The organism is Accumulibacter sp. (genome assembly GCF_023806625.1).
Taxonomy (GTDB): Bacteria; Pseudomonadota; Gammaproteobacteria; order Burkholderiales; family Rhodocyclaceae; genus Accumulibacter.
In genome coordinates, this window is the sequence record NZ_JAMTDX010000010.1 from 1 (window position 1) to 42,940 (window position 42,940).

35 protein-coding genes, 2 tRNA genes, 1 pseudogene and 1 riboswitch are annotated in these 42,940 nt (G+C 65.5%); of the genes and pseudogenes, 21 read left to right on the forward strand and 17 right to left on the reverse strand.

Features of this window, described 5'->3' with window-relative positions:
• The first annotated feature begins 240 nt into the window (after window positions 1–240).
• From NFW05_RS02480 to NFW05_RS02490, 3 genes are all read left to right on the forward strand, one after another.
• Window positions 241–1,635 (forward strand): FAD-linked oxidase C-terminal domain-containing protein, encoded by a 1,395-nt coding sequence (locus NFW05_RS02480; RefSeq protein WP_295302497.1) that lies wholly within the window; start codon window positions 241–243, stop codon window positions 1,633–1,635.
• Between the two features lie 216 nt (window positions 1,636–1,851).
• Window positions 1,852–2,658 carry a class I SAM-dependent methyltransferase gene (locus NFW05_RS02485; protein WP_295302499.1) on the forward strand — a complete coding sequence of 269 codons (807 nt, stop codon included), beginning with the start codon at window positions 1,852–1,854 and terminating at the stop codon, window positions 2,656–2,658.
• Between the two features lie 36 nt (window positions 2,659–2,694).
• Entirely contained in the window at window positions 2,695–3,177 is a 483-nt protein-coding gene (locus tag NFW05_RS02490; RefSeq protein ID WP_295302501.1) for a PhaM family polyhydroxyalkanoate granule multifunctional regulatory protein, read from the forward strand.
• Between the two features lie 51 nt (window positions 3,178–3,228).
• Here NFW05_RS02490 and NFW05_RS02495 read toward each other — a convergent pair whose 3' ends face one another.
• From NFW05_RS02495 to NFW05_RS02530, 8 genes are all read right to left on the reverse strand, one after another.
• Complete coding sequence (locus tag NFW05_RS02495) at window positions 3,229–4,395, reverse strand: CaiB/BaiF CoA-transferase family protein (RefSeq protein WP_295302503.1); 1,167 nt, start codon at window positions 4,393–4,395, stop codon at window positions 3,229–3,231.
• Window positions 4,395–4,880: a hypothetical protein gene (locus tag NFW05_RS02500; protein ID WP_295302505.1), complete on the reverse strand. Its 486-nt coding sequence runs from the start codon at window positions 4,878–4,880 to the stop codon at window positions 4,395–4,397. The genes NFW05_RS02495 and NFW05_RS02500 overlap by 1 nt, the downstream gene beginning before the upstream one ends.
• Before the next feature lie 142 nt (window positions 4,881–5,022).
• On the reverse strand, window positions 5,023–5,835 hold the full coding sequence (locus NFW05_RS02505) for an ABC transporter ATP-binding protein (RefSeq protein WP_295302506.1): 813 nt from the start codon (window positions 5,833–5,835) through the stop codon (window positions 5,023–5,025).
• Window positions 5,836–5,963: 128 nt separating this feature from the next.
• Entirely contained in the window at window positions 5,964–7,301 is a 1,338-nt protein-coding gene (locus tag NFW05_RS02510) for an ABC transporter substrate-binding protein (protein ID WP_295302508.1), read from the reverse strand.
• A gap of 67 nt (window positions 7,302–7,368) precedes the next feature.
• A complete protein-coding gene (locus NFW05_RS02515) occupies window positions 7,369–8,445 on the reverse strand; it encodes a branched-chain amino acid ABC transporter permease (RefSeq protein WP_295302509.1) in 1,077 nt (358 codons plus the stop codon).
• Between the two features lie 15 nt (window positions 8,446–8,460).
• Window positions 8,461–9,390 carry a branched-chain amino acid ABC transporter permease gene (locus tag NFW05_RS02520; protein WP_295302511.1) on the reverse strand — a complete coding sequence of 310 codons (930 nt, stop codon included), beginning with the start codon at window positions 9,388–9,390 and terminating at the stop codon, window positions 8,461–8,463.
• Between the two features lie 11 nt (window positions 9,391–9,401).
• Window positions 9,402–10,181: an ABC transporter ATP-binding protein gene (locus tag NFW05_RS02525; protein WP_295302512.1), complete on the reverse strand. Its 780-nt coding sequence runs from the start codon at window positions 10,179–10,181 to the stop codon at window positions 9,402–9,404.
• Window positions 10,178–12,139 carry an AMP-binding protein gene (locus tag NFW05_RS02530; RefSeq protein WP_295302567.1) on the reverse strand — a complete coding sequence of 654 codons (1,962 nt, stop codon included), beginning with the start codon at window positions 12,137–12,139 and terminating at the stop codon, window positions 10,178–10,180. The genes NFW05_RS02525 and NFW05_RS02530 overlap by 4 nt, the downstream gene beginning before the upstream one ends.
• Window positions 12,140–12,359: 220 nt before the next feature.
• Between NFW05_RS02530 and NFW05_RS02535 the strand changes: the two genes are divergently transcribed.
• The 4 genes from NFW05_RS02535 to NFW05_RS02550 all read left to right on the forward strand — a co-directional run bounded on the left by NFW05_RS02535 (window position 12,360) and on the right by NFW05_RS02550 (window position 16,823).
• Complete coding sequence (locus tag NFW05_RS02535) at window positions 12,360–13,034, forward strand: Crp/Fnr family transcriptional regulator (protein ID WP_295302514.1); 675 nt, start codon at window positions 12,360–12,362, stop codon at window positions 13,032–13,034.
• Between the two features lie 233 nt (window positions 13,035–13,267).
• The gene (locus NFW05_RS02540) at window positions 13,268–13,588 is read left to right on the forward strand and encodes a DUF485 domain-containing protein (protein WP_295302516.1); all 321 of its coding nucleotides are present in this window, start codon (window positions 13,268–13,270) and stop codon (window positions 13,586–13,588) included.
• Window positions 13,585–15,249, forward strand: a complete 1,665-nt coding sequence (locus NFW05_RS02545) for a cation acetate symporter (protein WP_295302517.1) — start codon at window positions 13,585–13,587, stop codon at window positions 15,247–15,249. Before NFW05_RS02540 ends, NFW05_RS02545 begins: the two co-directional genes overlap by 4 nt.
• A 206-nt stretch (window positions 15,250–15,455) precedes the next feature.
• Window positions 15,456–16,823, forward strand: a complete 1,368-nt coding sequence (locus NFW05_RS02550) for a carbonic anhydrase (RefSeq protein WP_295302519.1) — start codon at window positions 15,456–15,458, stop codon at window positions 16,821–16,823.
• Window positions 16,824–17,135: 312 nt separating this feature from the next.
• Here the strand turns inward: NFW05_RS02550 and NFW05_RS02555 are convergent, their stop codons facing one another.
• Together NFW05_RS02555 and fur are read right to left on the reverse strand one after the other, a co-directional pair.
• A complete protein-coding gene (locus NFW05_RS02555; RefSeq protein ID WP_295302527.1) occupies window positions 17,136–18,251 on the reverse strand; it encodes an integron integrase in 1,116 nt (371 codons plus the stop codon).
• A 109-nt stretch (window positions 18,252–18,360) separates the two neighbouring features.
• Entirely contained in the window at window positions 18,361–18,828 is a 468-nt protein-coding gene (gene fur / locus NFW05_RS02560) for a ferric iron uptake transcriptional regulator (RefSeq protein WP_295302529.1), read from the reverse strand.
• Between the two features lie 176 nt (window positions 18,829–19,004).
• Here fur and bamE point away from each other — a divergent pair, with 176 nt between their 5' ends.
• The 6 genes from bamE (at window position 19,005) to NFW05_RS02590 (ending at window position 23,819) form a co-directional block, all read left to right on the forward strand.
• Window positions 19,005–19,487: an outer membrane protein assembly factor BamE gene (gene bamE, locus NFW05_RS02565; RefSeq protein WP_295302531.1), complete on the forward strand. Its 483-nt coding sequence runs from the start codon at window positions 19,005–19,007 to the stop codon at window positions 19,485–19,487.
• A gap of 2 nt (window positions 19,488–19,489) precedes the next feature.
• Window positions 19,490–20,296, forward strand: a complete 807-nt coding sequence (gene dapB, locus NFW05_RS02570) for a 4-hydroxy-tetrahydrodipicolinate reductase (protein ID WP_295302533.1) — start codon at window positions 19,490–19,492, stop codon at window positions 20,294–20,296.
• A gap of 280 nt (window positions 20,297–20,576) precedes the next feature.
• Window positions 20,577–21,962: a phosphopyruvate hydratase gene (eno, locus tag NFW05_RS02575; protein ID WP_295302534.1), complete on the forward strand. Its 1,386-nt coding sequence runs from the start codon at window positions 20,577–20,579 to the stop codon at window positions 21,960–21,962.
• 195 nt (window positions 21,963–22,157) lie between these two features.
• Window positions 22,158–22,472, forward strand: coding sequence for a metalloregulator ArsR/SmtB family transcription factor (locus NFW05_RS02580; protein ID WP_295302536.1), 315 nt, complete (start codon window positions 22,158–22,160; stop codon window positions 22,470–22,472).
• Window positions 22,473–22,590: 118 nt separating this feature from the next.
• Window positions 22,591–22,956 (forward strand): STAS/SEC14 domain-containing protein, encoded by a 366-nt coding sequence (locus NFW05_RS02585; RefSeq protein ID WP_295302539.1) that lies wholly within the window; start codon window positions 22,591–22,593, stop codon window positions 22,954–22,956.
• On the forward strand, window positions 22,953–23,819 hold the full coding sequence (locus NFW05_RS02590; protein WP_295302541.1) for a sulfurtransferase: 867 nt from the start codon (window positions 22,953–22,955) through the stop codon (window positions 23,817–23,819). The genes NFW05_RS02585 and NFW05_RS02590 overlap by 4 nt, the downstream gene beginning before the upstream one ends.
• Here NFW05_RS02590 and NFW05_RS02595 read toward each other — a convergent pair.
• Together NFW05_RS02595 and NFW05_RS02600 are read right to left on the reverse strand one after the other, a co-directional pair.
• Complete coding sequence (locus NFW05_RS02595) at window positions 23,805–24,362, reverse strand: TetR/AcrR family transcriptional regulator (RefSeq protein ID WP_295302543.1); 558 nt, start codon at window positions 24,360–24,362, stop codon at window positions 23,805–23,807. The two genes, NFW05_RS02590 and NFW05_RS02595, sit on opposite strands and share 15 nt — an antisense overlap.
• 35 nt (window positions 24,363–24,397) lie before the next feature.
• Window positions 24,398–26,422, reverse strand: coding sequence for an FAD-dependent oxidoreductase (locus NFW05_RS02600; protein WP_295302545.1), 2,025 nt, complete (start codon window positions 26,420–26,422; stop codon window positions 24,398–24,400).
• Between the two features lie 180 nt (window positions 26,423–26,602).
• Between NFW05_RS02600 and gltX the strand changes: the two genes are divergently transcribed.
• The 4 genes from gltX to NFW05_RS02620 all read left to right on the forward strand — a co-directional run bounded on the left by gltX (window position 26,603) and on the right by NFW05_RS02620 (window position 29,781).
• On the forward strand, window positions 26,603–28,006 hold the full coding sequence (gene gltX / locus NFW05_RS02605) for a glutamate--tRNA ligase (protein ID WP_295302547.1): 1,404 nt from the start codon (window positions 26,603–26,605) through the stop codon (window positions 28,004–28,006).
• A 181-nt stretch (window positions 28,007–28,187) separates the two neighbouring features.
• Window positions 28,188–28,260, forward strand: a tRNA-Ala gene (locus NFW05_RS02610).
• Between the two features lie 34 nt (window positions 28,261–28,294).
• A tRNA-Glu gene (locus NFW05_RS02615) sits at window positions 28,295–28,370 on the forward strand.
• A gap of 1,186 nt (window positions 28,371–29,556) precedes the next feature.
• On the forward strand, window positions 29,557–29,781 hold the full coding sequence (locus NFW05_RS02620; protein ID WP_295302549.1) for a hypothetical protein: 225 nt from the start codon (window positions 29,557–29,559) through the stop codon (window positions 29,779–29,781).
• A 1,221-nt stretch (window positions 29,782–31,002) separates the two neighbouring features.
• Here NFW05_RS02620 and NFW05_RS02625 read toward each other — a convergent pair.
• Window positions 31,003–32,175, reverse strand: a complete 1,173-nt coding sequence (locus tag NFW05_RS02625) for a hypothetical protein (protein WP_295302551.1) — start codon at window positions 32,173–32,175, stop codon at window positions 31,003–31,005.
• A gap of 622 nt (window positions 32,176–32,797) precedes the next feature.
• Window positions 32,798–32,896: riboswitch (cyclic di-GMP riboswitch) on the forward strand.
• Window positions 32,897–33,098: 202 nt separating this feature from the next.
• Between NFW05_RS02625 and NFW05_RS02630 the strand changes: the two genes are divergently transcribed.
• The 3 genes from NFW05_RS02630 (at window position 33,099) to leuB (ending at window position 38,415) form a co-directional block, all read left to right on the forward strand.
• Entirely contained in the window at window positions 33,099–35,291 is a 2,193-nt protein-coding gene (locus NFW05_RS02630; protein WP_295302569.1) for a DUF1631 family protein, read from the forward strand.
• 334 nt (window positions 35,292–35,625) lie between these two features.
• Window positions 35,626–37,203, forward strand: coding sequence for a citramalate synthase (gene cimA / locus NFW05_RS02635; RefSeq protein WP_295302554.1), 1,578 nt, complete (start codon window positions 35,626–35,628; stop codon window positions 37,201–37,203).
• Between the two features lie 141 nt (window positions 37,204–37,344).
• A complete protein-coding gene (gene leuB, locus NFW05_RS02640) occupies window positions 37,345–38,415 on the forward strand; it encodes a 3-isopropylmalate dehydrogenase (RefSeq protein WP_295302556.1) in 1,071 nt (356 codons plus the stop codon).
• A 331-nt stretch (window positions 38,416–38,746) separates the two neighbouring features.
• Here the strand turns inward: leuB and NFW05_RS02645 are convergent, their stop codons facing one another.
• The 3 genes and pseudogenes from NFW05_RS02645 to NFW05_RS02655 all read right to left on the reverse strand — a co-directional run.
• On the reverse strand, window positions 38,747–40,117 hold the full coding sequence (locus NFW05_RS02645) for a cyclic 2,3-diphosphoglycerate synthase (protein WP_295302558.1): 1,371 nt from the start codon (window positions 40,115–40,117) through the stop codon (window positions 38,747–38,749).
• A gap of 116 nt (window positions 40,118–40,233) precedes the next feature.
• Window positions 40,234–41,787 (reverse strand): acetolactate synthase large subunit, encoded by a 1,554-nt coding sequence (locus NFW05_RS02650; RefSeq protein ID WP_295302561.1) that lies wholly within the window; start codon window positions 41,785–41,787, stop codon window positions 40,234–40,236.
• A gap of 355 nt (window positions 41,788–42,142) precedes the next feature.
• Window positions 42,143–42,424, reverse strand: a pseudogene (locus NFW05_RS02655) (hypothetical protein); the annotation flags it as partial.
• Between NFW05_RS02655 and NFW05_RS02660 the strand changes: the two are divergent.
• Window positions 42,384–42,581, forward strand: coding sequence for a hypothetical protein (locus NFW05_RS02660; RefSeq protein ID WP_295302563.1), 198 nt, complete (start codon window positions 42,384–42,386; stop codon window positions 42,579–42,581). The pseudogene NFW05_RS02655 and the gene NFW05_RS02660 sit on opposite strands and share 41 nt — an antisense overlap.
• 50 nt (window positions 42,582–42,631) lie before the next feature.
• Here the strand turns inward: NFW05_RS02660 and NFW05_RS02665 are convergent, their stop codons facing one another.
• Window positions 42,632–42,883: a lysozyme inhibitor LprI family protein gene (locus NFW05_RS02665; RefSeq protein WP_295302565.1), complete on the reverse strand. Its 252-nt coding sequence runs from the start codon at window positions 42,881–42,883 to the stop codon at window positions 42,632–42,634.
• Between the last annotated feature and the right edge of the window lie 57 nt (window positions 42,884–42,940).

A 42,940-nucleotide genomic window follows, 5' to 3' on the forward strand; every position in this document is an offset into this window, starting at 1 on the left:
GCAGAGCCGTCAGATTTACAGTCTGATCCCGTTGACCACTTGGGTATCCCTCCAGCTCGGAACACGTAATTTTGCCGCGCGAATCGCCGGCTGTCAAATGGATTTTTGGCGCCCGGACGCCTGGCGAGACCCGCCGTGCCTCGTCGAAGGCCGCGATCGCGTCGGCACTCGATGCGCGACGGCGTACAATCTTGCGCTTCCGTTCATCCCCCGACCACGCGAGTCATCGCGGAGGCGTCCATGCACCACTCCTCCAATCCCCTTCCGGCCCGACTGGCCAGCGAGTTGCAGAACCGCTTCGGCGAACGCTTCTCGCAGGGCGAGTCGCTGCGCGCTCAACATGGGCGCGACGAGTCGATCCATCGGCCCGCGCCGCCCGATGGCGTCGTCTTTCCGGAGAGCACCGAAGAGGTCTCCGCCATCGCCCGGCTCTGTCACGAGCAGCGCTATCCGATGATTCCCTACGGGGCCGGCAGCTCGGTTGAGGGACAGGTCCTCGCCATCCATGGAGGGCTCAGCATCAGCCTGGCGCGCATGAACCGGATCGTCGAGACGCGCATCGACGATCTCGACGCGACCGTCGAAGCAGGCGTGACGCGCCTGCAACTCAATGCCGCGCTCAGGGAATGTGGGGTCTTTTTTCCGATCGATCCCGGGGCCGACGCCTCGCTCGGCGGCATGGCAGCGACACGCGCGTCCGGAACCAACGCCGTACGCTACGGCACGATGCGCGAGAACGTTCTCGGGCTGACCGCGGTGCTCGCCGACGGGCGGGTGCTCAGGGCCGGCGGCCGGGCGCGGAAGTCCTCGGCAGGCTACGATCTCGCCCGCCTGATGATTGGTTCCGAAGGAACGCTTGGCGTGATCACCGAACTGACCGTTCGCCTCCACCCGGTGCCCGAGGCGATCTCTTCAGCGGTATGCACCTTTCCCGGTGTCGACCAGGCGGTCAGGACGGTGATCGGGACGATCCAGTGTGGAGTGCCCGTAGCCAGAATCGAGTTGGTCGACCCACTGACGCTGCGCGCGGTCAACCGCTACTCGCGTACCGAACTCAGGGAACTGCCGACACTTTTCTTCGAGTTCCATGGCAGCCCGGCGTCGGTCGCCGAGCAGGCGGCAACGGTGCAGGCCATCGCCACCGACCTCGGCGGAGAGGATTTCCAGTGGGCCACCCGCAGCGAGGACCGCAACCGCTTGTGGCACGCGCGACACACCGCGTATTTCGCGTGTCTGCAGCTTCGTCCCGGCTGCCGGGCGTTCCCGACCGATGTCTGCGTGCCGATCTCGCGCCTCGCCGAATGCATCGAACAGACCAGCCAGGACATCGCCAGGGTGTCCATCCCGATCGCACTCTTCGGTCACGTCGGCGACGGCAACTTCCACCTGGTCCTCGTCGTCGACCCCGAGGACCCCCGCGAGATGCGCGAGGCCGAGTGGATCAACGAGCGCGTCGTCGAACGTGCGCTGGGCGCGTGCGGAACCTGCAGCGGTGAGCACGGCATCGGCATCGGCAAGACCCGCTTCATGCTCGAGGAACATGGCGAGACCGCGGTGACCGTGATGCGCGCAATCAAGGCCGCTCTCGACCCCGACAATCTGCTCAACCCGGGCAAGGTCCTGCCGGCCCCCTGAGAGCTCGTGGAGGGATCGTGGCGAGCCAGCCGGAATTCCCGGCGCGACGGGGCGAACGACCAGACCAGCCCGACCGGCGAGGAGTCGTCGACGCGGCCAAACGGTCGGCGTGCGGCGGTTCCAACGGCCAGCACGGAGCGTGAACGGCGCGTGTCGTGCTCAACGGTCTTCGCTTGCGGGCCGACACCAGGCTCTGCACGACTTCGGCCATTCGCCGTGCAGCTCGCCGCCGCCGTCCTGGTCCTTTCGCTGGCCTGGCCTTACTACGGCATTCGCGGCGAGCCGCTGCCCTGGCCGGCGACAGCGGGTGTGATAGGCGGCGTCGCGCTGTTGCTCGCCACGCTCGCCGGGCACCGCTGGTGGTGGCGCGTGATCCATCTCTGTTTCACTCCCCTGGCCTGGGGTGTCTTGCAGCTGGCCATCGCCCCGGGGTGGTTCCTGCTCTCTTTCGTGCTCCTCGCACTGGTCTATCGAGGCGCCGCCTCCGGCCAGGTGCCGCTTTACCCGTCGAGTCGGGCGACGGTGGCGGCAATCTCCGGGATCACCGCGGAGTTGCCCCGCATGCACCTGCTCGATCTGGGTGCCGGAATCGGTAGCGTGGTCGTCGCTCTCGCTCGGCGACGGCCCGACTGCCACACGACCGGAATCGAGAATGCCCCGGCGAGCTGGCTGCTCGGAAAGCTCAGAGCCCGCAGGTTGCCGAACTGCGACTTCTTCTGGGGAGACCTGTGGCACGCCGAACTGGCGCGATTCGACGTGGTCTATGCCTACCTGTCCCCCGCTCCGATGGCGGTGTTGTGGACGAAAATCCGCGGCGAGATGCGTGCCGGCGGACTGTTCATCAGCAACAGTTTTCCCGTGCCCGACGTCGAGCCCAGTTTCGTCGTCGAGGTGAACGATCCGCGTGACACCCGGCTCTACTGTTACCGCATCGCGCCCGACCCGTGCTCAGTCTCGAGGCCAGCCCGGCCCGACGCGGGAAGGCAGACAGCAGAGCCGGCCGGGAATGAGAAACTTTGCTAAGATGGCACATTGCCCACCGACCAGCGGAGCAGCGACATGGCCAATCAACCTTCAGTCCCCGACCCTCTAGGCTTCGCCAGGAAACTCTGGGGAAACATGGGGCTTTCATTGCCCGGCATGGTTACTCCGACGCTTGACGTCGAGGAGCTCGAGAAGAAGATCAGCGACCTCAGGGCCGTGGAGAACTGGCTCAAGATGAATCTCTCGATGCTCCAGATGACCATCCAGGGGCTCGAGATGCAGTGCATCACGCTCAATGCGGTGCGTGCGATGGGGCAGATGGCCAGTGGTGCTCACCCGGGGGCCGAAGCAAGCCAGGGTGCGACCGCCGGGAACGACATTCTCAAGCAGGCGGCGCTCTGGCCGTGGAACCTCATGCAGCAGCTGCAGGAACAGATGCAGCAGGCTGCCGCAGCAGCCCGCGCACTGCCGGCCGCCGACAACGGCAAGCCGGCCGTGTCCGCCAGCGAAGGTCTGCCGGCCCGTCCACTGAAGGGGGCTCCCGAGCAACAACGCTGAGAGGCTGCGCCGCACTTCGCGGCGCGTTGGCGGCGCTTTCCACGCAAACCCTCAGATGATCGCCGCCTCGCGCAGCGCGGCGATTTCGCCGTCGCTGAAGCCGGCCTCGCCGAGGATTTCCTCGCTGTGCTCGCCCGGAGACGGCGCACGGCGTTCGACGTCGAAGGACCAGCCCGAGAGTTTCAGTGGCGGCGCGAACTGCCGGACTCCGTCGGCGAATACCTCCATCCCGCGTGCCCGGAAATGCGGATGGGCGAGCGCCTCCGCGAGGTCGAGAACGGGCGTCACGCAGCAGTCGAGACCGGCGAACAGTGCGCACCATTCCGCGAGGCTTCGCCTGGTGACGAGGGCAGCGATTTCGCCACGAAGGGCGAGTGCAGCCGGACCCCGCGCGCCATGCAGCCTTTTCCATTCGGGGTGCTCGAGCGCGTCACAGAAGACGTCCCAGAACTTCCGTTCGAGCGGCGCGACCGCCAAGTAGCGACCATCGGCTGTCGCGTACACGCTGTACCCCGCGTCGCCGCCACTCAGCGTGTCCGCGCCTCGCTCGCGGACGGATCCCTCGCTCTGCAAGGCGAAGAACGGGAAAAGGTTGTGGGCCAGGGCCGCCTCGCTCATCGCGACGTCTACGAAGCGCCCGCGGCCGCTGCGGCGCGCATCGAAGAGGGCGGCCAGAATCCCCATCGCCGCAGTCATCGCGCCGCCGAGCAGATCACCGATCTGGAAGTTGGGAATCGCCGGCGCCCCCCCCTGGACCCCGATCTGATCGAGAACTCCGGCCAGGCCAATGTAGTTCAGATCATGTCCGGCGGCCGCGGCCAACGGTCCGTTCTGACCATAGCCGGTGATCGCGCAGTACACGAGCGCCGGATTGAGCTCGTGCAACACAACATAGCCGATGCCCAGCCGGTCGCTGACGCCCGGCCGGAAACTCTCGACGACGACGTCAGCCTGACGGACCAGCCGCAGAAACGCTTCGCGACCGGACGGCTGCTTGAGGTCGAGGCGCAGGCCGCGCTTGTTGCGATTGACACAGCGGTACAGCACGCTGACACCCTCGGGGCCCTTGCCGAGAGTCCGCGCGTAGTCGCCCGCCCCGTGGTCCTCGATCTTCACGACATCGGCGCCCATGTCGGCCAGATGCAGGGTGGCGACAGGACCAGGCAACAGCCGCGTCAGATCGAGAACCCTCACCCCGCTCAGCGGACCACCGCTCATCAGTCCTCCCGACAACGCTCGAGCCAGCTCGCTTGCATGTCGATCAGCGCCCCCTTGCGCAACGGCTGATCAAGGAACTGCCCTCTGTAAAGCCACCCGGCGGTTCCGTGCTGCTCTGCCCACGGCGTCTCCCAGTCGACGACGGAGACCTGGACACGCAGGACCGTGACTTCACCAACCTCCGGGGCGCTGGCCACGCACGGCAACGATTGGGCCACGCGAAGATGATCGGCGCGGCTGTACGCGGAGACCGGCTTGCCGATCTCCGGGCAGAGACCGGCGACCCTCTGCTCGCGCGAAATTCCGGCGAGCGTTCCCTTGAGCCAGTAAACCGGTGTTCTGATGATTCGCCCCAAGCCTCCCTCGCGGAAAATCACGCAATCCCCGATCCGCATGTCCGCCGGTCTGCCCGCCGAAACGGCCTCGTCAGCGATCGTCGAAGCCGCGACCAGCGCGGTACACACCCCCCAGAGCACAGTTCTCAATCCGCACATCCAGCCTGTAGCTCAACAAAGCCTCACCTTTCTGCCGCGAGGACGCCAGCCCGACCGTTTGTCCCGGATCGCCGGCGAAAGGCACGGCGACTCAGGTTTCCCGGCCCGCCGCCAGTGAAACCGCGAGCATCGATCACGACAGCCAGCGCTTGCGACGACGATAGTGCTTGACGTCGCGAAAGCTCTTCCGTCCACCCGAAGCCAGCCCGAGATAGAACTCCTTGACGTCCTCGTTGGTCGCCAGTTCGCCGGCCAAGCCTTCCATCACCACCCGGCCGTTTTCGAGAATGTACCCGAAATCCGCGTAGCGCAGCGCCATACTCGTGTTCTGTTCGGCGAGCAGAAAGGTGACTCGCTCCTTCTGGTTGAGATCCCGGACGATGCTGAACACCTCGTCGACGACCTGCGGCGCAAGTCCCATCGACGGCTCGTCGAGCAGGACCATTCGCGGATTGGCCATCAGCGCACGACCAATCGCGCACATCTGCTGCTCGCCGCCGGAAGTGTACGCTGCCTGACTGCCACGGCGAGTCTTGAGGCGCGGGAAGTAGGCATAGACCTTGTCGAGCGTCTCGGCGACCGCGACCTTCCCGTCACGGCGCGTATAGGCGCCGGCGAGCAGATTCTCCTCGATGCTCAGGTGGGCGAAACAGTGACGTCCCTCCATCACCTGAATCACTCCCCGCCTCACCAGATCGGCCGGAGTCAGCGCCTCGATCCGCTCATCGCGCAGCTCGATGGTCCCCTTGGTCACCTCACCGCGCTCCCCACGCAGCAGATTGCTGACCGCGCGCAGCGTCGTCGTCTTTCCCGCGCCGTTGCCGCCGAGCAGGGCGACGATCCCGCCCTCGGGAACACTGAACGAAACGCCCTTGAGCACCAGGATCACATGGTTGTAGATGACCTCGATACTGTTGACGCGGAGCAACGAGGGAGAGGTACTCATCGCAGGTGTTCACCCGTTTGTCTGAAGCGGACACGCTTGACGGCGTGGGAATCGGGCATCGACCGGTCGCAACCGGCCGCGGCCCCCGACTGGCGGATCCAGGCCCGCCGGCCGATGAGTTGAAGCGCCTACTTTCTGCACTCTTCCGGCGTGCGCGGCTTGAGCTTCTTCTCCTCGGCATACTTGCTCGAGGCGAGCATGACCATCGGCCGGACGACCTTTTCGTCGGCCTGATACCAGTCCGAGCTGAACTCCCACTTGCTGCCGTTCCAGGTATGGACGCGCACCCACGACGACCCCATGTGGTCGAGACACGAAGTCTGCACCGGGCGCATCACGCCGGCGAAACCCAGGGCATCGAGAGACTTCTGGTCGAGATTGAGGTTCTCGAGACCCCAGCGCACCTGCTCGCCGGTCATCACCTTGCCCTTGCCGAAGCGTTCCTGCGCCTTGCGCACGCCCTCGACCGCGAGCATCGCCGAGATCAGCCCGCGCATGTACAGCACCTGACCGACCTCGTCCTTCGGTCCGGTGCCCTGACCCTTCGCGTAGACGAGGTCGAGAACCTCCCTGACCACCTTCGAACCGGGCTCGGCGCCATGTTGCAGGGTCAATGCGCTGTAGCCCTTGGCGCCTTCGGCGACGTCCTTGACGTCCGGCTCGGCGCCGGCCCACCAGATGCCCATCATCCGGTCACGCGGGTAGCCGGTCGCCTGCGCCTCGCGCAGCGCCGTCGAGTTCATCACCCCCCAGCCCCAGAGCAGCACGTAGTCGGGTTTCTGCTGGCGAATCTGCAGCCAGGTCGCCTTCTGCTCGACTCCCGGATGCGCGACCGGCAGCAGCAGCACGTCGAAACCGTAGGTCTTGCCCAGTTCCTGCAGGATCTGGATCGGCTCCTTGCCGTAGGGACTGTCGTGATAGACGAGCGCGACCTTCTTGCCCTTGAGCTTGGCGAGACCGCCCTCCTTCTTGGCGATATGCTGGATGGCGACGTCGGCGCCGACCCAGTAGGTGCCGAGCAACGGGAAGTTCCAGGTGAACACGGCGCCGTTCTGCGACTCGCTGCGCCCATAGCCGGCGGTGATCAGCGGGATCTTGTCCACCGGCGCCTTCTCGGTCAGTGCAAAGGTGATCCCCGTGGACAGCGGCTGAAACACCGTGCCACCGCCGTTCTTGCCTTTGAGTCGTTCGTAGCACTCGACTCCACGGTCCGTCGCGTAGGCCGTTTCGCACTCCTCGAACGACACCTTGACACCGTTGATCCCGCCGCGCGCATTGGTCAGTTTCAGGTAATCGACGTAACCGTTCGCCCACTGGCTGCCGTTCGCCGAATAGGCACCGGTGCGATAGACGAGCACCGGAAAGAACTGCTCCTTCGCCTGAGCGAACGCTGCCGACGCGTTGAACAACGACGAGAGGACAGCGGCGGTCGCCGATGCCCCGATGACGATCTGGCGCATGTTCATCAGTGTCTCCTCTGTTGATAGTCGAAGCGTGGGCGGCGATGGCGTCCCCGACGCCGGCGCCGGCCGTTCAGTGCGGAAATGGCCACAGCCGCAGTTTCTCCTTGCCGGTCGACCACAGACGGGCCAGACCGTGGGGCTCCTTGATCAGGAAGAAGACGATCAGCACCCCGAAAACGATCAGCTCGGCGTGCGCGACGCCGGCGGTGGACACCGTCACGCCGAGCAGGCGTCCCAACGCAGGCAGGAACTGGTTGAGCGCGATCGGCAGGACGACGATGAAGGCGGCGCCGAAGAAGCTGCCCATGATCGAGCCAAGACCGCCGATGATGACCATGAACAGCAACTGGAAGGAGCGGTCGACGGAGAACGCAGCCGGCTCCCACGACGCGAGATGGACGAAGCCCCAGAGCGCGCCAGCAATGCCGACGAAGAACGAGCTGACCGCGAAGGCCGACAGCTTGGCGACCATCGGCCGGATGCCGATCACCTCGGCGGCGACGTCCATGTCGCGGATCGCCATCCATTGCCTGCCGGCCGCGCAGCGCGTCATGTTCTTCGCCAGCAGCGCGAAGACGGTCAGCCAGGAGAGACAGAACAGGTACTTGTCGATCGGTTCGGCGATCTGCCAGCCGAGGATCTGCAGGTTGGCGACCGAAACCGATCCCGATGACGAATAGTTGGTGAACCACGGTACGCGGAGGAACACCCAGTCGGTCAGGAATTGCGCGGCCAGAGTCGCCACGGCCAGATAGAGACCGCGCACGCGCAGGCTCGGAATGCCGAAGACGATACCAACGAGCGCGGCCGCGACGCCTCCGAACAGCAGGGTCAGCAACAGTGGCAGGCCTTCGATCCGGATGTGGAAGTTGTACGCTGCGTAGGCGCCGACGGCCATGAAGGCACCAGCGCCGAGCGTGATCTGGCCGCAGTAGCCGACGAGGATGTTCACCCCGAGCGCGGCGAGCGAGAGGATCAGGAAGGGTATGAGGATCGCGCGCAGCAAGTATTCGTCGACGAACAGCGGCACGCCGAGGAAAGCGAAAGCGAGGATCGCCAGAATCGCCCAGCGGTCCTGGGCGATCGGGAAGGTCTGCTGGTCGGCAGCGTAGGTGGTCTTGAACTGTCCGTTTTCCCGATACAGCATCGGCGTCCCCCGTGCTCAGACGCGGTCGATGATCTTCTCGCCGAACAGACCTTGCGGCCTGAACAGCAGGAAGACCAACGCCAGCTGGTAAGAGAACCAGATCTCGATACCCCCGCCGATGTACGGCCCGAGGTAGACCTCCGAGAGCTTCTCGCCGACGCCGATGATCAGGCCGCCAATGATCGCACCGGGGACCGAAGTCAGGCCACCGAGGATCACCACCGGCAGCGCGCGCAGTGCAACCGTCGCCAGCGAGAACTGTACACCGAGTTTCGACCCCCAGATGATCCCCGCGACGAGAGCGACGAGGCCGGCCACGAACCAGACGATCACCCAGATGCGGCCGAGCGGGATGCCGATCGACTGCGCCGCCTGATGGTCGTCGGCAACCGCGCGCAGGGCCCTGCCCGTCGACGTTTTCTGAAAGAACAGGGCGAGCAGCGCGACGAGCAGCGCCGCGACCAGCGCCGCGACGAAGTCCTCCTTGTTGATCAGCAGACCACCCTCGAAGCTTCCCTCGAGGATCAGCACCGGATCCTTGGGCATCCCGACGTCGATCTTGTAAACCTCGGTACCGAAGACGCTGGTGCCGACCCCCTCGAGCACGTAGGCTACTCCCAGCGTGGCCATCAGCAGAGTCGCCCCTTCCTGATTGACGAGATGGCGCAACACGAACCGCTCGACAAGCCAGGCGACGACGAACATCAACGCACCGGCAACGACGAACGCCAGCGTGTTGCCGAGCACGCGACCGTCGATCCCCAAGCACTCGGGAATCCACACGGACAGGCGCGCCATCGCCAGCGCGGCGAAGAGCACCATCGCTCCCTGCGCGAAGTTGAACACCCCGGAAGCCTTGAAGATCAGCACGAATCCGAGCGCGACCAGCGAGTAGAGCATGCCGGCCATCAGGCCGCCGATCAGTGTCTCGAAAAAGAAACCCATCGCCCTGCTCCTCAATGAGTCGCACCGAGGTACGCGCTGATCACTTCCGGGTTGGCGCGCACGTCGTCCGGAATCCCGTCGCCGATCTTGCGCCCGTAGTCGAGGACGACGACCCGGTCGGAGATGTCCATGACCACGCCCATGTCGTGTTCGATGAGTACGATCGTCGTTCCGAGCTGGTCGTTGACATCGAGAATGAAACGGCACATGTCCTGCTTTTCCTCGACGTTCATCCCGGCCATCGGTTCGTCGAGCAGCAGGATGCTCGGCTCCATGGCCAGCGCCCGCCCGAGGTCGACGCGCTTCTGCAGGCCGTACGGCAGGCGCCCGACCGGCGTCTTGCGGACATGCTGGATTTCGAGGAAGTCGATGATCTGCTCGACGCGTTCGCGATGGGCCAGTTCCTCGCGCCTCGCCGGCCCCCACCAGATCGCCTGCTGGAACAGGTTGCTGGCGATCCTGAGGTTGCGCCCGGCCATGATGTTGTCGAGGACGCTCATTCCCCGGAACAGCGCGATGTTCTGGAAGGTGCGCGACATCCCGGCCCGTGCCGCCTTGTACGGAGTCATTCTGGTAAAGCGCTGGCCGCGCAGAACGATCTCGCCCTGCTGCGGCCGATAGACTCCGTTGATCACGTTGAGCATGGAACTCTTGCCGGCACCATTCGGGCCGATGATCGCGCGAATCTCACGTTCCCGGACGTCGAAGGAAATCTCGGTCAGCGCCTTGACGCCACCGAACGACAGCGACACCTTCTGCAGGTCGAGAACGACTTCGCCGCCGGCATTCATCGGCCACTCCTCGCCGAGGAAGCGAAGGTCTTCACGTCCCGGATCGCGAGGTCGGCAGCGACCTTGCCCTGCCGTCCGTCCTCGAAACGCACCGCCGTCTCGATGAACTGACTCGCGCTTCCCGAGTAGAGCGCGTCGATCAGTACCGCGTACTTCTCGGCGACGAAATTGCGGCGCACCTTGCGCGTTCGCGTCAGTTCGTCGTCGTCGGGATCGAGTTCCTTGTGCAGAATCAGGAAGCGGTGCACCTGCGAGTCGGCCAGCGCCCCTTCACTGGCCAGTTCTCCGTTGACCCGCTCGATGCACTCCCGGACCAGTTCATGGACCTCGGGCTTCGCCGCCAGGTCGGTATAGCCCGAATACGCGATGCCGCGGCGCTCGGCCCAGTTGCCGACCGCACCGACGTCGATGTTGATGAACGCGCAGACCATCTCCCGGCCATTGCCGAAGGCGACGGCCTCCTTGACATGAGGAAAGAACTTGAGCTTGTTTTCGATGTAGTTCGGGGCGAACATCGCCCCGTTCGCCAGTCGGCCGACGTCCTTCGCGCGGTCGATGATCTTCAGGTGCCCGTCGTCGTCGAACAGCCCGGCGTCTCCGGTCATGAAGTACCCCTCGTCGTTGATCGCCTCGGCGGTCGCGTCCGGACGCCGGTAATACTCGTTGAGCAGCATCGGCCCGCGAACGAGGATCTCGCCGTTGCCGGCGATCCTTACCTCGACACCCGGCGCCGGCTTGCCGACGCTGTCGAAACGGATCTCGCCGTCGGGCTGAAGGCAGACGTAAGCACAGGTCTCCGTCTGGCCATAGAGTTGCTTGAGGTTGATCCCGATCGAGCGGTAGAAGCGGAAAAGGTCGGGACCTATGGCCGCCCCGGCGGTATAAGCGACGCGAATCCGGCTCATCCCGAGGACGTTCTTCAGCGGCCCATAGACCAAGAGGTTGCCGAGCGCGTAGAGCAGACGGTCTCCGGCGGCCACCGGCCGGCGATCGAGGATCTCGGCCCCGCAGCGCCGGGCTACGGCCATGAAGAAATGGAACATCCGCTGCTTCACGATGCCCGCGTCGTCCATGCGAATCATCACCTGCGTCAGCAGATTCTCGAAGACACGCGGCGGCGCGAAATAGTAGGTCGGCCCGATCTCGCGCATGTCGGCCATCACCGTCTCCGCCGATTCCGGACAGTTGATCGTGAAGCCGGCAACCAGGGCCTGGGCAAAGGAGAACAGGTGGTCACCGACCCAGGCCATCGGCAGATAGGACAGAATGTCTTCGTCGGCAGTCAGTCGGTCGAAATCCGCGCCCCCTCTCGCCGCGGCGATGAACGCCCCGTGCGTCAGCCGAACTCCCTTCGGCCGGCCAGTCGTACCCGAGGTGTACAGCATCACACCGACCTCGTCCGCCCGTCCGGCGGCGACCTGCTCGGGGAGAAAATCGGGGTGATTCCGGTTGTGGATCCGCCCCATCTCGATCAGTTCGCGAACGTCGTGAATGAACGGCTGGGTGTAATGGCGCATGCCCCGCGGATCGTCGTAGAAGAGGTGCACGAGTTCCGGAAGCTGTTCCCGGATTTCCAGGATCTTGTCGACCTGCTCCTGATTCTCGACGAAGGCGAAACGCGCCCCAGCGTCGACCAGGGCGAAGAGCATCTCGCTGGCCACCGCGTCCTGGTAGAGGGGAACCGGCACGCCACCGAGGCACTGCGCCGCGGCCATCATCATGTACAGTCGTGGCCGGTTGTCGCCGACGATCGCCAGATGATCGCCGCGCCGGAAGCCCATCTCGGCCAGCCCCGCGGCCAGCGCACGTACGTGTTCGGCGACGTCGCGCCACGTCCAGCACTGCCAGATGCCGAGATCCTTCTCGCGCATCGCCGTGCTGCCGGCACGCACCTCGGCGTGATGAAACAGCAGGCGCGGGAACGTGTCCGGCACCTGCCCGGAAGCGATTTCCGGCATCTCGTCTCCTCCGGCGCCTTGGCCACCCGCATCGGGTGACCAGCCCCTGTCCTTGAACGCGTACAGCCCTGCCACGGCCGCTCGTGCCAGTCACCGGCAATCCGCCGGCGAGCCGGAACCTTTCAGGGAAGACGCGCCTTTCGCCTAGTGTAGACTCGGCTGGCGACTATAATTGTCTTCCAGATGACATTCCGGCGATTTCGTGACCATCAGGAGAGCGATGCAGACTCTCGATGACCTGCTGAACGCCTCGCGATGGGCGAAACAGCTGACCGCGGAGGAATTGAACCAGATCAGGAGGGACATCGTCGTGCGCACGATTCCGGCCGGAGGTTACCTGTGCATGAAAGGCGAAGCGGTCGAATACTGGACAGGGATCATCGACGGACTGACCAAGATGACCAGTCACTGGCCAACCGGCAAGGCAACCAGTTTCGTCGGCCTGTCGAGCGGCTCCTGGTTCGGTGAAGGCTCCTTGCTCAAGGACGAGCCACGTCGCTACGACGTCATCGCGCTGCGCGAGACGCGTATCGCCTGCATGAAGCGAAGCCGCTTCCACGAACTGCTCGACCACAGCATCCCGTTCAACCGCTTCGTGCTGATGCAGTTGAACGAGCGCCTGAGCCAGTTCATCGGCATGGTCGAACACGAACGACTGCTCGATCCCGACGCCCGTCTCGCCCGCTGCATCGCCTCGATGTTCAACCCGCTGCTCTACCCCGACAGCGGTATCGAATTGCACATTTCGCAGGAAGAAATCGGACTGCTCGCCGGGATCTCGCGCCAGCGGGTCAACCGCTCGCTGGCCAGGCTCGCCGAGGCTGGCCTGCTGCGTGTCGGTTACGGGACGCTGACCGTCCTCGATGTGGTCGGTCTGCGCTCGTTTGGCGACTGAAGATCGACGCCTGTCCCGGCACGACGCCATGCGCACCGCGAGGACGGAAAACCGCCCCGCACCACCCGCGCAAACGCGGCAGATCGCCGACCACGGACCACACCCGCACCCTGGGCGGAATTGAACACTCATCGCAAGTGTATTAGTATTCGCCGCGGCAAGGAGAAAATCTTGTCCGGGTTCAAGCTCGCTACGAAACCGCTTCATCAAAAAAATCAGGAGCTTGAGGAAACATGAGTAGTGTGATGTACGAGCGAATGCGGAGAAATCCGAAATTCGAGAATCTGGTCCGCCGGCGTGGGCGTTTCGCGTGGACGCTGTCAGCGATCGTCCTGATCATCTTCTACGGCTATTTCATGCTGATCGCCTTCAGCCCGGCGATGCTCGGCCAGAAAATCGCCGAAGGGTCGATGTGGCCGATCGGCTATACGGTCGAACTGATCCTGTTCATCTTCTTCTGGCTGACGACGATCGTCTACGTCCGCCGCGCCAACGGCGAGTTCGATGACCTCACCCAGGAGCTGATCCGCGAAGCGCAGAAGGAGGGCAAATGAGACATCGACTGAGTTCCGCGCTGCCCCTGCTCGTCCTGTCGAGTCTGGCGTACGCCTCTCCGGCGGTCGAAGCGACGACCAAGCAGGCGACCAACTGGCACGCGATCATCATGTTCCTGATCTTCGTCGCGCTGACCATGGGGATCACCTACTGGGCGTCGAGCCGCACCAAGACCACGGCGGACTTCTACACCGCCGGCGGCGGGATCACCGGTGTCCAGAACGGGCTGGCAATCGCCGGCGACTACATGTCGGCAGCCACGCTGCTCGGTCTGACGGCGATGACCTACGCCCAGGGTTACGACGCCTACATCTACATGCTCGCCTTCTTTGCCGGCTGGCCGATCATCCTCTTCCTGATGGCCGAACGGCTGCGCAACCTCGGGCGCTTCACGTTCGCCGACATCACCTCGTACCGGCTCGATCAGGGCAAGGTCCGGACGATGGCGGCGATCTCCTCACTGGTCGTCGTCGTCTTCTACCTGATCGCCCAGATGGTCGGTGCAGGCCAGTTGATCAAGCTGCTCTTCGGTCTCGACTACAACGTCGCGATCTTCGTCGTCGGCATCCTGATGATGATCTACGTGACCTTCGGCGGCATGGTCGCGACGACCTGGGTGCAGATCATCAAGGCGTGCATGCTGCTTTTCGGCGGTACGGTGACGCTGCTGCTGGCCTATCCGCAGTTTGGCTTCTCGTTCACCGAACTGCTGACGCAGGCCGAAGCGGTGCATAAGCTCGGCGCCAAGCTGATGGCCCCGGGCGCGCTGCTCGCCGATCCGGTGACCGCGATCTCGCTCGGCCTCGGCCTGATGTTCGGAACGGCCGGTCTGCCGCACATCCTGATGCGCTTCTTCACCGTCGGCAACGCCAAGGAAGCCCGGAAATCGGTCGTCGTCGCATCTGGTTGCGTCGCCTACTTCTTCAACGTGATCTTCCTGATGGGCCTCTGCGCGGTGATCATCGTCGGCCAGAACCCCGACTTCTTCGAAGGGGGCGACATCAAGGGCAAGCTGATCGGCGGCGGCAACATGGTCGCCATGCACCTGGCGAAAGCGGTCGGCGGCAACATGCTGCTCGGCTTCCTCGCCGCGGTGGCGTTCGCGACGATCCTCGCGGTGGTGGCTGGCCTCGCGCTCGCCGGGGCGTCGGCGATCTCGCACGACATCTACGCCCGCGTCATGCGCAAGGGACAGGCCACCGAGAAGGAAGAGATCCGCGTTTCGCGCATCGCGACGATCGGCCTCGGCCTGCTGGCCATCGTTCTGGGCATCATGTTCGAGAAGATGAACATCGCGTTCATGGTCGGTCTGGCGTTCGGCGTGGCGGCGGCCGCCAACTTCCCGGTGCTGATCCTTTCCATGTACTGGAAGGGTCTGACCACGCGCGGCGCAGTGATGGGCGGCTACGGCGGCGTGATCTCGGCCGTGTTGTTCGTCCTCTTCTCGAAGTCGGTGTGGGTGGACGTGCTCGGCAACAAGGTGGCGCTGTTCCCCTACACGCAGCCGGCGCTCTTCGCGATGCCGATCGGCTTCATCCTCGCATACATCTTCTCGGTAACCGACAGCAGCGCGCGCGCCCAGGCCGAGAAGGACGCGTTCGAGGACCAGTACGTGCGCGCCCAGACCGGATTCGGCGCATCGGGTGCCGCCAGCCACTAGGCGCCCGGCAGCATCCCGAAACCCTGGCGGAAGAGACAACCCGCCAGGGTTTTTTTTGCTCTGCAGGCAGGCTTGCCGGCCAACTCCGGGGCCGCAGACCTGACGCGAAGCGCCCCGTAATCGGCCCCTCTCGCGTGCCCGGCTAAAGTCTCCGGGTGATCGTCCGTATCCGGAATACCAAGCCCAGTCACGGACCGACCTGCTCGATGCGCCCACACCTGACCCGCCCGACCGCCTGCCTGATCGCCATGATCGCCACTGCCCCTTCGCTCGCTGCGGCCGCGTGGCAAGTAATCTCCGCAGAACCCGGGAAGCGGGTGGAGATCGACCGGACGAGCATCCGCAAGGAGGACAACGGAAAGACCGTTGCGCTTGGCCGCATCGTGCTCGAGAAGCCGATCATCGACCCGAAGACATCGTCGTCGTACCGGATCGTCCAGGCGCTCAGCCGCTACGATTGCAATTCACGCAATTACAGCACGCTCAAGCGCAGTTACTTCAAGGACGAAGGCGACCTGCTTCGTGAAGAAGAGGTCAAGGTCCAGATCGAGATGCCCGTCCGCTCGGGAATGCTCGACGACAAGCTTCTGCGCGAGGTGTGCCGGCCGAAGGCTGACGACGCGACGCTGGCCGCCAGGCGCACGGCGGACAAGGTCAACTCGGCGACTGGTGACCTGCGCAAGGCGAACGAAGCGCTCGTCCAGCAGGAAGTCAGGCGCGCCAGCATGCAGACGCCAGCAGCCGCCGATCGGCCGGTCGCCGAGGCAGTTGCCAGCCCGGTGCCGCGCCGGGCGCCGCGCGCAACCGGCGCCTCGGTGACTAGCGATACGGGCCCACCGCCAACTACCCGCACGACCCGGACGCGCACGGCGGAGAGCGGCGAACGTGGTGTTAACGCACATGTCCAGTGGGGCTACGAGGGTGACGCCGGCCCCGACAACTGGGCCAGGCTGAGCCCAGAGTACGCGACCTGCGCGAGTGGCAGACGGCAATCGCCGATCGACATTCGTGACGGCCTGCGTGTAGACCTCGAGCCGATCCAGTTCAGCTACCGACCGTCCCATTTCCGCGTGATCGACAATGGTCACACGGTACAGGTCGAGGTGGATGGCAGCAGCCTCAGTCTGCTCGGCAAGCGCTACGAGCTCGTCCAGTTCCACTTTCACCGGCCATCAGAGGAGAGGATCGACGGCAGGGCATCGGATATGGTCGCCCACCTCGTGCACAAGTCCGACGACGGCAAACTCGCGGTGCTGGCGGTGCTGCTCGAGAAAGGCAGCGAGCACCCGATCATCCAGACCGTGTGGAACCACCTGCCGCTCGAAAAGGGCGAGTACGTCGCGCCTCCTGATCCGACGATCGACGTCGCCCAGTTGTTGCCACAGGACCGGAGCTACCATACGTACATGGGATCGCTGACCACTCCTCCGTGCACCGAGGGTGTGCTCTGGTTGGTCCTCAAGCAGCGGCAGCAGATCTCGGCCGAACAGCTGGCGATCTTTGCCAGGCTCTACCGGAACAACGCCCGACCGATCCAGGCGACCTTCTCGCGGATGATCAAGGAGACGCGCTGAGCCGCAACACGGCCCGCGGCACGGGCCGCGCTCAGCGAATCGCACCGGCGAGCGGGCGGCCAGGGCAACGTTCACGGGCCGGCCATCGGCCGGGTTCATCGACCAGCACTTGCCGCCGACGATGGGCCGCGAGGCGGCGCTGTCGAGTGCGCCGGCAGAGATCTCGAATGAATCTGCTGCGCGACCGGTCTGCGCTGTTGCCCGGTCGCTCACTTCTCGCCCATCCATTTGCATGTCTCGTCGTTCGCTCGCGCCGGGCATCCCGGCCTGCTCGCAACGATTCCTTGACAACCACTCAGGCCACGGGATCGCTCATTCGACGACCGAGACTGGTGACCGGGCGGTGACACCTTCGCCATCAGGCTCGGCCAACGCAGCCTCGGCGCGAACCAACCCCGCCTGACTGCGGTCAAGCCGGCTGCCCCCGGCGATCTGTGGCAGAGTATCGAGTGGACTCTGAACTTCTCGTGCGCGCCGCTTGATCGCCTGCAGATAGACCATCGTCCTGCTCGCATGGGCGTGGCCGAGCAACTGCTGGATCGTGCGCAGGTCGTGGCCACTTTCGAGGAGATGGATGGCAAACGAATCACGCAAGGTGTGCGGTGTTGCCGGCCGGTCGACTCCTGCCGCGGCGACGGCTTTCTTCATCGCCCGCTGCAGAAGCTTGCCGTCGAGGTGATGGCGTCGCAGCTCGCCGCTGCGCGGGTCGAGCGAATGCGTCCCGGCGACGAAAACGTACTGCCATTCCCATGCGGTTCTGGCCCCAGGAGTCTTGCGCTCCACGGCGTCGGGCAGTTCCACGCCGCCCCGTCCCAGCTCCAGATCGTCGTCGAACAACTGTCGCCGACGCAAGAGGTGCTCGCCGAGGTCGAACACCAGGGCCTCGGGCAGGATGGTCGCGCGCTGCAGCGCACCCTTGCCGTCACGAATCACGATCTCCGCACGTTCGAAGTCGAGGTCCTTGACACGCAAGCGCAGAGCTTCGGTCAGGCGCATTCCCGTGCCGTACATCAGGCGGGCGAGCAGGCCATAGACGCCGTGAAGTCGATCGAGGACGCGCTGAGCCTCACGGCGCGAGAGGACTACTGGCAGACGCGGCGGTGGACTGGCGCGAACGACTTCGTCGAACTGCGGCAGCTCGCGCCCAAGCACCTCGCGGTGCAGGAAAAGCAAAGCCGACAACGCCTGCTTCTGGGTCGCCGCAGCCACCCGTCCTTCGACGGCGAGGTGCGTCAGGAAGGCCTCGACCTCTCTGGCCGTGGTTTCACCAGGATGCCGTACAGGGTCGAACAGCATGAAGCGCCGCGCCCAATGGACGTACTGCGCTTCCGTCCGCTGGCTGTAACCCTTGGCACGAATCCGTTGACGAAGTCGCTCGAGAATCCTGGCGCAAGGGAGGGCGTCGTCTGCAGCATCAGCCTTTATCATCCTGTCGACCCCCAATAAATCAGCAGTTTCTGATGGCTCGTCGACAGTATAACACCGAGGTGGACGGGTTCATCCAGCCAATCAGCCCGAAAACTGACCAGACGAATCCTCACGACGGCGATCTGGAGAGGTCGGCTCCGGCAGGCTCTTGGGCCTCGCGATACGGGCAATCCGCTTTGGTACACGCTGCGTACAGATGAAGAGCGTGTTCGCGGATGGCAAAGCCTCGCTCGGCAGCGATCCGCGCCTGCCGTGACTCGATCTCGGGATCGTAAAATTCCTCGACTCGGCCACAGTCCACACAGACCAGATGATCGTGATGCTCGCCAGGGCGCAGTTCGAACACCGCTTTGCCGGACTCGAAGTGGTGTCTTTCGAGCAGGCCGGCCTGCTCGAACTGGGTGAGCACCCGATAGACGGTGGCCAGGCCGACGTCCAGATTCTCCGCAAGCAACAGGCGATAGACATCCTCGGCGCTCAGATGGCGGACTTCGCTGCGTTCGAAGAGCGCAAGGATCCGCAGACGCGGCAGGGTTGCCTTCAGCCCCATGCTTCTGAGGTTGGTCGAGTTGATCATGGACTGGCCTTGCCTGGCGAAAAGGAAACGAGCGCTTTTTCAGGTATGATATACCGACTCCCCGCCCTGAGGCGCCGCTGGGAGACGCGCCCTTCACCCTCGACCAGACTTCGGCTTGCAGGCGGGGAACGGCTGGCGGGCGCGTATCGCTCGTCCACCGTATCGCTTGCCCGAACATGGCCATTTCACGATCCGTTCTGCCGTCCATCGCGCTCTGCTCACTCGTCGCCTGCACGTCGGTCCCGCGCATCGTCAACGAGTATCGGATCGACGTACAGCAGGGAAACGTCCTGACCCAGGACATGGTTTCGCAGCTGAGGCCAGGACTGTCCCGGGAACAGGTACGTTTCATTCTCGGCACGCCGATCCTGATGGACATGTTCCACGCCAACCGCTGGGACTACTTCTTCTGGTTGAAGAAGGGCAAGACGGGAGACGTCGAGAAGCGTCGCTTTTCGGTGTTTTTCGACGCTGACGGGAAACTGGTCAGTGTCAGTGGCGACGTCACTGCGGCGCAGCCCGACGACTCGGTGGTCGTTTCCGAAACGCGCAACCGCGAAATCGATCTCGGCTCGCTACCCGACGACGGCAGCGTGACCGTTCCGGCGGCCAATGAGCAGGGTTTCTTCGGCAAGCTTCTCGAGACGGTAGGATTCTAGACATGAGCCCTGTCAAGATCGTCGTTGCCGGCGCGGGTGGACGAATGGGACGGATGCTGATCGAAGCGACGCTGCGCGACGAGAGAAGCACGCTGATCGCGGCAATCGACCATCCCGCCGCTGCAGTTCAGGGCAAGGACGCCGGCGAACTGGTCGGGATGCCGTGCGGCATTCGGGTGACCAGCGATGTCCCTGCTGCCGTGGCCGGGGCCGATTGTCTGATCGACTTCACGCGTCCTGAAGCCACGCTCGCTCACTTGGGCGCCTGTCGCCAGTTCGGGGTCGCGATGGTCATCGGAACGACCGGCTTCACGGCTGGCGACAGCGAAGCGATCGCCGTCGCCGCGCAGGAGATCGCGATCGTCATGGCGCCGAACATGAGCGTCGGGGTCAACGTCGTCTTCCGACTCCTCGACACGGCGGCGCGGATACTCGGTGAAGGCTACGACGTGGAAATCGTCGAAGCTCACCACCGGCACAAGGTCGACGCGCCTTCCGGAACCGCGTTGCGCATGGGAAAGGTCGTCGCTCAGGCTCTCGGCCGCAGCCTCGAGGAGTGTGCCATCTACGGACGAGAGGGGAACACCGGCGAACGCTCGCCGATGACCATCGGTTTCGCGACGGTCCGCGGGGGTGACATCGTCGGCGACCACACCGTGATGTTCTGTGGCCCAGGTGAACGCGTCGAGATCGGACACCGGGCCGGAAGCCGGATGCCGTATGCGCTGGGCAGCCTGCGCGCCGCGCGCTTTCTGGCCGGCCATCAGCACGGGCTGTTCGACATGCAGGACGTCCTCGGCCTTCGCTGACCCACGGCTCACCCCGGCGCGACGGCGGGCCTCCGCGGCTCCCATCAGTCCGTTGCGGACTGCCCGGCGACAACCTCACCGGCATCGCGAAGCGCGCCGTTCTTTCCGGGGAGAAGCTACCCATGATTCGCTTGCTCACCGGTCGCCGCGCTCGCCAATGCCCTGATGCGCTCACCGGCATTGCACCCGGCGACGCGAATTGGTTATCATCGGGAGGACAGAGTTCCCTCCTGGTTCCCATCTGCACCACCCATCCACACATCACCCACGGAGTTTGATCATGGCCAAAGCCGAGAAAGTCAAGAAAGCGAAACACACGGAACAGGTCGAGGAAGCGGCGCCCGCCGCAGCCGCCGATTTCGTCAAGATCACCAAGGTCGTCGGGCGTCAGATCCTCGATTCCCGCGGGAATCCGACGGTCGAGGTCGACATCACCCTTGACGACGGCTTCCTTGCACGAGCTGCCGTGCCTTCGGGTGCTTCGACAGGCGAATTCGAGGCGGCCGAACTGCGCGATGGCGACAAGAAGGTCTATCTCGGCAAGGGAGTGCTCAAGGCCGTCGAGGCGGTGAATACGCGGATCGCCAAGCTGCTGAAGGGCAAGAACCCGCTGAACCAGCGCGAACTCGACGAAGCGATGATCGCCCTCGACGGCACGGCGAACAAGTCGAGTCTCGGCGCCAACGCGATTCTCGGCGCATCGATGGCCATCACCATGGCTGGCGCGCACGTCAGCGAGCTGCCCTTGTGGAAGTACATCGGCAAGATTCACAAGAATCGCGACTTCGTGCTGCCGACGCCGATGGCCAACATCATCAACGGCGGCAAGCACGCGGACAACCTGATCGACTTCCAGGAATTCATGATCATGCCGGTCGGCGCGCCGACCTTCTCGGAAGGATTGCGCTGGATCACCGAAGTCTTCCACGCCCTCAAGGGCATCCTCAAGAAGGGCGGCCACGTCACGGCAGTCGGCGACGAGGGCGGATTTGCGCCGAATCTGACCAACGACGAATCGCTCGAGGTGATCATGCAGGCGATCGTCGCCGCCGGCTACAAGCCCGGCAAGCAGATCTGCATCGCTCTCGACTGCGCGTCGTCCGAACTCTTCGACGAAGGCGGCCGTCAGGGTTACAAGTTCTGGAAATCGAACCCGGACAAGTTGTTCACCGACGACGAGATGATCGCCAAGTACACCGAATGGTGCAAGAAGTACCCGATCGTCTCGATCGAGGACGGTCTCGACCAGAGCGACTGGGAAGGGTACGTCAAGCTGACCAAGGCGCTCGGCGACAAGGTGCAGATCGTTGGCGACGACTTCTTCGTCACCAACCCGGCTCGCCTCAAGCAGGGCATAGAGATGAAGGCGGCCAACGCGATCCTCATCAAGGTCAATCAGATCGGTACGGTCACCGAGACGCTCGACGCGATCAAGATGGCCCAGAAGGCTGGGTACGGGGTCATCTCTTCGCACCGTTCGGGGGAAACCGAGGATTCGTTCATCGCCGACCTCGCCGTCGGTACGGGTGCTGGCCAGATCAAGACCGGTTCGCTGTCGCGCACCGACCGCATCTGCAAGTACAACCAACTGCTGCGCATCGAAGAGCAGCTGGGTAGCAAGGCCCAGTACAAGGGGCTCAAGTCGATCAAGGGTGCCGGTTTCTAGGCTCTCCGGCGAACTCCTCGACCAGGGCATCGCTTGGGCGATGCCCTTTCTTTTCCGCTGGCTCTCCCGGCCGGCCGAGTCGGTGCCGGTGACGAGGCCGGCCGCGCCGCTCCCCGCAGCTGCGGCCGGGGCCACCCCGATCCATCGTGGCAAAGTACTTGGCGAGCGCCGCGGTCTTTGGTTATTGTTGGCACGATGAACAATAGCGACGCGATTGCCGCGCTTGCTGCGCTGGCTCAGGACAGCCGTCTGGCGATCTTTCGCCTCCTCGTGCAGAACGCCCCCGCTGGCCTGACCGTCGGAGCAATCGCCGAAAAGCTGGCTCTGCCGGCACCGACGCTTTCGTTCCATCTCAAGACGCTGACCCACGCCGGCCTGGTGAACACCGCACAGGAAGGACGCTATGTCCGCTGCCGCGCCGCGCTCGACCGGATCGACGCCCTAGTCGATTTCCTGACCGACAATTGCTGCGGCGGCAACGCCGGCTTGTGCGGACCACGCCAGTCGTAATCTACCGCGCGTTCGACTGCCCGTCGCGCTCTCGGCTGGCCGCCGAACGCGGCGCGGAGCTCGACGCCCCTCACTGGCGGTCTGATGCTAAACTTCCGGACCGGAAAGGGGAGCCGACATGATTGTCATCGATCATCATCCGCAGCGCGTCGAGGTCACCGTCTACGCAGAATTCACCCTCGCCGACTACAAGGAATTCGAGGACGTGGTGAACCACGCCGTCGAGTTCGAAGGGCCGGTCGACCTGCTCTTCGACCTGCGTGAAATGGCCGATTTCACGCTCGACGTCGCCTGGGAAGACATCGTCTTCTCGCGCAGGCACGGCAACGACTTCAGCCGGATCGCCGTGCTCACGGACAGCCAGTGGGTCGCCTGGAGCGCGTGGCTCTCGCAGATCTTCGTCCGCGCGCAAATGCGCGTCTTTGCCGACGAGAGCGAGGCCCGCAGCTGGCTGGAGGAAGACTCGGAGACCAGCGCCGGATGAGTTACTCGACGCTGGTCGATACGGCGGTCCTTGCTGCCCACCTCGAAGACGCGCAGTGGCGTGTGTTCGACTGCCGGCATCAGCTGACCGACCCGGAAGCAGGGTCAAGGGCTTACGCGGCGGGCCATCTGCGCGGAGCTTTCTTCCTGCACCTCGACCGTGACCTCTCCGGACCGATGACCGGTCGCAATGGCCGCCACCCGTTGCCCGACCCTGATCTGCTCGCTGGCAAGCTCGCTGCCATGGGCGTTGCGGCGGACACCCAGGTCGTCGCCTACGACGACGCCAGCGGCGCGTTTGCCAGCCGTCTCTGGTGGTTGCTGCGCTGGCTCGGTCACCAGCGCGTCGCGGTGCTCGACGGCGGAATCGACCGCTGGCTCGCCGAAGGCCGCCCGCTGTCGACCGCCACCCCGGAGGCGACACCGGCACGACTGACCGTCAGCCTTCGCGACTCGATGGTCAGCACCGATACACTCCTCGCGCGCCTCGAGGACCCGTGCTGGCGCCTGATCGACGCGCGCAGTCCCGACCGCTTCCGCGGCGAGAACGAGACCCTCGACCCCGTCGGCGGACACATCCCGGGCGCGCGCAACCGCTTCTTTCGCGACAATCTCGACGCCGATGGCTGCTTTGGGCCGGCCGCACGACTGCGCGGCGAGTTCCTCGAATTGCTCGACGGCGTCGAGCCCCGCCAGGCCGTGATGTCCTGTGGCTCGGGGGTGACTGCCTGCCACAATCTGCTGGCCATGGAGATCGCCGGCCTGAGCGGAGCCCGGCTCTACGCGGGTTCGTGGAGCGAGTGGTGCAGCGACCCGGCGCGACCCATGGCCTGCCGCGGCCCCGGCCTCTCAGCGCAGCAGTAGGTCGGCGACCGCGCCGGCAATCTCGTCGAGCGACAGCGCGCCGTCCGGCCGGTACCACTGGCTTGTCCAGTTGAGCATGCCGAAGAGCAACAGTCTGACCGGCGGTGCCGAGTTGCGCAGGCGACCCGCCGCGGCCAGTTCGTCGAGCACGGCCTGCCACGGCTCCTGATAACTCGCGGCGACGGCGGCGATTTCCGCCCTCGCCACAGCGTCCAGCGAACGCGACTCGAGAATCAGCATTGGCGCCTGACAATCGCCTTCGAGAAGACTCGCGAGATGCGCGCGGATCATCACGCGCAGCCGCTGGACGGGGTCATCGACGCCCTCGACGGCTTCCACGAGCCTCTGGCAACCCTGCTCGAGCCCGGCGAGAATCGCCGCCCGGAGCAGTTCGTGCTTGCTCCGGAAATGATAGAACGGGCTCCCCGAACGCATGCCGACCGCCTCGGCGATGTCACGGGTCGTCGTCGCGGCGAAGCCCTTCTCGACGAACAGGCGGCCCGCCGCGCTGAGCAGGTCGTCGCGGCGGCTCGCCTCGGACATCTGGCCCGGCTTTCTCGTACGAACGGACATCCTGCTCAAAGGCTCGCGGCCAGACGCGTTCCCTGATCGATGGCCCGCCGGGCATCGAGTTCACGCGCTTCATCGGCGCCGCCGATCAGCGAAACCGGGACACCAGCCGTGCGCAGTTCGTCCTCGAGGTCGCGGCGCGGCTCCTGTCCGGCGCAGACGATCACGTGGTCCACGGCGAGGCACTGCGCCTGACCATCGACGACGATGTGCAGGCCGGCGTCGTCGATCCGCTCGTAGCTCACACCGGAGAGCATGCGCACGCCGCGCTTCTTGAGCAGCGTTCGGCGGATCCAGCCGGTCGTCCTGGCCAGTCCATCGCCGACCTTCGACGGCTTACGCTGCAACAGCCAGACCTGCCGCCGCGCGGCCTCGTCGATCGGCGGCTTGAGCCCCCCACGATGGGCGAACTGAGCATCGATTCCCCACTCGCCTTGAAAGCGCTGCAGCTCGTCCTCCCCGTCATCGGAGTGGGTCAGAAACTCGGCGACGTCGAAGCCGATTCCTCCGGCGCCGATGATCGCCACCCTTTGACCGGCCACGCGGAAGCCCTCGATCAGATCGGCGTAGGGGATGACCTTCTCGTGATCGATCCCCGGCAGTTCCGGGCGACGCGGAACGATCCCGGTGGCCAGAACGACGTGGTCGAAACCGGCATCGACGAGATCGGTCGCCCGACAGGCCCTGCCGAGTTCGACGCTCACCCCGACGCTGCGCAGCCGGTGATCGAAGTAACGCAGCGTCTCGCCGAATTCCTCCTTGCCCGGGATGCGCCGGGCAAGGTTGAACTGCCCGCCGATCTCCGGCGCCGAGTCGAACAGCGTCACGTCGTGTCCCCGCTCGGCGGCCGTCAATGCACAGGCCATTCCAGCCGGTCCGGCACCGACGACGGCGATGCGCTTCGCCCGGGAAGCCTTCCCGATGAGCAGTTCGGTCTCGTGACAGGCGCGCGGATTGACCAGACACGAGGTCAGCCGGCCGGCGAAGATTTCGTCGAGGCACGCCTGGTTGCAGGCGATGCAGGTATTGATTTCGTCGGCCCGACCGGCGGCCGCCTTATTGACGAAGTCGGCGTCGGCCAGAAACGGGCGGGCCATCGAAACCATGTCTGCGCATCCTGAGGCGAGGATGTCCTCGGCGACCTCGGGCGTATTGATCCGGTTGGTGGTTACCAGCGGGATGCGCACCTCGCCCATCAGCCTCTTCGTCACCCAGACAAAAGCCGCGCGCGGAACCATCGTGGCGATCGTCGGGATGCGCGCCTCGTGCCAGCCAATCCCGGTGTTGATGATCGTCGCGCCAGCTTCCTCGATGGCTTTGGCGAGTGCGACGATCTCCTCCCACGTGCTGCCGCCCTCGACCAGATCGAGCATCGACAGGCGGAAGATGATGATGAACGAAGGTCCACAGGCCGCGCGCACGCGCCGCACGGACTCGACGGCGAAGCGGATTCGGTTCTCGAAGCACCCACCCCAGCCGTCCTCGCGGAAGTTCGTCTGAGGAGCGATGAACTGGTTGATCAGGTAGCCCTCGGACCCCATCACCTCGACGCCATCGTAACCGGCCAGTTGCGCGAGACTCGCGCAGCGTGCATAGTCGGCGATCGTCCTCTCGATGTCTTCCTCGCTGAGTTCGCGCGGGCGGACCGGCGAGATCGGCGCCTGGACCGCCGACGGAGCCACCGCGCCACGGTGGTACGCGTAGCGTCCGGTATGCAGGATCTGCAGAGCGATCCGGCCACCCGCGCGATGCACGGCGTCGGTGATCTGGCAGTGTTTCTGTGCCTGTTCCTCGTTCTCGAGCGCCGCCGCACCGGGCATCACCACACCGTCCTGGTTCGGCGCGATCCCACCGGTGACGATCAGCCCGACGCCGCCGCGAGCGCGCTCGGCGTAGAACGCCGCGAGGCGGGCAAAGCCATTCGGCGCCTCCTCGAGCCCGGTGTGCATCGAGCCCATCAGCACACGATTCCTGAGGGTCGTGAAACCGAGGTCGAGAGGGGAAAGCAGGTGTGGATAGACAGGGTGCAACATCGGCGGGAGTCCTTTTCAGTGCGTTGGTCGTGTCTTGGCTGCTGAAACATTCAGCAAGCAATCGCTTGTTGGATTATCTCTCAGTGGCCTCTGACTTGCAAGCGGTTCGCTCGTCGGAACCCGGCACGAGCACTGCCGCTGCACTAGAATGGCGGCTTCGCCCGACCACCGCCACCGATCATGATCCGCACCCGCTTCGCGCCCTCGCCGACCGGTTTCCTGCACGTCGGCGGTGCGCGCACCGCCCTCTTCTCCTGGGCTTACGCCCGCCGGCATTCGGGCCGCTTCATCCTGCGCATCGAAGACACCGATGTCGCCCGATCGACTCCGGAAGCACTCCAGGCCATCCTCGACGGCATGCACTGGCTCGGCCTCGACTACGACGAGGGCCCCTACTACCAGACTCAGCGCCTCGACCGCTATCGCTCGGTGACCGAGCAGATGCTCGCTGCCGGCACCGCCTATCGCTGCTACACGACGCCCGACGAACTTGAGCGCCTGCGCGAAGAGCAGCGCGCCGAGGGACTCAAGCCGCGTTACGACGGTCGCTGGCGGCCCGAACCCGGCAAGATCCTGCCGTCGCCGCCTCCCGGAGTCGCGCCGGTGATTCGCTTTCGCAACCCGGCCGACGGAATCGTCGCCTGGGACGACCTGGTCAAGGGACGCATCGAAATCGCCAACCGCGAGCTCGACGACCTCGTCATCGCCCGCCCGGACGGAACGCCGACCTACAACTTCTGCGTCGTCGTCGATGACTGGGACATGGGCATCAGCCACGTCATCCGTGGCGACGACCACGTCAACAACACGCCACGGCAGATCAACATCCTCGCCGCGCTCGGCGCCGACGTGCCGCAATACGCCCATCTGTCGATGATTCTCGGCGACGACGGGCAGAAGCTGTCGAAGCGCCACGGGGCGGTCAGCGTCATGCAGTACGACGATGAGGGCTACCTGCCCGAAGCCTTGCTGAACTACCTGGCCCGCCTCGGCTGGTCGCACGGCGACGCCGAGGTCTTCTCGATGGCCCAGTTCTGCGAGTGGTTCGACCTCGACCACATCACGGCCTCGGCGGCGCAGTTCAACAGCGACAAGCTGAACTGGCTCAACGCCCACTACCTCAGGCAGGCCGACGCCCGGCGGCTGGCCCGCCTGGTCGGCAAGCGGCTCGCGGCACGGGGCGTGACCGCCGACGACCGGGCGATCGAAGCGATCGTCGACCTGTACAAGGAGCGAGTGAGCAACCTCAACGAACTGGCCGACGCCGCCGAACTCGTTTATATCGAGTTCCATCCTCGACAGGAGTTGCTGGCCCGGCACCTCGCGCCCGAAACGCTCGCCGCGCTCAACGATTTTGCCGCGCACTTGCCCGACGTCGCCTGGGAAGCGCAGGCGATCGGCACACTGATCCGCGAAACGATCGCCAGGCACGGGCTGAAGATGCCCAAGCTGGCCATGCCGCTGCGCATCCTGCTCACCGGCCTCGAACAGACGCCTTCGGTGGACGCGCTGATCGCCGCTTTCCCGCGGGAACTCGTTTTGCGCCGGCTGGCAGCCGCCTGGTCTGGGCAACCGCCGCGGTGAGCCGCGCGCCGAACCGCAGGCCAGGCGAAGGGCTCCCCGACGCCCTGAAAGCCCCTGCTTGCACACCGGACTCCCCGACACTCGCGCGACAGCCCGAGACCAGCCCGACGACGCCGAGCCGGAGCCGGCCGAGGCTTTACAGCCGGTGGGCGACTCCCTATAATCGCTGCTCCGTTCGGGCGGGGGTATAGCTCAGCTGGGAGAGCGCTTGCATGGCATGCAAGAGGTCCGCGGTTCGATCCCGCGTACCTCCACAAGAAGAAGTCGAATTGAAGCCAACTGTTCCGGGTCCCCATCGTCTAGAGGCCTAGGACACTACCCTTTCACGGTAGGTACCGGGGTTCGAATCCCCGTGGGGACGCCATCCTGAATTCCTGGCCGGAAAATCCGGCCAGGGGCTCGCAAGAACGTATTCAAGCCACTGCAATCGCCAAGGCCGAAGCGACATTCAATGCGACTCTCGGCCGGGTGTTCTCCGAATCTGGGCTGCTCAACATGGGCCATGCCGAAGCCGGACTGGTCGCATCAATCAGACGGGACGCCGTTGCGTGAAGTTCTTCTTCTCGTTCCGGTGGAGCAACCCGCTCAGCATCGCATCGGCGTTCGCAGCCCACGGCTGGCCGTACGGGTCCCGGGACAACTCGAAGCGCGTTTTGGTGAATTCGACGAGTTGCTCGCCGACTGCCTACAGCGCCCGCGTCGGCCCATCGAAGGCGCGGATCAGGCGGGCAATCTCGTCGACCGGGCGAGAGTCTGCGGTGTCCATAGCGATCATGCGGCGGCCTGCCTTCTCGGGAAATCCGGAATATCGTCGCGGCTGGCGGAAAGCAGGCTCGGCAGCGGCCGTCCGACGAACCGGATCCCATGATCACCAGGGAAGGGTTCGCGGTGCCCCGGATAGGCCCACGTCTGGAATGCCGTCCGGGAAGACGTCGCAAGTATGGGATGGAGTGGCTCGCAAATGCCGGCAATGCCGGCAGGTCGCCGAAACCGACTGCGTGCTGAGCAGGCCATCGACACGGTTCCGAATCTCTTCTGGACTCATGGAACCTTCCCCGGCTTTTCGGGAATAGCCGATCGTAAAGCGCGCGTCCACCTCGGTCCAGATCATGTGTTCCACGAGCACGTCGTACTCGTGACGCTCGATCAGGCCCTCGGCCAGCGCCTCATCGAGACGCCCCGTGAGGCTGGGCTCGACGGATGCCCGGATGGATCCGCGTCTGGCTCGAGCAGCGCGAGCGCACGCCGGGCTGGCTGGACGCTCCTCGTTTGGGGAGCTGCCCGGACAGCACCCCGCGCCGGAACACCCGGACACCTCGGCCAACGTTGCGAGGCCCCGCTCGCCTTCTCGGGCGGGCCCGCCCTCGAGAGGATCTCTTCGCGACTCTTCCAGACCATTCTACGCCGAAGCTCCCGCGGGCTGCCTTCAGGCCGGCCGAGCCGCCCTCAAGGCACGCCAAACCGAGGCCAAGCACCGCCGCCAAGCCCAACAGCGACAGCACACCCGGTTCCGGAATCTCGCGCGCACTGGCCAGAGCGAACGACAGGTCGTGAGCCGGCTGCTGAGCATCGAGTTCGAAAGGATCCTCATCAACCTGGCGAAAGCAGGAACCATCTCCCGCCTGTTCGCTGCGCAGCCAGAACCAGCTGGCATCGGTGTCGTTGCTGATCGACAGGAGATACGAGCGGCCCGCGTTGACGTCGAGCGCCGTGGTCAGATCGAAGTCGTACCTGAAAATCGGATGGTCTGCGTCATCGAGGAGACTGGTCGCTGATCGAGTCACCCCGGCGCAGCGGACAAACGAGGCAGCGACGGCATCCCCACAAGCGAAGACAGGCTCGCCGGCAGGCGTGCTGCTGTCGAAGATGCGGACGACAACCCAGTCGTCGTGACTGGTGCCGGTGTCGCCGTAGCTGCCCCACCACGCTGCGGTCGGCTGCATCGCTTCTGCCGCCGACGCCGAAAGAACTGCTAACCCGCGGAGGGCATTGCGCATGCCGACTGTCCCGGATCGAGTCACGGGAGGAGGCCCGGTTGAACGCCAAGGACCGGCAACCCGAACTCGACCGAGTGCACCAGCAAGTCACTGCCGTGCATCTTGCCGTCGGCTCCAGCGTAGGGATCCGAGCCGAAGCCGCCGTCAGGATCGGCATCGGCGGCAAGGACGAAATCATCGCCGTCGTAGGCGCCAGGGCCGATCTCGACGGTCGTGAGGCTGGTCGCGGCGGACAGCGTGAGTGTCCTCGTTCCGGTAGGGCTTCCGCAGCGAAGGCCGCATCCATGAGGCGCATACGGCCGCTCTCCAGGTAAAGCGATCCGTCGTCCTCGGAGAACAACCTCGAGAGCTTGAGCGTCAGATCGTTCACTCCGTCGACCAGATCGATGCGTAGCGCTTCCCTCCCGTCGATCTCCTGACGCACTGAAGCCGTCGCCAGAGATTGTCCGCTCACTCCGACGTCTCCGGCGGCGAGATCGCCCCCGGCCAACGTGCCACTTCCCAGGCCGTCGCGTCTCACCGGAGTCCAGCCTTCGGTGGAACTGGGACAGTCGGCTTTGTGCTGGATCTTCGATACAGCCGGATCGCTCCAGGCATCCTCCCGGGCCTTCGGGTTGGAGGTGGTCAGATGTACCGGCGCATCGCCGATCCGCACGCTCGCCGGATCGACGCCGAGCTCGAGCATTCCGACATCCGGATGCGTGCCATCCTCGTCGATGAGATCGACGGAAATTTCGCGTGCGCCGGCACTGCTGTAGCCGTGTGTAACCGGACCGTTCGCGTCGTAACTTCCGACCTGCCCGCCAGCCCAATGAACTTCGTGCCGGATCACCGTATCCTGGCCGGGATCGGCTATCTGGCCAAGGATCAGCGTGTACAGGTCGCCGACATGGACCCTGGCGTCTCCCGACAGCGCGATCGTCGGCGCAACGTCGGCGACCGTAAGCGTCGTACTCTCGCTATCCAGAACACTTCCGGACTGATCGATGGCGCGCACCACTACGCTTGGCGCCGCGGGTCCGTCGACAAAGGCATGACTGACCGCGCGCCCTGCCGCGACAAGCTCGGCAGACGTAAGGATCGCCACCGCGGTACCGCCCCCCAGTTCACATCGATCGAAGCTACAGCGGGGTCCCTGCTGATGATGCTCAGCACAGACGCACTGCCCTCCGGTGAGCTGCTCGCCCCGCTCAGGGAGAGAGTCTGCTCGATGTCGATCTCCACGACCCGCGCTTCGCTGGTTCCGCCAGCGCCGTCGCTGACCTGGATGCTGATCAGGCGTGTGGCCAGCGGCTCGTTCGAGCTGTTGGCGTAGGTCAGCGACTCGATCAGCGCTTCGGCGGCCACGGGCATCGCACTGGCGCTGAGATCGACGATCAGTTGCGCGCTGTTGGCACCGTTCGAGGCGATGCTGCCGATGACCGTTCCCTCGTAGCTCACGCTCTGGCCGGAAACGCCGATCTGCCCGCTGCCCTGGTCGCGGATCCCCAGTTGGTCCTGCACGAACGGCTGGTCGGTCTGGTTCTGCCCCGACGGCAGGATGGCAACGACGAGCTGGCCACCGGCGAAGTTGGCCGAGTCGGCATCGCTCAGCGTGACGCTGCTGTCGATCAGCTGCGCTTGCGCGTTCACCAGGTTCTCGCCGAAGCTGACGCTGGCGTTCAGGTTGAGCAGTTCGGGCGCCACCGAGCGGGTGATCGTGCCAGGAGTGCCCCAGAATTCGCCGCCCGTCTTGGCGCCGCTGGCGTCGAAGTGCTGGCCGTAGACGCCGGCGCTGCTGCCATCCTGCCCATCGGAGCGCCAGATGACGACGAAGCCACCGCCGGACAATACGGCCACCCGGGGTTCGTACTGGGAACCGGCCGTCGTGCTGTTGACCAGGATTTCGCCGCCGAGCCTGGCCCCTGCGCTGTCGTGGCGCTGCGCATAGACGCCGTACAGATTGCCGTCGGCGCCGGCCTGGTCGACCCATACGACGACGTGGCTGCCGTCGGCGCGGCCGGCGACGTCGGGATCGGACTGACTGCCACTCAGCTTCGTATTGACACGGGTCTCGGTGCCTACCCTGGCACCCGAGTTCGCGAAGCGCTGGCTGCAAATGTCGGAGGCGTTGCCGCCCGGTTTGCCGGTCGAACGCCAGCTGACCGCATGGCCTGCGCCGCAAGCGGCCACGCTGGCCTCGTACGGCGCATTGCCAGTGTCGGTGTTCCCAGTGTCTCGCCACCCGACGGGTTCCCACTGGCGTCGAATCGTTGCGCGCAAACACCGGAATTCGATGCGTCGACTCCGGTCCACACAACCACGAACCCGCCGTCGGACAGACCGACGATGGCCGGTTCATTATGTGCCCCGTCAGTGCATCCGTTGACACGGAATTCGGGCCCCAAAGCCACGCCAAAGGCGCTGAAGCGCTGGGCGAAAACCCCGTCGCCCCTGCCGTCCTGCGCAGCCGAGGTCCAGGTCGTGACGAAGCGACCGCCGGCGAGTGCGGCCATGGCGGGAACTTTCTGGTCGTTGACGGAGCAAGTATTGACCTGCTCTTCGCCGAACACGTTCATCGCCAACCCCCGTCCGGACGCGCCGCAGAACGCCCGTGCTGCTCCGCATCAGTCAATATGGTCCATACAGTCAAATCGACAACCATTCCTTTTGCGCGACGCGGGACAGGACGATCGGCAGCCGCCTCGCGCCGGCCTGTCGCGTACGACGTGTGCGCTGGGACCGTTCAGCGACTTGGGCCGCAGCTTGAATTCGGCCAACGGATTGCGCATAATTCCTGCGGAAAGCGATCGTTAGTGAAAAAAGGCATACCTGTCGAAAGGCAGGGGCGCAAAATCACCGGTCTAAGGGAAATGGACGATCTGCCGTTTCCTACGACGGCGGGATTGCCAGGCTAACCGACACAGAGTCCGGACAGCTTAGCTCCGGAGGCTGGCTCGATCAGGGCGAGCCGGTTCACCCCCAAGGCTTCGGCCTGCCATCCCGCGGTGACTTTTCGTCGCCCCGCCTCCCGAGAGCGAGCGGCGCAGTGGTGCCGTGCCTGGCACCCGTGGAAGAGAGACGCGGAAATGGAACCGGAACCTTCTGCTGGCACCATGCCGAGGTATCCCGAGCGATCGGGTGGCCCTCTCGACGACGCTGCGCGATCACCAACCCTGACCGAGGCGCTCGACTTCCTCTCTGGCAAGCTCTGCAGAGCGCTCGAGTCCGCGTTGCCCAAGCTGGCCGACGAGTTCTCGGCGCGGGCAGCGAACGTCGCCGATCGCGACCAGCGCGAGTTGCTCTGCGAACTTCGGGATGCGATCCAGGAAGCCGGCCCGCGGATCAGCAGCCTGTTCGCCAACAAGTGGCTCTCCCTGACCCGGTCTGCGGGCCGAAGCAGCCCATCGAGCGAGATCAGCAACGCCGACGAGCTGACGCTGGTCGATTTCGCGGAAATGGACCACGAACTGGCGGTCAAGGCCCTCGCCAGCCGCTTGCGCGCCGGGTGCACCGAGAGCCTGCGCGGGGTCAGCCTGCGCCTGGCCTTTCTCGCCGGCCAGCGCGGCATCGGCTGGGAAATCGACGACCTGATCGCGCAAGCGCTCGCCGGTGTGTTTGCCGAGATCGGCCTGGCCGAAGCCGCCAGCCTCGAACTGCTGCGCGTCATCGAACGTCAGGCGGCGGGGACCTTTGGTCCGGCGATCGTCGACCTCGACGCCTCGCTGGTCAACCGCGGCGTCTTGCCCCGGCTGCCACTGACGCATTCGCGGTCCGCTGCCGCGCGAAAGGGCGCGCCCGAGTCCGGTAGTCCAGCCGAATCGGCCGACCTCTTCGCCCTGCTGCAGAACGCCGTCGCTCCCGCGGCGACCCGATCCGCGACGACTGGCGGCGTGACACCCGGCGGCGTGGCGACGACCGCCACCGCGCGGGTCGACCTGCCGCCTGGAGCGATCCTGGCGAGTGCACCGGGCACGCCGGCAACGCCCGAGAACATGGCGCTGGCGCTCGACCGACTGATCGCCCGGCTCGATTCGCTGCAGACGGTCGTGCCGGCGGCGACTGCAGCGTCACTGCCCGACAACCTGCTGCGGGACTTGCGCAGCAGTGACGCCGGCCAGAGCCTCGACCACCTGAGTGCGGTGACCGCGGACATCGTGGCCACGCTGTTCGACTTCATCTTCGACGACGAGGCCATCGCCGATCCGATCAAGGCGCTCGTCGCCCGCCTGCAGATTCCGGTCCTCAAGGTCGCCCTGCTCGACCGGACCTTCTTTTCGAGCAAGGCCCATCCGGCGCGGCGGCTGCTCGACGGCATCTCGCGAGCTGCGGTTCGCATCGGGCCCGGGGCAGGCAACGAGAACCCGCTCTACCGACGGATCACCGAGATCGTCGACCGTTTGCAGAACGAGTTCAGGCAGGACACCCGCCTGTTCGAGACGCTGCGTGAGGAACTCGACGCCTTCCTCGACCGGCATGAGGCGGCCGCCGACGAACAGGCGAAACGGGCAGTTCCGCTGGTCGAAGAGCAGGAGCGCCGCGAACTCGCGGTCGTCGCCGCCGATCAGGCGCTGGCCTCGTGGCTGTCGAGACCCCTGCCGGCGGCGGTGGCCAGCCTGCTCGCCCACGAATGGCGGGAGATCCTGATCCGCCGCCGCCTCGCGGGCGACGACGGCGCCTGGCGGGCGGCGGTCGAAACAATCGGCGAACTGGTCGCCAGCGTCGAGGTCAGGCCCGACGCGCGCAGCCGCAAGCAACTCGCGACGCGCCTGCCGGCGCTGGTCCGGACGATCTGCAACGGTCTCGGAGACCTCGACACCGCCGAGGAGCGCCGCCTCGAGCTGATCGACGGCCTGTTCTCGGTGCATGCTGCCGTCTTGCGCGGCGGCAGGCCGGCGGTCGCCGCGCCGCCCGCTGCCCGACCCGCTGCACCGGCGCCAGCACAGCTGGCCAGCGAACGAATAGCCAAGGGTGGGACATTGGTGGAAAAGATCGCACTCGCGTCTGGCAGCGCACCGACGGCGTCGGAAAGGAGCGACGCAGCGCTGGACGCGGTCGCCGATCTGCGGCGTGGAGATTGGCTCGAATTCAGGAACAGGGAAGGCGGACCAGCACGGTACCGGCTGTCGTGGATCAGCCCAAGGAGAGGCATCCTGCTATTCACGAACCCGCAGTCGCCGCAGGCGATGGCCGTCGCTCCCGACGCGCTGGCGCTGCAGATCCATCGCGGCGAAGCGGCGGTCGTTCCCGTCGAACCGCTGTTCGATCGCGCGGTCAGCCGCGCCCTCGAAGGGCAGAAGGCCGCCTGAGCGCAGGCTCGGCCGACCTTCAGAGAATCCGGCGCGCTGCCGGACCGGCAGACCGGTGCTGGTCGGCCCACGGCGCGAGTATTCAAGACAATCCGCGGAAATCGCCGAAGCAATGCGCACCTGCTACACCTGTCCGGCAAAGCATGGGAAAATCCATCCTCGCGTCGACCTGATCGGCCGCCGGTCGGGTTCCTGACAGATGGCGTCACTGCCTGCGCGACGATCCCGCCTGCGCGCCGGGTGACTGGCGTCCTGGCGAACGAGAGCTGCCCGCTCGACGGCATCGACGAGTCGGGCGAAATCCCGAGCTTAGAAAAGGAAATCGCGGCGTCTGATGCGCGAAGCTGACCCCATGCCTTTCATCCAGATCTACGACACCACCCTGCGCGACGGCACCCAGAGCGAAGGCTTCACTCTCTCGGCGCACAGCAAGATCCGCCTGGCCCAGCGACTCGACGACCTCGGCGTCGCCTTCATCGAAGGCGGCTGGCCCGGCTCGAACCCCAAGGACGCAGAGTTCTTCGAGCGCGCTCGCGACCTCGAATGGCGGACGGCGCTGATCGCGGCGTTCGGCTCGACTTGCCGGGTCAAGGGCGGCCCCGAGGACGACGCGAACATTCACGCGCTGATCGATTCGCAGGCGCCGGTATGCACGATCTTCGGCAAGACCTGGACGCTCCACGTCACCGACGTGTTGCTGACCACGCTCGACGACAACCTGCGGATCATCGAGCAGTCGGTCGCCCATCTGCGCGCTGCAGGCCGGCGGGTGATCTACGACGCCGAGCACTTCTTCGACGGTTACAGAGCCGATCCGCTCTACGCACTCGAGACGCTCAAGGCAGCGATCCGCGGTGGAGCCGAAACGCTCGTGCTCTGCGATACCAACGGCGGAACGATGCCCTGGGACGTCGAACGGATCATCGCCGAGATGAGGCAGGCGGTCGACCACCCGTTCGGGATCCATACGCACAACGACAGCGAATGCGCGGTGATCAACGCGCTGCTCGCGGTCCGCCAGGGCGCGACCCAGGTCCAGGGAACGATCAACGGGGTCGGCGAACGCTGCGGCAACGCCAACCTGTGCTCGATCATGGCCAATCTCGAACTCAAGATGGGTCGCCAGTGTCTCCCCGAAGGCCGCCTACACCGGCTTTACGAGATCTCGCACGTCGTCGACGAAGTCGCCAACATCACGCCCAACGACCACCTCCCTTACGTCGGCAAGAGCGCCTTCGCCCACAAGGGGGGCGTACACGTCGCGGCGATGCGCCGTTCGGAGCAGTCTTACCAGCACGTCGCTCCCGAGCGGGTCGGCAACCGGATGCGCGTCGTCGTATCGGCGTTGTCCGGGCGGGCCAACATCCTCAGCAAGGCCGAGGAGCACGGCGTCGATGTCGCGAGCGTCGCCGACGTCGTCGGCGTGCTCAACGACGTCAAGGAACTCGAGGCACGCGGGTTCTCGTTCGAGGCCGCCGAGGCTTCGGTAGCGATGATGCTCAAGCGCCAGCAACCGGGATACCAGGCCCCGTTCGAACTGATCGATTTCCTGGTCAACGTCGAGCACCGCCAGGGACGAGGGACCTTCGCCGAAGCGATGGTCAAGGTGCGGGTCAACGACGAGGTCCTGCACACCGCGGCAGAAGGCAACGGACCGGTCAACGCTCTGGACATCGCGCTGCGCAAGGCGCTGCTCGGTCACTTTCCGGAAATCGCCTCGTTCCAGCTCGCCGACTACAAGGTGCGCATCCTCGATGGTCAGGATGGTACCGAAGCGATCACCCGCGTGCTGATCGACACGCGCAGCAATACGAGAACGTGGAGCACCGTCGGCGCCAGCGCGAACATCATCGAGGCTTCGTGGCAGGCGCTCGTCGATGCCATCGAGTACGGCCTGTCGCTCGTCCACTGAGAGGTTTCGAAGAAACCGTCGCGAGCAGGTGGCGACGCCGATTCATGGACAACCTCTGAGCGCGCAGGGCTCGGCAGCCACCTCCCACAGACCAACCAGGCCGCGCAGCGCCAACGGCCGCCACACGAAAGGATGATCCGAATGAAAGCCAGCATCGCCCTGCTCCCCGGCGACGGGATCGGCCCCGAAGTCGTTCGCGAAGCAGTTCGCGTTCTCGACGTCGTGGCCGCTCTTTACGGCCACGAGTGGACCTACGAGGAACGCCTGATGGGCGGGTGCTCGATCGACCGCTTCGGATCCTCGCTGACCGACGAGACCCTCGCCGACTGCCAGACAGCCGACGCCGTGTTGCTCGGCGCGGTCGGAGGGCCGAAGTGGGATGATCCGAACGCCCGCGACCGACCCGAGCGAGGGCTCCTCGCGCTGCGCAAGGGGCTCGGTGTTTTCGCCAACCTGCGCCCGGTGCGCGTCCACCCGGCGCTGATCGACTCGTCGCCGCTCAAGCCGGAAAAGCTCGCCGGCGTCGACATTCTCGTGATTCGCGAACTGACCGGCGGGCTGTACTTCGGCTGGCCGAAGGGCCGCGACGTCAAGGACGGGCGCGAGCGCGCGGTCGACACCCTCGAGTACTACGACTACGAGATCCGGCGGGTCATCGATCTGGCCTTTCAGCTGGCCAGGGGACGCAAGCGCAAGGTCACTTCGGTAGACAAGGCCAACGTGCTCGAGTCTTCGCGCCTCTGGCGGCAGATCGCCACGCAGGTCGAAGCGGCGAACCCCGATGTGGCACTCGAGCACGTCCTCGTCGATACGGCCGCAATGCGCCTGATCACCGGACCAGCCTGGATGGATGTCGTGGTCACCGAAAACATGTTCGGCGACATCCTCACCGACGAAGCGTCGGTGCTCGCCGGCTCGATGGGCATGCTGCCGTCGGCCAGCCTCGGCCAGGGACGAGTCGGCCTCTACGAGCCGATCCACGGCTCGGCACCGGACATCGCCGGCAAGGGCATCGCCAACCCGGTCGGCATGATCCTGTCGACGGCCATGCTGCTGCGCCACTCGCTGGCCCTCGAGGGCGAAGCCGCAGCCGTCGAACGCGCCGTCGACGCGGCGATCACCGACGGCGCGCGCACGGCAGACCTCGGCGGCAAACTCAGCACCGCGCAGATGGCCGACGAGATCATCGCGCGCATCCAGCCGCTCGCCTGATCGCTTCTTCCCCGACGGCGGGCACCAGGCCGCCCGAACGACAAGAAAAGTCCCGGCCGGTGAGTCGCACCGCAGCCGGGACGAAGGGGGAGGAGATCGGAGAGTCCTGCACAGCGCGTCGAGTGCTCGTCGAGGCCTCGGATCGACGACCCCGCCTCCGGACGAATTCGCTGACCGAAGCGAGCAGCTTGGCGCACTGGATCGTTCAACGGCAACGCCGCGAGGAACTTTAGCGACAATTCGCACCCTTCGCGGTCCCGCGCAAGCCTTCGCGCCGCTTGGCCACGACCGTCAGCCGCCGGCCAGGCGCGACCAGTCGCCGGCCGCAAACTCACATCCGGCAGCTGCCCCTGTCGTCGCGCGGCGCAGCACCCAGCTCGTGCCGGCGGCAGAATTCGGAGACCACCTCGGCAAGTTGCGCCGCGCCGCCCGGCTCCCGGTATGCGTACGAGACCCTGGCCACCGGCCGGCCGATGCGCAGCAGCCGGGAGAGGTCGATTGGCGTCGCGACGACGACACTCTCGCAGTCGGCCGCGGCGATCGTCGCATCGAGGTCGCCGATCTGCTCGTCACTGTAGCCCATCGCCGGCAGCACGGGTCCGATCGCCGGATAGGCTGCAAAGGTCTGCCTCAGCCGGCCGACGAGCCACGGCCGCGGATCGACGATTTCCGCCGCGCCCAGACGGTGCGCGGCGACCGCCCCGGCCCCGACCCTCATCTGTCCGTGGGTGATCGTCGGACCGTCCTCGACGATGAGACAGCGCCGGCCGGTGATCGCCTCCGGCCGGTCAACGGCGAGTGGCGACTCGGCGTCGATGACCCGGGCAGCCGGATTGCACACGGCAATCGACTCGCGCAACGCGCCGACCGCCGCCGGCGCGGCCGAGTCGATCTTGTTGACGATCACCACGTCGGCCATGCGCAGGTTCACCTCGCCCGGGTAGTAAGCGGTCTCGTCGCCGGCACGCAGCGGGTCGGCGACGGTGATCAGCAGGTCCGGTCGGAAGAACGGAAAGTCGTTGTTGCCGCCGTCCCAGACGATCACTTCGGACTCCTGCTCGGCGGCGGCGAGCACCGCTGCGTAATCGACCCCGGCATGAACCGTCGTCCCACTGGCGAGGTGCGGCTCGTACTCCTCGCGCTCCTCGATCGTGCACTGCTGCCGGTCGAGGTCTTCGAAACACGCGAAGCGCTGCACGCGCTGCGCGGCAAGGTCGCCGTAGGGCATCGGATGGCGGACGACGACGGCGTCGACCCTCCGTTCGCGCAACAGCCGGACCACCTGCCGTGCGACCTGGCTCTTGCCCGCACCGGTACGCACCGCGCAGACGGCGATTACCGGTCGCCTGGCCACCAGCTGGGTATCGGCCGGGCCGAGCAGAGTGAAGCTCGCACCGGCGGCATTGACCAGCGCAGCGACCCGCATCACGTGACTGTAGGGCACGTCCGAGTACGCGAAGATGCACTCGCGGACGCCCGACTCACGGATGATTTTCGGCAGATCCGCCTCTGCGGCGATCGGGATGCCTTGCGGGTAGAGTCTGCCGGCGAGTTCCGGCGGATAGCGGCGCCCGGCAATCCCGGGAATCTGCGCAGCCGTGAAAGCGACCACCTCGCAGGCCTCCCGATCACGGAAGCAGGTGTTGAAGTTATGGAAATCGCGCCCGGCTGCGCCGATGATGACCACTCGCCTCCTGGCCATCGCTCCTGCCTCCTTCTCGCGCTCGGGTTTCAGATTCCATCGGTCTGACAACAGATCGTGGCTTCGCTTGGCGCGCACGATCCAACCTCATTCGTTGGGCGTCACGTTCCTCGGCATCAGGCGAGAACCGCCTCGATCAGGCTGGGACCGCGCTCGGCGAACGCACGCAGGAGCGCGTCGGCAAATTCGCCGTCGGTGTGCACGCTGCAACTGGGCACACCGAACCCCTTCGCCAGTGCGGGCCAGTCGATCACCGGTCGCGTCAGATCGGTGAGCGCCTGTGCCTTGGGTCCGGGCTCTGCGATCCCAGTGCGCGCGAGTTCCGTCTGCAGGATGCGGTAGCGGCGATTCGCGCACACTACGACGGTCACGTCTGCGTTCTCCCGCACCATCGACCAGAGCGCCTGTAGCGTGTACAGACCGCTTCCGTCGGCCTGGAACGCGATGACGCGCCGGTCCGGGCAAGCGAGCGCGGCGCCGAGGGCATTCGGCAGGCCCTGGCCGATCGCCCCACCCGTGAGGAAGAGCATGGTGTGCGGTGCTGCATTGGAAGCGTGCTCCGCGTTCCAGGTCAGACCGGTGGTCGCCGCTTCGTTCACAACGATCGCATTCTCAGGCGTAAACGCTGCCATCGCGCGACACAAGGTATCAGGGGTGAGGGGCCGGCCGCCTGGCACAAAAGCTGGCACGGTCCGCGGCGGCATGACACCCGTCGGCGCGTCCAGCTCCTGCGCGAGCGCCTCGAGCGCGAGTGCTGCGTCGACGCCAACCTCCGGGTCCGCGAGCTTGCAAAGCGCTGCGCCGTCGGGAAGGAACCGTGAAGGCTGATTCGGATAGGCAAAGAAGGCGACCGGCTCGCGCGCGCCCGCTAGCACCAGGCTAGCCACGTTCGCCAGCGCCTCGGTGGCCTGCTCCGGGAAATACGGTAGCGCGGGAAAAAGGGGCACGTGACGGCCACACTCCTGGCACGACGGGAAGGTCTCGATCCAGACTCCGCAAGCTGTCGCGGCGGCCACCCGCGCGGCGGCGTGCAGACCAGGGACGGTCAGCGCATTGCCCCCGAGCAGGATACCACCTCGCCCTTTGCGTAGCAGGCGAGCCGCCTCCTGGAGCGCGGGACCGGGGGTTTCGCGCAGCGCGGGTGACGGAGTCGCGGAGAGTGGCTCAGGCCCTGGTTCCCACTGGCAGTCAGCCGGGATGATCAGGGACGCCACGCGCCCCGGTGGCCCGAGTGCCGCCTCGACTGCCGCAAGGCTCGCTTCCGCCATCTCATCTGCGGACTTGACTGTGCGCGTCCAGCCCACACTACCGGTGAGGGCCGAGATGTCCGAAGTGAGCGGCGCGTCGAAGGCGAGGTGTCGGGTGGCGTGATCGCCGATCCAGTTGACGACCGGTGTCCGTGCGCGCCGCGCGTTGTGCAGGTTCGCGATGCCGTTGGCAAAGCCGGGCCCGAGGTGCAGCAGCGTCGCGGCGGGCCGTCCCGTCATGCGTGCCCAGCCGTCGGCAGCGCCCGTACAAACGCCCTCGAACAGCCCGAGCACGACACGCATTCCAGGCGCACGGTCGAGGGCCAGAACAATCGGCATCTCGGTGGTGCCGGGGTTGGCGAAGCAAACCTCGACGCCTGCGCGCATGGCGGTATGGACCAGGCTGAATGCACCTGTGTTCATACGATCTCCTTTCTCCTCCGCATTCCCGTTGTCCGGTCCGCTGGCCAGCCCCCAATTGCTCCTTGAGCGTGCAGCAGTGTCGGGGAATGGGCCTCCTTGCTCACCCTCGTGACGCCCAACGAATGGCGTTCATCTGCCGAGCCGAGGACGCCCGGTCCGGGCACTGGCGCCACCGCGGCAGATAAACCGCGCTGGACTGCAGCGCCTCGACGGCGGTGCCTATGGGGATTGTAAGCTTCGTGCGGGTTGGGTCAAGCCGCGGGCGAGGTTCAGAGGCGGTGACGCGCGGCTCAGGAGCGCCCTGCCGCGTGGTGCGGGAGGGGCCGGTAAGTGTCAAGATAGTTGTCGCCTGAGTTCATGCTGCCAATGGCATACTTCTGGTTGTCGTGGTTGCCGCATTCACGACGACATCGCGTTCCGGGTTGAGCGTCACGGTGTCGATGGGCGACCAGTTCCGGGTGTGTCGACTCCAACGGGCCGGGTTCTTCGCCCGGGCGGCCTGGTAGAGCAGATGGCGTGCGGCGAGGAGGGCCCGATCGTCGCCGGCATGACGTTGCTCGGGGGGGACATGGCGGATACCGGAATGACGGTGGCCGATGTTGTACCAGTGGACGAACTCGCCGGCCCACAAGCTCGCCCGCCTCATCTACACGATGCTGACCAAGGGCAGCGAATACACGGACAAGGGCCAGGACTATTACGAGGAACGCTACCGCGAGCGCCTCATGCATCACCTCACCAAGCGCGCCAAGCAACTCGGTTGCCAACTCACTCCCATCCCCGAGACTGTCTAGAACCATGCTTTCAATCAGTCACTTGGAATGTGCTTCTTGAGAGAGAGGCGTCACACGTCCCCCCACTTCTTGAGCTCGCTGGTGCGCTGCTCCGTGTGCTCAATACGACACGATGTGTAGACCAGCCCGCGCACGGTCCCTTGGTCCCAGAACTTGTACTTGGCACTGCAGTCGCGGTCGCGGAACGTGATCCAAGCGCGCTGGGCTTCCGCCAGTTCCTTTTTGATTGCCGCATAGTCAGTCGTGTCTCCTGGCATAGATGGACTGAGTTGTTTCAGAAGGGCCTGGTAGGCCTCGTTCAACTCATATCCTTATACACAACTCACCCCGGAGCTGCCTGGCGGATGAACTGGAGACCG

What these genes read in the sequence shown, in the direction of transcription:
- NFW05_RS02480 (WP_295302497.1), top strand. Translation starts at nt 241, where the DNA reads ATGCACCACTCCTCCAATCCCCTTCCGGCCCGACTGGCCAGCGAGTTG.
- NFW05_RS02490 (WP_295302501.1), top strand. Translation starts at nt 2,695, where the DNA reads ATGGCCAATCAACCTTCAGTCCCCGACCCTCTAGGCTTCGCCAGGAAA.
- NFW05_RS02495 (WP_295302503.1), bottom strand. Translation starts at nt 4,395, where the DNA reads ATGAGCGGTGGTCCGCTGAGCGGGGTGAGGGTTCTCGATCTGACGCGG.
- NFW05_RS02505 (WP_295302506.1), bottom strand. Translation starts at nt 5,835, where the DNA reads ATGAGTACCTCTCCCTCGTTGCTCCGCGTCAACAGTATCGAGGTCATC.
- NFW05_RS02510 (WP_295302508.1), bottom strand. Translation starts at nt 7,301, where the DNA reads ATGAACATGCGCCAGATCGTCATCGGGGCATCGGCGACCGCCGCTGTC.
- NFW05_RS02515 (WP_295302509.1), bottom strand. Translation starts at nt 8,445, where the DNA reads ATGCTGTATCGGGAAAACGGACAGTTCAAGACCACCTACGCTGCCGAC.
- NFW05_RS02520 (WP_295302511.1), bottom strand. Translation starts at nt 9,390, where the DNA reads ATGGGTTTCTTTTTCGAGACACTGATCGGCGGCCTGATGGCCGGCATG.
- NFW05_RS02525 (WP_295302512.1), bottom strand. Translation starts at nt 10,181, where the DNA reads ATGAATGCCGGCGGCGAAGTCGTTCTCGACCTGCAGAAGGTGTCGCTG.
- NFW05_RS02530 (WP_295302567.1), bottom strand. Translation starts at nt 12,139, where the DNA reads ATGCCGGAAATCGCTTCCGGGCAGGTGCCGGACACGTTCCCGCGCCTG.
- NFW05_RS02535 (WP_295302514.1), top strand. Translation starts at nt 12,360, where the DNA reads ATGCAGACTCTCGATGACCTGCTGAACGCCTCGCGATGGGCGAAACAG.
- NFW05_RS02540 (WP_295302516.1), top strand. Translation starts at nt 13,268, where the DNA reads ATGAGTAGTGTGATGTACGAGCGAATGCGGAGAAATCCGAAATTCGAG.
- NFW05_RS02545 (WP_295302517.1), top strand. Translation starts at nt 13,585, where the DNA reads ATGAGACATCGACTGAGTTCCGCGCTGCCCCTGCTCGTCCTGTCGAGT.
- NFW05_RS02550 (WP_295302519.1), top strand. Translation starts at nt 15,456, where the DNA reads ATGCGCCCACACCTGACCCGCCCGACCGCCTGCCTGATCGCCATGATC.
- NFW05_RS02555 (WP_295302527.1), bottom strand. Translation starts at nt 18,251, where the DNA reads ATGATAAAGGCTGATGCTGCAGACGACGCCCTCCCTTGCGCCAGGATT.
- fur (WP_295302529.1), bottom strand. Translation starts at nt 18,828, where the DNA reads ATGATCAACTCGACCAACCTCAGAAGCATGGGGCTGAAGGCAACCCTG.
- bamE (WP_295302531.1), top strand. Translation starts at nt 19,005, where the DNA reads ATGGCCATTTCACGATCCGTTCTGCCGTCCATCGCGCTCTGCTCACTC.
- dapB (WP_295302533.1), top strand. Translation starts at nt 19,490, where the DNA reads ATGAGCCCTGTCAAGATCGTCGTTGCCGGCGCGGGTGGACGAATGGGA.
- eno (WP_295302534.1), top strand. Translation starts at nt 20,577, where the DNA reads ATGGCCAAAGCCGAGAAAGTCAAGAAAGCGAAACACACGGAACAGGTC.
- NFW05_RS02580 (WP_295302536.1), top strand. Translation starts at nt 22,158, where the DNA reads ATGAACAATAGCGACGCGATTGCCGCGCTTGCTGCGCTGGCTCAGGAC.
- NFW05_RS02585 (WP_295302539.1), top strand. Translation starts at nt 22,591, where the DNA reads ATGATTGTCATCGATCATCATCCGCAGCGCGTCGAGGTCACCGTCTAC.
- NFW05_RS02590 (WP_295302541.1), top strand. Translation starts at nt 22,953, where the DNA reads ATGAGTTACTCGACGCTGGTCGATACGGCGGTCCTTGCTGCCCACCTC.
- NFW05_RS02595 (WP_295302543.1), bottom strand. Translation starts at nt 24,362, where the DNA reads ATGTCCGAGGCGAGCCGCCGCGACGACCTGCTCAGCGCGGCGGGCCGC.
- NFW05_RS02600 (WP_295302545.1), bottom strand. Translation starts at nt 26,422, where the DNA reads ATGTTGCACCCTGTCTATCCACACCTGCTTTCCCCTCTCGACCTCGGT.
- gltX (WP_295302547.1), top strand. Translation starts at nt 26,603, where the DNA reads ATGATCCGCACCCGCTTCGCGCCCTCGCCGACCGGTTTCCTGCACGTC.
- NFW05_RS02630 (WP_295302569.1), top strand. Translation starts at nt 33,099, where the DNA reads ATGCCGAGGTATCCCGAGCGATCGGGTGGCCCTCTCGACGACGCTGCG.
- cimA (WP_295302554.1), top strand. Translation starts at nt 35,626, where the DNA reads ATGCGCGAAGCTGACCCCATGCCTTTCATCCAGATCTACGACACCACC.
- leuB (WP_295302556.1), top strand. Translation starts at nt 37,345, where the DNA reads ATGAAAGCCAGCATCGCCCTGCTCCCCGGCGACGGGATCGGCCCCGAA.
- NFW05_RS02645 (WP_295302558.1), bottom strand. Translation starts at nt 40,117, where the DNA reads ATGGCCAGGAGGCGAGTGGTCATCATCGGCGCAGCCGGGCGCGATTTC.
- NFW05_RS02650 (WP_295302561.1), bottom strand. Translation starts at nt 41,787, where the DNA reads ATGAACACAGGTGCATTCAGCCTGGTCCATACCGCCATGCGCGCAGGC.
- NFW05_RS02660 (WP_295302563.1), top strand. Translation starts at nt 42,384, where the DNA reads ATGTTGTACCAGTGGACGAACTCGCCGGCCCACAAGCTCGCCCGCCTC.